Origin of the sequence: Nonomuraea endophytica, assembly GCF_014203235.1 — a bacterium.
In the GTDB taxonomy this organism is placed as follows: domain Bacteria; phylum Actinomycetota; class Actinomycetes; order Streptosporangiales; family Streptosporangiaceae; genus Nonomuraea; species Nonomuraea endophytica.
In genome coordinates this window covers 1-55,229 of sequence record NZ_JACHIN010000006.1, presented here as the reverse complement: position 1 = coordinate 55,229, position 55,229 = coordinate 1, and the positions used below count along the sequence as shown (strand labels likewise).

Here is a 55,229-nt window from a genome sequence, read left to right as displayed (position 1 = left end):
ATGGTGACCGGCGGTCTGCAACTGCGGGTCACGCTCGGGCTGCCGGACGGGCTGCTGGCCACCCTGGCCGACGGCGGGCTGGACCTGGTCGTGTCCAGCGTCAGGCCGCGCAGGGGCGGGCTGCGGGTGGAGGCGCTGTGCGACGAGGAGTTCGTGCTGGTCGCCGCGCCCTCGTGGGCGCCGGACGCGGTGGACGAGGCCCCGCTGGTGGCCTACGCGGAGAACCTGCCGATCCTGCGCCGTTACTGGCGCAGTGTGTTCGGGACCCGGCTGGGGCGCTCACCGGCCGTGGTCGTGCCCGATCTGCGCGGCGTGATGGCGGCCGTGGTGGCGGGGGCCGGGGTGAGCGTGCTGCCCCGATACCTGTGCGCGGGGGAACTGGCGGCCGGCCGGCTGGTCACCCTCCTCGAACCCGAGATCGCGCCGCTCAACACCATCTTCCTGGCGTCTCGGGCTGGGGTGACGCATCCGGCGGCGGCCGCCGTACGGGATCATCTTCTGGCCGAAGGCCGGAACTGGTCGTCGTGAGGGTCAGTAGGAGCGGCCGAACAGCACGCGCTTGCCGTACGCGCCGGGCTGACCGCAGCGGACGCAGACGCCGCCCGAGGGCGGCGCGTCGAGCGGGACGCACCGCGGCGTGGCGGCGGTCTCGGCCTTGATGTCGTCCTCGCAGACGGCGCGGCCGCAGTGCGGGGCCGAGGCCCAGCCCGAGGTGACGCCGTCGGCGAACGCCTGCCAGGTGTCGGCGGTGCGGGTGCGGGCCTCGCGGAACTCGGTGGCCCGGCGCAGGAGGAAGGCCTGGAAGTCGGCGAGCACGCCGGGCATGATCTCGGCGACGGAGCCGAGCGGGATCGTCCGCTTGCCCTCCTGGCCCAGCCGCATGGCCATGACCACGGTGCCGGACTCCAGGTCACGCGGGCCGAGTTCGAGCCGGACGGGGGCGCCGCGCAGCTCCCAGTCGTTGAACCGGTAGCCGGGCGAGAGATGGTCGCGGTCGTCGACGTGCACGCGGACACCGGCCGCCTTCAGCCTGCCCGCCAGCTCGCGGGCCGCCGCCGGGACCTCCTCGCCGCGGCCGATCGGGACGATCACCACCTGGTACGGCGCCAGCCGAGGCGGCAGCACCAATCCCTTGTCGTCGCCGTGGGTCATGACGACGGCGCCGATCATCCGCGTGGTCATGCCCCACGAGGTGGTGTGGCACCGTTCGAGCCGCCCGGCCTGCGAGGTGTATTGGATCTCGAAGGCGTCGGCGAAGTTCGTCCCCATGTAGTGGGAGGTGCCGGACTGAAGCGCCTTGCCGTCGCGCATCATGGCCTCGACGGTGAACGTGCGCACCGCGCCCGCGAACCGCTCCCCGGGGGTCTTCTCACCGGGCACCACGGGCAGCGCCGCGATGTCGCGGCAGACCTCGGTGTAGAGGCCGAGGGCCAGCATCGTCTCCCGCATCGCACCGGCCTCGTCGGCGTGCGCGGTGTGGCCCTCCTGCCACAGGAACTCCGTCGTGCGCAGGAACATCCGGGGCCGCAGCTCCCAGCGCACGACGTTCGCCCACTGGTTGAGCAGCAAGGGCAGGTCGCGGTGGGAGGAGACCCACTTGGCCATCATCTCGCCGATGATCGTCTCCGAGGTGGGCCGGACGACCAGCGGCTCTTCCAGCTCCTTGCCGCCCGCGTGCGTGACGACCGCGAGCTCGGGCGCGAAGCCCTCGACGTGCTGGGCCTCGCGCTGCAGGTAGCTCTCGGGGATCAGCAGCGGGAAGTACGCGTTCTCGTGGCCGGTGTCCTTGATCCGCTGGTCCAGCTCGGCCTGGAGAAGCTCCCACAGGCGGTAGCCGTACGGTCGGATGACCATGGTGCCCTTCGCCGGTCCCCGGTCGACGAGCTGGGCCTTGGCGACCAGTTCGTTGTACCAGGCAGAGAAGTCCTCGCTCTGAGGTGTCACACCGCGTTCATCACGTCCCATGCAGGGAGGTTAGCGAGGGGTGGGGTGCCCCGGTCATCTGGTTTTTCCCGGGCGCTGCCGTACGGTGGGTAGTCACTTTCGCCGTAGGAGAGGACATCATGACGGGGTACGCGCCGGTGAACGGCTTGCGGATGTACTACGAGATCCACGGTTCCGGCGGGACGCCGTTGCTCCTGCTGCACGGCGGCCTGTTCAACATCGACCTGCAGTTCGGCCCGCTGCTCCCGGGCCTGGCCGCGACCCGCCAGGTGATCGCCGCCGACTTCCAGGCGCATGGGCGCACCAACGACATCGACCGGCCGCTGACCGTCGCCGGCCTGGCTTCCGACGTGGTCGGCCTGCTGGGCCACCTGAACGTGCCCCAGGTGGACGTCTTCGGCTTCAGCGTCGGCGGCGCCGTCGCGCTGCACCTGGCGATCCGCAATCCGGAGCTGGTCCGCAAGGCGGTCATCTCGTCGGTGTCGTTCCATCCGCGCGGGGACCGTTCCGAGAACACCGACGCCGTGGGCGAGATGACCGTCGACATGATCGCCGGCACCCCCATGGAGCAGGACTATCTCGCCAAGTCACCGCACCCGGAGCGGCTGCAGATCCTGCTGGACAAGCTCGGCGCCTTCGACCCCGGCTTCGCCGGCTGGTCGGACGACGAGGTCCGCGCCATCGCCGCCCCCACCCTGCTCACCGTGGGCGACTGCGACGCCGTCAAGCTCGACCACGCCGTGGAGTTCCTACGGCTGCGCGGTGGCGACGTCAACGGCGACTTCACCGGTGTGCCCGCTTCACAGCTCGCGGTCTTCCCCGGCACGACCCACTTCAACGGGCTCGGCCACACCGACGTGGTCCGTCAGGTCGTGCTGACCTTCCTGGACGCCCCTATGCCCGAGTGAGTCGCCTCAGGCGCAGAAGTCGGCGATGACGCGGGTGAGGACGTCGGTGAGGTGGTCCAGGGAGGCGAGGTCCACCCACTCGACGTCCGCGTGCGCGCCCCCGCCGTCGACGCCGAACAGCAGGCAGGGGATGCCGGCGCGGTCCAGGAGGGAGGCGTCGGTCCAGAAGGGTTCGGCGCGGACCGCGGGCGGACGGCCCAGGACCGCTCGCGCGTGGCGGGTCACCGCGCGGACCACCTCCGCCTCCGGGTCCGCCTCGAACGGATCGCGGCGCAGTCCGGGCTCCAGCCGGTAGCGGAAGGCGGGCACGGTGGCGGCGAGGTGGTCCAGCAGGGCGGTCAGCTCCGCCCGCGGGTCCTCGCCGGGGACGGTGCGCCGCTCCACCGTGATGCGGCATTCGGCCGGGTAGGTGGAGGGCTCGCGGCCGCCGTGGATGACGGACGCGTGGACGGTCCCGGCCCCGAGGAGCGGGTGGGCCGGGCTCCGCGCCAGCCGCGTGCCGAGTTTCTCCAGCGCGACCAGGAAGTGGCCGGCCTTGGCGATGGCGTCGACGCCGAGGTCGGGCCGCGAGCCGTGGGCCGCGCGGCCCTCGATGACCACGTCGAACCAGGCGAATCCCTTGTGAGCCAGGGTCACCTCAAGGTGGCTCGGCTCGGTGACGATCGCCGAGTCGGCGGTGAAGGACCTCAGCACCTCCTCGGTGCCGAAGCTGCCGTGCTCCTCGTCGGCGACGCAGGCGAGGATGACGTCGCCGCGTGGCCTGCGGTCGCGGGCGCGGGCGGCGGCGACCATCATGGCCGCGATGCCGCTCTTCATGTCGAACGCGCCCCTGCCGAACATCTTGCCGTCGTGGACACGCGGGCCGAGGGGGTCGCCGTCGTAGCCGGCCGTGCCCACGGTGTCGAGGTGGCCGTTGAGCATGAGCGACCGGCCGCCGCCGGTGCCCCGGGCGACGGCCACGAGCGACGGCCGGCCGGGACGCTCTTCCAGCCGGTGGACCTCGAAGCCGCGAGCGGCCAGCCACTCGCCGCAGAATGCGGCGACGGCGCTCTCTCCCGCCCCGCCCGGCACCAGGTCCGGATTGACGGAGTCAAGCGCGATCAACCGCTCCAGAACGCTTGCGGGGTCCATGAGTGATCAGGGTACGGACTCGGCGACCGGCTCGGTGCCCAGTTTCCGCGCGGCGGCCATGGTGGCGCGGCCGGACGGCAGCCGGGCGGCGAACGCGATCGCGATGACCGCAGCCACGCCCGCGGCGATCAGCAGGATCTCCACGCTGACCACGTCGGCCAGCGGCCCGAAGACCACGGTGCCGATGGGCGTGGCCAGGGCCATCACGATCGTGACGTAGCTGAACACGCGCCCCTGCATGCCGGGTTCGACGGTCTCCTGGATCAAGGTCATGAACGGCGTCGAGAACGGCGGCACCAGCAGCCCGATCACGAACATGAACCCGTAGAACACCCAGAGGTTGGTGCTCAGCCCGAGCGCGATGGTCGCCAGCCCGAAACCGTAGACGGCGGTCAGGATCAGCCCCACCGGGCTGCGCTTGGCCAGCACCGTGGACATCAGGACGCCGCCGAGCAGCATGCCCACGCTGAAGGCGACCTCCAGGACGGCCAGCATCCACTCCTCGCGGCCGAAGCTGCGCGCGACCATCAGCGGCGTCATGAACGTGGGCGCCACGGTGAGCAGGAAGATCGTCGCGTACACGACGAGCAGCCAGCGCACGACCGGCTGGCTCTTGATGTAGCGCATGCCCTCGACCAGGTCCTGCCGGTAAGAGGCGGTCGACTCGGTCACCCGCTCCAGCGTCGGGACGGCGACCATGGCGAGCAGCCCGATGCCGATGACCGCGGTGACGACGTCCAGGAAGAAGACCGGGACGACGCCGAACGCGGCGAAGATCGCTCCGGCGGCGGCGGGCGCGAGCAGCGCCATCGCCGAGTGGATCGTCTGGAAGATCCCGTTGACGCGCATCAGGTGCTCACTGGGCACGATCTGCGGGATCATCGCCTGCACCGCGGGCGTCTGCACTCCGGCTCCCACCGAGCGCACCGCCACCGCCAGCAGGACGATCCACAGGTCGGTCACGCCGTTGGCCATCAACATCGCGAGCACCAGCGTCGCCGCGGCGATGCCGCCGTCGGCGACCATGACGAGCACGCGGCGGTTCATCCGGTCCGCGAGCACCCCGCCGAAGATCGACACCACGCCCTGCGGCAGGAACGCCGCCACCGCGTAGAGGGCGACCGCCAGCCCGGACTGGGTCTGCAGCGTCACCCACCACATGACGACGTACTGCACAATCATCGAGCCGAACAGAGAAACGGTCTGCCCGGTCAGGAAAAGGGCGACGTTGCGCCGCCAGCCGGTGGTCGTGGTCATGTCGTCTTCCTCTGCGTTTGGATCGGGGCGCGGGCGGCCCGGCCAAACGCGGATCACCAGCAAAACCTTCGAACGGTTGAGCGACCTGAGAGATTCCCGTCGCCCGTTATCGGGAGATCAGCACCAGGAACTCGTTGCCGTCGGGGTCGGTCATCTCCACCCGGTCTCCCTCGCCCTGAGCGGTCACCGTGGCGCCGAGGGAGACGAGACGGTCGATCTCCGCCTGACCGGCGGCGGACAGGTCGTAGTAAAGCCTGTTCTTGCCGAGCTTGGGCGCCACGGGCGGACCGCCCCACGTGATCTTCGAACCGCCGTGCGGCGACTGGATCGCGGTCTCCTCGTCCTGGTCCCAGACCAGCGGCCAGCCCAGCGCCTCGCTCCAGAAGTACCCGACGGCCTGCGTGCCGTCGGAGGACAGCGCTCCGATGAACCCGGTGTCGGCCAGGAATTTGTTGCCGTACTCGATGACGCAGAACTCGTTGCCCTCGGGGTCGGCCAGCACCACGTGGCCCTCTTCCGGCAGCTGGCCGACGTCGATGTGCTCGGCGCCCAGTTCGAGCGCCCTCGCGACCGTCCGCTCCTGGCCTTCGGGCGAATCACTCGTCAGGTCGAAGTGGGCCTGGTTCGGGCCCAGCTTCTTGGCCTGGGTCGGAAGGAACCGGATCGGGAACTCGGTGCCGGCGCCCGGCAACAGCACGACGCCGTCGCGGGGGTCCTCGGCCACCTCCCGGCCCATGAGCTCGCCCCAGAAGCGGGCGAGACGGAGTGGATCGTTCGCGTCAAAGCAGAGCGCGGCGAACTGAGAGGTCATCCGGCGACTCCCATCAGATGAATTACGGTCAGGGGTGTAACCGACGCCACGCTAGTCGGCTGGCCGACGGCGCCGCCAACGCTTTATCCGGCGCCTTGCGTGTCCAGCAGCGCGGACGCCCATCGCCTTGCGGATCCGGCAAGACGTTGTGCCACCTGCGCATACCCGCTCTACCGTGGGGCCATGCACCCACACGACGCCTCCCACCACGACCAGGCGGAGATCCTCGACCTGGACGCCGAAGTCCTCGCCGACCACCTTGCCGCCATCATCGACTGGTTGCCGATCGCCCCGCCCCTTCGCCAGATCGTGGACCTCGGCTCCGGCACCGGCGCCGGCACCTTCGCCCTCCTGTCCCGTTTCCCCGAGGCGCACGTCATCGCCGTCGACTCCTCGCCCCAGCACCTTCACCGCCTGCGCGAGAAGGCGGGTGCGCGAGAGGTGGTCACGATCCAGGCCGACCTCGACACCGACTGGCCCGACCTGGGCACGCCCGATCTCGTGTGGGCCTCCGCCTCCCTGCACCACCTGGCCGACCCCGACCGCGCGCTGCGCGAGGTCCGCGACCTCCTCGCGCCCGGCGGGCTGCTCGCCGTCGTCGAGCTGGCCGGCTTCCCCAGATTCCTGCCCGAGTACGCCCCGCGGGACCGCCCCGGCCTGGAAGAACGCTGCCACGCGGCAGGCGCCCGCTTCCACGCCGAGCACGTGCCGCACCGCGGCGCCGACTGGGGGCCGAAGCTGACCGCCGCCGGATTCGTCGTCGAGGGCGAACGCACGCTCACCGTGAACATCGACGGCTCCGGCAGCGAGACGGTCGGCCGCTACGCCCTCGGCAGCCTGCGCCGCATTCGTGGGAGCGTCGTCGACGTACTCGCGCCAGAAGACCTCGCCGCGCTCGACCGGCTGCTCGACACCGACGGCCCGCACAGCATCCTGCGCCGCGACGACCTCGCGGTTCGCACGGAACGCACCGTCTGGGCGGCCCGCCCGAAGAAACGATGACTACGCGCCGGCAGGTACGCGCACAGCCTTGACCAGCAGCCACACCACGAACGAGAGCTCCGCGACCGCCGCCGGAGTCAGGGCGAACAGCGAGATCGCCGCCCCGAGATCGGGGGCCAGGAAGCGCGCGAACACGTCCACCAGGTGGCCGCAGCACCCGATCAGCAGCAGGACGCCGAGCACCTTGGGGAAGTAGCCCGACTTGACGACCAGGTACCCCAGCGGCAGCAGCCACAGGCCGAAGTACGTCTGGGAGATCAGGTAGCCGTCGCCCTGCAGGCCCGCGAACAGCAGCGTCAACTGGTCGGACCCCGCCTCGCCGAAGGCGCCGGTGTCCACCCGGCCGGTGGCGATCTTCAGCGCCGCGTGCTGGTTGAGCAGGCTGAGGCTCTGCATCGCGACGCTGACCGCCACGACGGTGACCATGGCGGCGGCGGCCACCTGGTTGACGTGTTTGAGCAGCAGATACAGGGTCATGCCGGTCAGCAGGAAGGCCGTGGCGCCCACGAGTTCGGCGGTGAAGCCGAGGCGGAACAGCCCGGCCGAGTCCCTGATGTTGTCGGCGGTGGCCGCCGCGTCGCCTGACTGGACGATGCGCGTGTTGACCAGCCCGGCGAAGATGGTGAACGCCGAGACGATCAGATAGAAGAAGCCGGCGGTCCTGGCGAGCTTCCTCGGGGAGTGGGCCGCGCGCGGGGCGGCGGCGATGACGGCGCTCACGCCGGACCGCCGGCGTGCGCGAGGGCCGAGGGGGTCAGCCGGCCGACGACGGCGGGGGCCTCGTGGACGAGGTCGTCGTCCTCCACCGCCTCGACCATGAAGCGGGCGTAGTCCACGCGACGGGTCATGTTGCTCGCGAGGATCGGGTCGCCCACGTGCCGGCTCCACACCGGCAGGCCCTGGCTGTCGCCCTCCTCCAGGTCGCTGCCGCGCACGACGGTCCAGCGGGCGTCGCTGGCGAAGATTCTCCGGCACGCCTCCACCTGGTCGTCCACGTCCACGACCCCGGCGATCTTCGCCAGCCGGCCGAACACGGCGGCGTAGAACTTGAAGGTGCGGGGATAGACGTCCTTTCCGTCGCGGGTGATGTGCCAGCCGCAGGAGAACACCAGGCGGGCGTCCTGTCGCGCGTGGTCGAGTACGGCCTGGGCCGTACCGGAGGCATAGCGTTTCCTGCCCCAGGGCACCAGCACGGTGAGGACGGCGTCGCAGCCCTTCACCGCCCGCGCGATGACCTCGGGGGTGTTGGTGGCCCCGGGGATCACCGTGATGCGCCCGTCGAAGTCGGCGAGCTTGGGCACGCTCTGCTCCCGGCAGACGCCCACGACCTCGTATCCCCGGTCCAGCGCGTGCTGCACCATGTAGCGCCCGAGCTTCCCGGACGCGCCGACGACGCACACCTTCTTCCCCGCTCCCGGCTGGCCGGCATTGCCTGGTTTCACGGCGCTCTCCCTTGCTCGCTACGGCTACACTTACGGCGTAAGGGTAGAACCTTGCAGTGTAAGGTTGTCAAGCCGTCCCAGCAGAACAGGCAGGAGAACGTCGTGGACACCGAGACAGCCGGCACGCCTGCGCCCCGGCGCAACACGCTCACCAAAGAGGTGGTGATCCGTACGGCGGTAGCGCTGGCCGACGAGGCGGGCACCGGCGTGCCGAGCATGCGCAGGCTCGGCGACCGCCTCGGCATCGAGGCCATGTCGCTCTATCACCATTTCCGCAACAAGGACCTGATCCTCGACGGCATGATCGACCTGGTCTTCAGCGAGATCGAACTCCCGCCCGGCGACCTTCCCTGGCAGGCGGCGATGCGCCTCAGGTCGGCCTCGATGCGCGACGCCCTCACCCGCCACCCGTGGGCGATCCGCCTGATGGACTCACGCACGAACCCCGGCCGGGCGACCCTGCGTCACCACAACGCGGTCATCGGCTGCCTGCGCTCGGGCGGCTTCTCGATCGCCGGCTCTTCACACGCGATGTCGGTCCTGGACAGCTACATCTACGGATTCACCCTCCAGGAGCTGAGCCTGCCGTTCACCTCGTCGGCGGGCCTTGAGGACGTGGCGGGTTCGATCATGGAGCAGTTGCCACACGAGGAGTTCCCGCACCTCAGCGAGATGCTCGCGGACCGGGGACTGAAGGGGGACTACGCGTACAAGGAGGAGTTCGACGTCGGCCTCGGCCTGATCCTCGACGGGCTGGAACGCGGCCGGGAAGGCTGGCGGTAGCCGGTGTCTCAGGCGAGGAAGCGCAGCAGTTCCTTGGTGACGAACTGAGGGTTCTCCTCGATGAGCCAGTGCCCGGCCTTCGGCACGTCCACCGCCCGCACGATGTTGGTCAGGCGCGGGGACACCGTGGCACGGATCGCCTTGATCTGACCCTGGGCGCTCATGACCAGGGCCGGGACGCGCACCGGCTTCGCCGCCTTGGCGTCGCTGACGTCCTTGTCGAGGCTGCGGTAGAGCTCGAACCCGCCGGACAGGGCCGAGGGACGGCTGTAGGTCCTGGCGTACTCGTTGATCTCGGCCTCGGTGAACGGCGATCGGGTCGAGGTGCCGCCGAACGCGGTCCCTCCGAAGGAGACCTGGGGGTAGAACAGGGCCAGGTAGTCGCGGACGTCGTTCCCCACCACCGTCTCGGGGACCTTCGGCTGGGAGTGGAAGGCGATGTGCCAGCTCAGCGAGCGGTAGGTGCGCGCGTCGATGCCGGGCCCCGGCAGCGGCAGGTCGAGGTAGCCGAGGCGGGCGGTGTCGGCGGGGAACTGGGCGGCGTACTGGAACGCCACGGCGGCGCCCAGGTCGTGCCCGATCACGCTGGCGTCCCGCACGCCCAGCCGGTCGGCCATCAGGGTGTGGACGTAGCGGGCGAGCGTGGCCTTGTCGTAGCCGGTCGGGGAGCCGGTGCTGTCACCCAGTCCGGGCAGGTCGACGGCGTAGACGGTGTGGTGCTTGGCCAGCTCCGGCATGATCGGCCACCAGCCGTACCAGGTCTGCGGCCAGCCGTGCAGCAGGACGACCGGCGGGCCGCTGCCGCCGGCCACGTAGTGCATCCGGACGCCGTTCACGTCGGCGAACTCGTGCCGGAACGTGCTCGTGAACTGGGGGTCGTTCCGGGTGGCGACGGAGTAGGCGGGAGCGGGCGTGGCGGGTGCGGGGCTCGCGGCCGGTGTGGCGCAGGCGCCCGCGCCGATCGTGAGCAGTACGGCGAGCGTGGTGGAGGCCAGCGCGCGGAGAAGACGGCGTGGCCGTGGTGCGGAGTTCATGTGTTCCTGTCCTGGATGAGTGGTGGAGTCAGCGGCCGGTCGCGCCGTCGATCAGCTCGCGGAGGATGTCCGCGTGGCCGGCGTGGCGGCCGGTCTCCTCGATCATGTGAACGAGCGCCCAGCGGACGCCGGCCGGGTCGGTGTTGCGGTCGAGAACCTCGTTCGCGCGCTCGACGGTCTCCCGGTAGCGGGTGACGACGTCGGCGACACTGTCGGTCGGCGCGGCCCGGAAGGTCGCCGGCCAGTTGGTGACCTTCTCCCCGAGGAACGTCGCGCGTTCGACGAAGGTGAGGTGGTTGAGCAGACCGAGCAGGTTCGTGCCCGACGGCACGCCCGCTGTTCTGACCTGTGGTTCCGGAGCGCCGTCGACCTTGGCGGCGATCGAGGTCCTGAGGTAGTCGAGGAAGCCGCGCAGGACTTCGGTCTCGCTGCCCCCGGTCCGTGGCGGCGGAGTGTCTCTACGGCGGGCCATCGTGGTCTCCTTAAGGTCAGGCCGTGCGGCGGATGAGCAGGACGTGGTCGGTGACCTCGGCGGTACGCCCGCCGGGACCCGTGGCGATCCGGCGGGGCGCGCCGGACCGTTCGACCGTCCACGCCGCCGGGTCCAGATCGAGCTCGGCCGCGACCTCCAGCGGGGCCGGAAACCGGGCGTCGGGATCCTGGTTCCAGGACCACGGCGTGGCCGAGCCGTGGTCGACGACCAGCAGGCGCCCGTCCACGCGCAGCGCGTGCGCGGCCGTCCGCAGGAGGCTCGCCCTGTCCAGGTCGAACGGCGTGTGCAGGTAGTGGGCGCAGATCAGGTCGAACCCGCCCCGCGGGAACGACTCGCGCAGGTCATGCCGCTCGGCGACGACCCGGTCACCCAGGCCGCGGGAACGGGCGAGGCGGGCCAGCCGTCCGACCGCCACCGCCGAGATGTCGGCGGCGGTGACGTGCCAGCCGCGCCGGGCCAGCCACAGCGCGTCGCCGCCGGCGCCGCAGCCGAGGTCCAGCGCGGCGCCGGGCGGCAGGTCGGCGACCGTCTCGGCGAGACGGTCGTTGGGCCGGGGGTCGGTGGCGGCCGGGCGGGCCGTGTAGACGCCGTCCCAGAACGTGGCCGCATCGGTGGTGCTCATCGAGGTTCCTTCCGTCGTGACGTGCCCAGGTTCGCCGGGCTCACGATGATTCGGCAAGGAAACTTGCGGTTCTGGCAAGATGGCCCCGTGGACCAGGAAACGGATGACGTGCTCGACGGAGTGGGGCCCCGGCTGCGTACGCTGCGGCGGGAACGCGGCCTGACCCTCGCCGACCTCGCGGCGACGACCGGGGTGTCGGAGAGCACCCTGTCCCGGCTGGAGAGCGGGCAGCGCCGGGCGACGCTGGAGTTGTTGCTGCCGCTGGCGCGCACTTATGACGTTCCGCTGGACGATCTGGTCGGCGCACCGCGCACGGGCGACCCGCGCATCCATCTGAAGCCGGTGAAACGATTCGGGATGATCTTCATCCCGTTGTCCAGGCGGCCGGGCGGGGTGCACGCGTTCAAGATGATCATCCCGGCCGTGCCGGAACCGCTCGAACCGACCCCGCAGACCCACGACGGCTTCGAATGGCTCTACGTGCTGAGCGGCCGGCTGCGGCTGGTGCTCGGGGAGCGCGACCTGACGCTGCCGGCCGGTGAGGCGGCCGAGTTCGACACCTCCCTGCCGCACTGGCTCGGCTCCGCCGACGGGGGAGCGGTCGAGCTACTCATCCTGTTCGGACTGCAAGGCGAGCGCGCGCACGTGCGCGCGCACCCTCACGAACGCCGCTGACCCGGTACGGCCAGCACGATCACCCGGTGGACCAGCCACTCCAGCGGCCCCCGGCGGACCAGACGCAGCCACAACGGGGAGAAGACAAGCGCGAACACGACCATCCCCGCGAACAGCACGAACGAGAAGGGCGGCTCGCCGGCCACCCGCTGAATGAAGATCTGGTGGGCGGCGTACCAGGTCAGCGCCAGGCTGCCGGTGGCGGTCAGCGGCAGCAGTACCCGCTGCCAGACGGGCCGCTCCAGCAGCGTCAGCAGCCCGGCCAGAAGCAGCAGGCCGACCCCGACCATCATCGGCGCCATCGGAATGCTCAGCGCGTAGAGCTGGGACGGCGGCAGCGCCAGCACCGAGGCCCACGGCTGCGGCTGCATCGGCCCGCTCATGGCGGCCAGCGCCGCCTCGGCGCCCAGCGGCCCGAGCGCGAACCACGACACCAGCCAGCAGACCGCCACCAGCACCGCGCCGACGACAGCCATCTTCATGCGCACGGCGGGGCTGCGCAGGTCCAGCCGCCCGATCGCCAGCCCGGCCAGCAGCAGCGGGATCGCGTACGGCGTCTGGAACCCGCCGCCCATCAGCAGCCCGTGGAGCTTGGCGAGCCACTCGTCCGGGTGGACGAGCACGGCCAGGCCGATCGAGGGCTGGACGCCGCCGGCCATGGGGGAGATGGGCCAGTCGCGGCCGTAGTTGAGCACGACGAAGGAGAAGACGGGCAGCATGAGGCCGGTGACGCCGGCCGCGGTCAGCAGCGTCGTGGGCCGCAGCCGCACCAGCGGTGTCAGGATCAGCAGCCAGACGGCGTAGTACTCCAGGATGGACAGGTTCAGCCCGGACAGCTGATCCACGCACAGGCTGATCAGCAGCAGCATGGCCGCGCGGATCGCGAGCCTTTTCCTGGCCGTCGCCAGCGGCGTCGGCCCGCCGGTCATCAGCGCCACCGAGATCCCGGCCATCAGCACGAACAGGCTCATCGACCGGTTGGAGACGAGCTGTTCGATCCAGTTGAGGGAGGCCGGCTTGTCCGCCATCGGGGCCGGGCTCAGCCAACCGGTCGGGCCGATGTGTATGTAGACCATGCCCACAATGGCCAGCGCCCTTACGGCGTCCAGGCCGAGCAGCCGCCCCCGGACTTTAGTGTGCGCGGGATGATTCATTTCAGGTGGCCCTCCAAAAGCGCGGAATTCGAATGTGCCATGTGAATTCCATGGGACGTATGAGCTGGTCAGCAGGGGACTCTAGAGGCGGCTTCCGTAGGTCTGTTTCCGCTTTCCCATCGGCCGTCCAGAGGTAATCCATAGATTCTGTAACGGTCCGCGGCCGGTATTATCGGCCGTATGTCGCCGAAAAACGCCGCCGTGCTCGTCCTGGCCGGGACGCTGCTCCTGGCCGGGTGCGGGATCGATCCGCGGGTACGCCTGGAGCGCCCGGCGGGTCAGAGCTCACCGTCGCCGGCGCCGGCGCTGACGGCCATGGGCACGCCCTCCGACCTCGACGGCATGCGGGTGCTGCGGGAGGATCCGCGCCTGGGCACGAAGGTCACCTCCGCCATCAAACGGTGCTCAGACGGTCGGTATCCGATCTACTCCGATGAGATCTCGCTGTCCGGCGACCCGGGGAGCGTGCGCCTCCTGGCCGTCACCGTCTACACCTGCCCCGGCCGTACCTGCGGATACGAAGGCACCCGCGGCACCTACGTCTACCGCTTCGCGCAGGACCGGCCCGCCGGGCGCGTGTTCGCCGACCAGGCCGCGGGCAGCCGGGTCGAGGTCCAGAACGCCGCCCTGGTCCTGGTAAGGCCGTCGTACATGCCCGGCGACGCAGCCGACTGCCCGACCTCGACCTCGTCCACACCCTTGCGCTGGAACGGCCGCGCGCTCGTTCTCGACGGCGCCTGAGACGGCACGGAAGGAACTCCCATGCAAGCGCACGTGCTGTTCGTCGAGGACGACGAGGTGATCAGGGAAGTGACCCAGGTGGCGCTGGAACGCGACGGCTTCACGGTCACGACCGCCGCCGACGGCCCGGCCGGGCTGGCGGCCTTCCGCGCCCGCACCCCCGACGTGGCGCTGCTCGACGTGATGCTGCCCGGAATGAACGGCGTGAGCCTGTGCCGCCGCATCCGCGAGGAGAGCCTCATCCCGGTGATCATGCTGTCGGCCCGGGACGACGCCGTGGACGTGGTCGTCGGCCTGGAGGCCGGCGCCGACGACTACGTGACCAAGCCGTTCGACGGCTCGGTGCTGCTGGCCCGCATCCGCGCGGTCCTGCGCCGCAGCGAGCAGAACACGACCGGGCAGCGCGCCGGCCAGTTGCGCTTCGGCGACGTGGACATCGACGTCGACGGCGTGCGGGTGCTGCGGGGCGGCAGGCCGGTGGCGCTCACCCCGACCGAGATGCGGCTGCTGCTGCGCTTCGCCGAGTCGCCCGGCACGGTGCTCAGCAGGGACGTGCTGCTGGAGAGCGTCTGGGACTACGCCGCCGGCGGCGACTCCCGCGTGGCCGACATCCACGTGCAGCGGCTGCGCAACAAGATCGGCCCCGACCGCATCGAGACCGTGCGCGGGTTCGGCTACAAACTGCGCGCGGAGCCCGGGTGAGGGCCTGGCCTCGGCGGACCAGCCTGCGATGGAAGATCAGCGCCACCGTCGCCGCGGTCAGCGTGCTGGTGGCGGTGACGCTGAGCCTCATCGTCCACCTCGCCTACGCCCGCACCCAGGCCGACGACGCCCACCGCCTGCAGACAGAGCGCATCCGGCTGCTGCTGCGCGAGTACGAGCGCGGCGGCCAGGCCGCCTTCGGCAGCCGGCTGGACGACCCGGCCCTGCCCGCCGACCTGCGCGCGGCGGCCCGGGACGGCACGGTCGCCACCGCGCTGCGCCAGACGCCCGAGGGCACCTACGTCTGGGCGGCGGCCGGCACCGGCGGGCACGTGCTGTCCCTGCGCTCGGACTACCAGCCCAGCCTCGACGAACTGGCCGCACTGGACCGGGTGCTGCTGCTGGGCTCGGTCGCCGCCGGCGCCGGGGGCACGCTGGCCGGGATCGCGGTGGGCGCGCGCCTGTCGCGCCGGTTGCGCCGGGCCGCCGGGGCCGCGCGCCGCGTCAGCGCCGGCGACCCCACCGTCCGGGTCGGCGCGGCGATCGGCGGCCGCTCGCACGACGAGGCCGCCGAGCTCGCCCAGGCCGTGGACGCGATGGCCGAAGCGCTGCAGGGCCGCCTGGAAGCCGAACGCCGGGTCACCGCCGACATCGCCCACGAGTTGCGTACGCCGCTGACCGGCCTGACCACCGCCGCCGAACTCCTGCCGCCCGGCCGGATGACCGACATCGTCCGCGACCGGGTCCAGGCGCTGCGCGCCCTCGTCGAGGACGTGCTGGAGGTGGCCCGCCTGGACACCGCCACCGAACGGCCCGCGCTGTCGGACCTCGCCCTGGGGGAGTTCGTCGCCCGCCGGGTGGCCGCGCTCGCCCCCGGCGCGCTGGTACGCGTGGAGTCCGACACCGTCGTCGCCACCGATCCACGCCGGCTGGAGCGCATCCTGGCCAACCTGCTCACCAACGCCACCCGGCACGGCCGGCCCCCGATCACCGTCACCGTGGACGGCACCCGCGTCACCGTCCACGACGACGGCCCGGGCTTCCCCGCCCATCTGCTGCGCGAGGGTCCGGTGCGGTTCCGCAAGGGGGCCGACCCGGCCACCGCGGGCCACGGCCTGGGCCTGACGATCGCCGCCGGGCAGGCGGCCGTGCTGGATGCCCGCCTCACCCTTGCCAACCCGCCCGAGGGCGGCGCGCTGGTCACCCTCGATCTGCCTTAGCGGCATGACTTGGCCGCTGACCTGGTATTTCCATATCGAGTTATACCAGTGTTTACCAATTCCCTTCCCATCAGATCGAGAATATGGTCAAACGGTATTTCCTATACGGAAAGAGTTCAGGCAATTTCATCCCTTCCTTAATTGCCAAACGATGATTAAAATCACGTCGATGACGACGCATCTGGCCCGTTACCTCACACCGATGGAGGACAGCTCCCGGTGGGACGGGTTCGAATTCCGGCCTGGCGACATTGTCATCAATTCGCCGGCGAAGTGCGGCACTACCTGGACGCAGATGATCTGCGCGCTCCTGATCTTCCAGACGCCCCGGCTGCCCGGGCCCCTGTCCAGCCTCTCCCCGTGGATCGACATGCTCGTGCGTCCGAAGCAGGAGGTCTGGGACCGCCTGGCCGCGCAGCAGCACCGCCGTTTCATCAAGACCCACATCCCGCTCGACGGAATCCCGACCGATCCGCAGGTCACCTACATCACGGTGGGTCGCGACCCCCGCGATGTCGCCATATCCCTGCGCAGCCACGGCAAGAACCTCAAGCGCGACGTGATCCGCCGGCTGATCAACCAGGCCGCCCACCCGGGACCCGGCGGGTCGGAGGCGCCGGTGGACGCCTATGACGAGCGCGACCTGCTCGACGAGCGGTCGTACACCTTACGCTGGGTGGACAACGACGACTCGCCGTTCGTCAACCTCGACTCGCTGCGTGCGCTGATCTGGACGCAGAGCCGCGCGTGGGTGCGCCGCGAGAATCCGAACGTCATCCTGCTGCACTACGCCGATCTCTCCGCCGACCTCGCCGGGCAGATGCGCCGGCTCGCGGACCGGCTCGGCATCGACATCCCCGAAAGTAGATGGCCTGAGCTGGTCGAGGCGGCCACGTTCCGGCAGATGCGCGATCGGGCGACCGAACTGGCGCCGGACGAGCAACTGGGCTACATCCGTGATCGCGAACGCTTTTTCCGCAGTGGTAAGTCGGGCGAATGGGAGCAGTTCCTCACCGCCGAGGACCGGGCGCACTACGACCGCCGGATGGCCGAACTCGCGGAGCCTGGCTTGCTCGAATGGCTCCATCACAGACCAGATAACCGATGATAAATCAGGAAATTCCGGATAAACCGCCCGACGCGCTTGAGTTTGTGACGGTCAAGCGCGTCGCCTCCCTAGGCGACATTTCCGAGCATGCGTGGAATGACGTCGCCGACCCGCGGGACATGTTCCAGAGCCACGCGTGGCTCAGGGCCCTGGAGCAGTCCGGCGACGCACCCGTCACGTACCTGATCGCCCGGCGACCCGGGGACCCGCGCGTCCTCGGCGCCCTGCCCCTCTACGACTCACTCCCCAGCCGCGGCGACTACCTGAGCTGGCCGGAACTCCACTTCCGCGATCTCCTGGCCGCGGGCTCGCGCGGTGGCCGGCTGGGACTGCTGGCCGGCTCCTGCGCGGGGTTCAGCACGCGGCTCATCGTGGACCGCACCCTGCCGAGCCCGACCAGGACCGCCGTCCTGCGCGCGCTCCGGGAGGCCGCCGGCGCCGTCGCGGCCGAGCGCGGGCTCCCGTACACGTTCTTCCTGTTTCTCGACGCCGCCGCGTGGAGAGACCTCGCTCCGTTGACCGCCGACGGAGATCACCACCGATTGGCGAGCGTCGCGCAGACCGAGCTGGAGCTCCCCGGAGCGGGCTTCGACGACTACCTGGCGACGCTGCCGCGCAACACCCGCACCAGCGCGCGCAGGGAGGCGGGGGTCTTCGCCAAGGACTGTTCGACCGAGACCGTGCCTCTGCGTGAAGCCATCCCGGCCGTGGCGCCGATGATCGTGAACGTGCGGGCCAAGCACGGGATGGCGTACAGCGTGGACGTGGTCACCCGGCGGCTGTCGGCCTACGCCTCCGCGCTGGGAGACGGCGCGGCGACGGCGCTCCTGTGCCGGGTGGAGGGCCGGGTCGTCGGCACGGGGGTCATGTGCCGCTGGCACGACCGGCTGTACGTAACCGATTTCGGGCGTCTCGACGACGGGGCGCCCGACCCTTTCGTGTACTTCAACGCGGCGATCTACGAACCCATCAAGCACGCCTACGCGGCCGGGCTGTCGACGGTCGTCACCGGCGCGGGGGCGGAGCTGGGCAAGGCCCGGCGGGGTTCGGCCGTGCTTCCGCTGGTGCACCTGGCGTGGGCGGCGGCGGACGGCGGGGACCGTCAGCTCGGCGCCGCGCAGGCGGAGGATCGCGAAACGTACTGGCGCAAGTTACGCAGCACTCATCCCACCTACTTTCCCGCCGTGTGGGATGAGCTGTTGTGACGTGACAACGAGGGAGATCAGCGTGAGCCGAGGCCACGAACGGGGGCTTCTCGGACGGCCTCGTGACCCGGGCGGCATCGCCCTGGTCCACGAGGGCCGTGAATTCACCTTCGGCGACGTCGCCGCACTCGGCGAGGACGTCGCCGGCCATGTCGAGAGTCATCTTCTGAAGCGCCGCGTGATCGGCGTGCCCGCGGAGCGCGGCCCGGAGTTCGTCGCACGGCTCGCGGGGGTCTGGGGCGCGGGAGCCGTACCGGCGATCCTCGGGGACTGGGGTCCTGAGCGGGTACGCGGCGCGCTGACGGCCACCCGCGCCGCGGCGACCTTCGGACCATCGGGCCGCCTGGACCTTCTGGACACCACCGCGGACGAGCAGCCGGAGGAGACCAGTCACATCCTCTTCACCTCCGGCACGACGGGCAGCCCCAAGGGGATCGTCGTGGGACGGACCGCCTTCGAGGCCGCGACGACGGCGTTCTTCGAGGAACTGCCCATGGACGCGTCCGACCGGGTCGCCTTCCTCAGCAGGCCGGGTCACGACCCGAGCCTGCGGGAGCTGATCGCGCCCTGGCTCACCGGCGCGACGTTGTTCATCCCCGGCCGCCGCACCGCCGCCGACCCCCGGTTGATGGCGGCCTGGCTGGCGGAGCACGCCATCACCGTGCTCCAGGGCTCGCCGGTCCTCCTGCAGCTCATGGCGGGCTCGTCGCCGCCCGTCGACAGCCTGCGGCTGGTCTGCTCGGCGGGGGCACGGCTCACGGCGGCGGCGCTGCGGGCGACGGCCGGGTTCGCCCCCCACGCCACCATCGCCAACTGTTACGGCGCGTCGGAGACCCCGCAGGTGCTGTGCATGCACCAGGTGCCGCCCGGCGAGGGGGCCGCGAGCGAGGACCCGGTCCCCATCGGACGCCCGCTCGGCCACGCCGTCATCAAGATCGTCCCCGCCGACGGTGAAGGGCGATTGCACGTGGAAGAGGCCGCCTGCGCGCTCGGCTACACCGACGGAACGCCGCTGCTGTCGCCCGGCCAGGACGGGCGACGCTGGTACGACACCGGTGACATCGTCAGACGGCTGCCGGACGGCTCGATGTGCTTCGTCCGGCGGGCCGACCGGCAGGTCCAGGTCAACGGCGCCCGGGTGGAGCTCGACGAGATCGAGGGCGCGGCGGCCAAGGTCGCCGGAGTCGTCGAGTCGGTGGCCACGTTCGTCGAGGACAGCGCGGGCGTCGGGTCCGTACGCCTGACCGTCGTGGGCGGCACCGCCACCGAGGACGAGATCCGCGCGGTGCTGCGCGACTACCTGGACCCCGCGGTCATGCCGTCGAGCATCGAGGTACGGGACGCCTGGCCGGACGACGACGAAGCGGCGGCGACGCTGATGGAGGTTCTTCACCAGAGCGCGCGCTCGGCGCTCGGCGGCGGCGAGATCGACCCCGACGGCGGCTTCTTCGAGGCCGGGTTCACGTCGATGTCGCTCATGCGGTTCGTGTCGGAGGTCTCGGTCCGGCTCGGGGCGGAGATCTCACCCCTGCTGGTCTTCCAGTATCCGAGCCTGAACAGCTTCGCCGACTATCTGCGGGAAACCGGCGCTGACGCATCGGAGGGCGGATGATGATGGGCAACCTCGTTGAGCCGATCGCGATCATCGGAATGGCCGGCCGGTTCCCGGCGGCGCACGACACCCAGCAGCTCTGGGAGAACCTCGTCGCCGGGCAGGAGGCGGTGCGCTTCCCGGTCGAGGAGGAGCTGCGGTCGAGCGGCGTGCCGAGCGAAGCGCTGGACGACGCGGCCTACGTCAGGGCGGTGGCGGAACCCGAGGGCGTCGACCTGTTCGACGCCGGGTTCTTCGGCCTGACCAGGCGTGAGGCCGAGACCTGCGACCCCCAGCTACGGCTGTATCTGGAGACGGCGCACGCCGCCGTCGAGAACGCGGGCTACGACGCCGCGAAGCTGGGCAGAGCAGGCGTTTTCTCCTCGGTCGCCGCGAACCGCTATGCCATCGGCCGGGTGCTCGGCAGCCTTGAGGCGCTGCGGAGCGCCACCGGCATGGCGGCCGGCATGTGGAACAACCCCGACAGCGCCTCGACGCTGGTCTCCTACAAGCTGAACCTGCACGGGCCGAGCATGACCGTGCAGACCGCGTGTTCGAGCTCGCTCGTGGCCGTGCATCTGGCCGTGAACGCGCTGCGCCTCCAGGAGTGCGACGTCGCGCTGGCCGGCGGCGCGGACGTCGAGTTCCCGGTCGGCCACGGCTATTGGTGGGCCCAGGACGGCCCGCTGAGCCGCGACGGCCACTGCCGCCCCTTCGACGCGGCGGCCACCGGCACGATTTTCGCCAGCGGCGTCGGCGTCGTCGTGCTCAAACGGCTCACCGACGCCCTGGCCGACGGAGACCGGATCGTCGCGGTGATCCGCGCCGTGGCGGTCAACAACGACGGCGCGAACAAGGTCGGCTTCACCGCGCCCAGCGCCGAGCGGCAGGCGGAGGTCGTGCTGAGCGCCATGGAGGCCGCCGACGTGGGCCCCGAGGACATCGGGTACCTGGAGGCGCACGCCACCGCGACCCGCCTGGGCGACGCCATCGAGATCGCGGCGCTGAAGAAGGCGTTCCGCGGCCGGTCCCCGGCCGCACCCGCCTGCCCGATCGGATCGATCAAGGGGAACGTGGGCCACCTGGGCCACGCTTCGGGGATCACCTCGCTGATCAAGGCGGCGCTGGCACTGAGCCACGAGCGGATTCCGGCGAGCATCAACGTCGAGAACGTCAACCCGCTCCTCGACCTCGAGAACTCGCCGTTCGTCGTCAACGACAAGGCGCGGCCGTGGCCGCGGGCGGACGGCCACCGGCGGCTGGCCGGGGTCAGCTCCTTCGGGATCGGCGGCACGAACGCGCACGCGATCCTCGAAGAGGCGCCGGCCCGCGCGACCGAACCTGCTCCGGAGCCGGTGCAGCTGATCGTCTGGTCGGGACGGACCCCGGCCGCGGCCGAGGCGTATCCAGAGCGGCTCGCCCGGGCATTCAAGGACAGCGCGGACCCGCTCTCCGAGATCGCGTTCACCCTGCAGAAGGGGCGCACGCCGCACCCGGTCCGCGGGGCCGTGGTGGTGGAGAGCGTGTCCGACGCGGCCGCCGCCGTACTCGATCCGGCGCGGCGGATCGTCACGCCGGAGGAACCGGTGGACCGGAGCACCGTGTTCCTGTTCCCGGGCGAAGGCGCGCGGCACGCCGGGATGGCGGCGGAGCTCTATCGCACCGAGCCGGTGTTCCGCGCCGCGCTCGATGAGTGCGCCGCCCTTTTCGCGGCCGATGGGCTGCAGGACACCTCGCCCTTCAGCGTCGAATACGCGCTGGGGCGGCTCTGGCTGGCGCTGGGCGTCGAGCCCGACGCGCTGCTCGGCCAGGGCGTCGGGGAGTTCGCCGCCGCCGGGCTGGCCGAGGTGTTCACGCTCCCGGAGGCGGTACGGCTGGTCAGCGCCCGTGCGACCGGTTCCGCCGAGCGCTTCCGCCTGGCCTTCGACGGCATCGTGCCGCGCAGACCCCGCTGGAAGATCTACTCCGCCTCCACCGGCGGCCCGGCCGAGGCGCGCAGCGTGGACTTCTGGATCGGGCAGCTCACCGGGCCCGCCCTGTTCCAGCAGGCGCTGGAGGCCGTGTTGTCGGACGGTGACCGGGTGCTGGTGGAGGTGGGCCCGGGGCGCACGCTCACCACCCTGGCCCGCGCGCATCCGCAGGTACGCGCCAAGCGGCACCTGGCGATCCCGACGCTCCCCAGCGGGCCGTCGAAGGGCGCCACGGAACGCAGCTCGTTCCTGCACGCCCTGGCCCGGATGTGGACCCTGGGCGCGGAGGTGAACTGGCCGGCGGGGGCGGGTGCGCGGGTGCCGCTGCCGGGCTATCCGTACCAGCGCGAGCGGTTCTGGATCGAGCGGGCGTCGTCCGCGAACGACGCGCCCGTCATCGAGGAAGCAGAACGGCATGCGGTCTTCCGGCTGCCCACGTGGGTGGAGGCCGCACCGGCCGTAGCTCCCGGCGCTGAGATCCCGGGTCCCGCGCTGGTGTTCCTGCCCGCCGATCCGCGACGGGCCGGCGACCTGCTCGCCCTGCTCGGCGACGTGCCGCGGGTGCCCTATGGCTCCTCATCCGCTGAGGTCGCCCGGCTGCTGGACGAGCTGCGGGAATCGCGCCGGTATCCGGAGCTCGTCATCGACGCGACGCAGCTCGGCGCCCTGGCCGAACCTGATCTGAGCGGCATCGACGACCAGCTCGACGCCGGATTCCACCGCCTCGCCGAGATCCTGCGGGAGGCGGCGTCGCGGGCGCCCGACAAACGCGCCCGCGACGTCGTGGTCCTAGCCGAGCAGTCCGCGGACGTGACGGGCGGCGAGAGCGTGCATCCGGTGCGGGCCATGCTGCTCGGACTCCTGCGCAGCTACATGCTCGAAAACCCGCGCGCCAGGTGCAAGCTGATCGACGTCCAGGACGGCGTGAGCGACGACCGGCTGCTCGCGGAGCTGCGCGGCCTGGAGCGGTCGGAGATCGTCGCGCTGCGGGGGGACCGGCGCTGGGTTCCCGGCGAGCGCGACCTCGTCCCCGACGGGCCGGGCCCGGTCGACCTGCGGCACGGAGGCGCCTACGTCATCACCGGCGGGCTCGGCGGCCTCGGCCTGGCCGTGGCACGCGGCCTGGCCGACACCGGTACGCGGCCGAGGTTGCTGCTGCTGGGCCGTACCGTGTCCGGCGGGCACCACGCCGCGCTCGCCGAGATCCGGGCCCTCGGCGCCGAGTGTCGCGTCGAGTCCTGCGACGTGACCGACGCGGCCGCGCTGCGGCGCGTGCTCGACTCCTTCGGCGCCGTCAACGGGGTGTTCCACCTCGCGGGCGTGGTGGGGGACGGCATGCTGCAGTTCCGGACGCGGGAGCAGATGTCGGCGACGCTCGCGCCCAAGGTCCACGGGACGCTGGCGCTGGTCGAGGTCCTGCGGGGCCGGGCCGAGCTGGACTTCTTCGTGGCCTTCTCCAGCCGCGCGGCGCTCCGGGGCCTGGTCGGCGGCGCCGACTACGCCGCCGCGAACGCCTTCCTCGACGCGGTGGTACGCCGCCAGCCCCTGGCCGGGGTCGCCGCGACGACCATCAACTGGCCGTCGTGGTCCGAGGTCGGCATGGCCGCCCGCCAGAGCGCGCGTTCCGGGCCGGGGACGGAGGTGCGGTGGTCGACCCCGCTGTCGGCCGAGGACTACCCGATCCTGGACGAACACCGCATGGACGGCGTCCCGGTGCTGCCCGGCACCGCCCAGGTCGACTTCGTGCTGCGCGCCTTCCGCGAGGCGATCGGCCAGACGGACGGGCGATCCGCGCGGCTGCGTCACATGGTCTTCCGGCAGCCGATCACCACCCCGGAGCCCGTCTCGCTGGAGGTCGGCTTCGAGGCGCACGAGGATTCCTGGCGGTTCACCGTGCGCAGCGCGCCGCTGTCCTCCGACGACTACCGGGTCCACACGACGGGTGAGATCGGGCTGGTGGACGCCGCCGCCGAGCAGGTGGACCTGGAGGGCCTGCTCGCGTCGCTGCCCGAGCGGCGGGTTCCGAGGAACGACGCGGAGAACCGGCTGTTCACCATCGGCCCGCACTGGCCGGGGGAGGAGATCTGGACCTCACCGTCGGATGCCGGCACGAAGCTGGCCGTACTCACCTTCCCCGCGGCGTTCGGGCATGAGCTGGACGAGCACGCGCTGCATCCCACGCTGCTGGACGCGGCGGTGTCGCTGGCCCGCGATCCCGACCACGAGCCGCCGCACGCGCCGTTCGCCTACCAGTCGATCGTGGTGCACCGGTCGATTCCGGCCCGTGCCTACAGCCACATCCGCCGCCGCCCGAGCGGTTCCGACACGATCGTGGCCGACATCGACGTGCTGACGGCCGGTGGTGAGGTCGCGGTCGAGGTCAGGGGCTTCACCATGCGCCGCGTCGACGAGTCCATGGTGGCCCCTCGCGAGCAGCGCGCCGCCGACGACGGGATCTCGCCCGCGACCGGGGTCGGCATGTTGCTGCGCGTCCTGCGGGGCCCCGGCCACCGCCAGGTGGCGATCACGATGTCGGGGGAGGACGCGGTGCTGAGGAACGTCGCGCTCAGGCCGGACGCCCGCGACGCCGGACGGTCGAGTTCACCCGGTCGCGAGCAGGCTCCGGCGCCGTCGGACGAGGCGTCGCTGGAGGTCCGGCTGACGGAGATGTGGGGCGCCGCGTTCGGCGTGGACGCGGTCGGCCCCGACGACGACTTCTTCGACCTGGGCGGCGACTCCTTCACCGCGGTGGAGCTGGTGGAGGAGATCCGCCGGGCGTTCAGCGTGGACGTCGGCATCGCGGCGATCTTCGACCATCCGACGGTGGCCGAACTGGTCGCCGAGCTGCGGCGGCTGACCGAGTGAGATCAGCGCACCTTTCCGATCCATTCGCGGAGCGTCTCGGGATCCAGCTGCTCGACCATCTGGTGGCCGCCCTCGACCATCTGGACCGAGACGCCGTCCGTCGTGTACTGGTTCCAGTCGTTGAGGCACTCGGTGTCCCAGGAGCTGGCGTCGTCGATGGCGCCGACGGCGATGATCGGCGTGTGGAGCATCGGCCGAGGATCCGACTCCAGATAGCGGTTGAGCAGGTGGTACTCGGAGCGCCACAGGCGCGCGTACTCGGGCAGCGCCGCCGTGTCCATGATGTGCGGCGGCGCCTCGATCTCCTCGGCCAGCGCCCGGTCGGGCAGCTCGGCCAGCGGCGAGAGGGGCGTGCGGTGCGGCGGGTACTGGCACATGATGACGGTGCCGCGAAGCCGCCGCTCCAGGTGCCTGGCCGCCTCCAGGCAGACCAGCCCGCCCATGCTGTGGCCCACCAGCACGACGTCCGTGGCGCCGGACTCCGTGATGAGGGACGCCAGCGCCGTGCCCCGCTCGTCGACGGACGGCACGCTCATCGGCTCGCTCCAGTTGGCCCGGCGGATGACGGGTAACCGTCCCGGTTCGTTCCACTGGTCAACGAACTTCGTCCGGCCACCCAGGCCGGGGACGAAGATGACGGCCGGGCCGCCGTCGAGTGCCGGGCTGACGATGTAGTTCGCAGACTCCTGACCACCCACGTCATTCGCTCCTATTGCCACCAATTGACGAAGTGTGAGGACACGCCTTACCAGCTATTTGCCAAAGCTTAGCGCCGATCCCGGGCGGTCTCCATTTATCGCAACAGCGGGTAATTTTCCGCGACCACTGGTTCATTTACGTAGATCTGTGGCAAAGTGTGACAGGTGTCGACGCTGATTGCCGCCGCCGTGATCATCCTTATCGCTTCGACGGTGCACGCGGTGACCGGTTTCGGTTACGCGCTCGTCGCCACCCCGTTGCTGGCCCTCACGGTTGACCCCCATACCGCCGTGGTCGCCACGACGGCGTCCGCCTTAGCCATGACCGTCACGGTCGCCGTGCGCCAGCGCGAGCACGCCGAGTGGCGGGTGGCCATGATCGCCATGGCGGGCATCGTGCTCGGCATGCCGCTCGGCCTCTGGGTGTACGGAATCACCTCTGAGCAGGTGCTCACCGTGCTGATCGGGATCGGCGTCCTGGGCTGCACGCTGATGGTGTGGCGGCGGGTGAAGGTGAAGGGGAACATCCCCATCCTGGTGGGAGTCGGCCTCATCTCCGGCGCGCTGTCGACCTCCACCGGCACCAACGGGCCGCCGATGGTCGCCGCCTTCCAGGGCATGGGCTACGACCCCGCCAAGTTCCGTGCCACCCTCGCGGTGGTGTTCGCGGGCACCAGCGTGCTCAGCCTGATCGGGTTCGCCGTGGCCGGGCAGGTGAACCAGCAGTCGATCTGGATCGGGCTGGTGGGCCTGCCGGTTGTGCAATTGGGGTATTTCATAGGAAATGCGATCTTTAGTCGTATCGATCCGGATCGCTTCCGCAAGGTGGTGCTGCTGGCCCTCATCGTCAGCGCCGTGGTGACCCTCTCCAGCGCGCTCAACGGCTGACCTGCGCCGCTGTCAAGCTCCCGGAAAACAGCGGATTTCATGGAAGACCCAACCGTTCACCCCCTCTCAGCCGTCTTTTCTATATGAGGGATTCCGAGGCGTTCGAGGCCTTCGTCGCCGCCTGGTACCCGAGGCTGCTGCGTGCGGCCATCCTCATCAGCGGTGACCGGCATCTGGCCGAGGACGTGCTCCAGGATGCCCTGATCAAGCTGGCGCGCCGCTGGTCGAAAGTGCACACCGACCCGGTCAGCTACGTGCGTACCACCTTGTACAGGGACGTGGCCTCCCGCTGGCGCAGGCGGCGGGAGTTCGCCTACGGGGAGCCGCCCGACCACGCCGACCCCGACCCCTCCGAGGCGTCGGACCTGAAGGTGGTGTTCGCCCGCGCCCTGGCCAGGCTGCCGGTGAAGCAGCGGGCGGTGCTGGTGCTCCGCTTCTACGAGGACCTGCCCGTCGGGGAGGTCGCCGAGATCCTCGGGGTCTCGTCCGGAACGGTGAAGAGCCAGACGCACGCGGCGCTCAAACGGCTGCGCGAGGTCGCTCCCGAACTGGAAGAGGTGTTGATATGACCGACCAGAGACTGCGGGAGCTCTTCCAGGACCTCGCCGAGACCCTGCCCGAGGGGTCCTCACACGCGGACGAACTCTGGCGGCGGCGCACCGGCGGCCGCGGCCGCCGCCGGTGGGCGATCGTCGCCGTGCTCGCGGTGGCCGCGCTCGTCGCGGTGGGGATCACCGCGTTCCCACAGCGCGTCGAGCGCGGCACCACCGAGACCCCAGCCGTCACCGGCACGCCATCGGCCCCGTCGTCAGCCCCAATGGACCGGGCGCCCGCGGCCCGCGAGCAGGCCGGGCTGCCCGTCGCGGCGGGCGGGCTGCCGGAGAAGTGGGCCGACATCCCCGTCGTGAACGCGGCTCCCGGACCCGTCCTGGCGCTGGCCGAGTTCGGCGACGGGCGGATCTACCTGATGAAGGCCGCCGGCCGCGTCCCGCTCGACGGGGCGACTTCGCTGAACCCCAACGCGCTCGCCCCCGAAGGAACGCGGGCCGCCTTCCCGCAGAAGGACGCGGTGGTGGTCGTCGACCTGGTGGTCGGCCAGGCCCACCGCTACCCGGTGCCGGGGTTCAACGAGATCGTGCTCTGGCGCGGGGAGCAGCTTCTCGTCGAGCAGGAGAAGGCCAACTACCTGCTCGACCTGTCCACCGGGGAGGCGCGGCGGCAGCCGTACAAGGGATTCACGGGTGTGGCGGGCTATCGCGACCTCAGGATCGTCTCGCCCGAGGAGGGCGGCTGGACCGTCCTTCAGGAGCGCGGGTCGGGGGAGGTGCGGCTCGACGTCCAGAACCTCACCGACGAGGGCAGCATGCCCGTGGGCGTGCTGGGCAACCACGGCTGGCAGCGTGACGACCTCGTCGCCAGGTCCGCGCTCGCGCGGCCCGGCCTGGCGGAAGGCGCCGACGTGGTCGTGGTGGCCGACATCGCCTCCGGGCGGGTGGTCAGGACGCTGCTGCTTCCCTCGTGCGGGAAGGGCGGCTGCCCGGTGCGCGGCTGGATCGGCCACGACACGGTGATCGTCGAGAGCGGGGTCCGGCTGCTGGGCTGGAACATCACCACGGGCGCGCTGTCGCGCATCGCCGAACTGCCCGCGACGATGACGGCCTACTCCCTGCGTCCCGGCTGATCCTCCTGGTGCCAGGAGCGGAGTTTGTCGGGGTTGCGTACCGCCCAGATGTGGGTGATCCGGTCGCCGGCCACCTCGAACGCGACCACCGACACGGTGACGCCGTCCTGCTGGGCGATCAGGCCGGGCCGGCCGTTGACCATACGCTCCAGCACCGTCATGTCGCGGAACCTGCTCTCGAGCTGGACCAGCGAGCGCACGATCTGCTCGGCGCCCTCAAGGGGACGCAGCAAGGTCGAGACCACGCCGCCGCCGTCGCCGGTCGCCGTGGCGCCGGGATCGAGGAGGCTGACCAGGGCGTCGATGTTCTTGGCCTCCCACGCCCGCTTGAAGTCCCTGACGATGCGGGCCTGGTGGGTCGCCGGGGTCACGGGGGTACGAGCTGCGCCGATGCGGCGGCGGGCCGACGAGGCCAGCTGACGGCAGGCCGCCGGGCTACGGCCGACGATCTCGGCCACCTCGGCGAAGGGGTAGCGGAAGACGTCGTGCAGGATGAACGCGACCCGCTCGGCCGGGGTCATCGCGTCGAGCACGACCAGGAACGCCATGTTGACCGACTCGTCGAGCGTGACCCGGTCGGCCGGATCGACGGCGATGCCGCCGCCCAGCTCAGAAGGCTCGGGCAGCGGCTCCGGGATCCACTCGCCCACGTAGGTCTCGCGCCGGGCGCGGGCCGAGGAGAGCACGTTGAGGCACAGGCGGCTGACGACCTTGGTCAGCCACGCGCCGGGGACGACGATGGCGTCCTGCTCCTGGCTGGACATGGCGTACCAGCGGGCGTAGGCGTCCTGGACGACGTCCTCGGCGTCGGCCAGCGAACCGAGGAGGCGATAGGCGAGATTGATCAGCTGGCGCCGCTCGCGCATGATCGGCTCGGGCTGGAGGGTCATCGGCTCGTCGGCTCCCTTGATTCGCGGCTTTCCCCGTTCGACAGGACAGCCCGGTCAATTGTGAGGTCGGCGGGGTCACCTCACATTCCGCGGTGATGAGTTGTCGGACCGGCGAGACAGTTCGAGAAGGGATCTCGCCATGTTCACGCCAAGGCACCAGGTCGTCGTCATCGGCGGCGGTTACGCCGGCACGCTCGCCGCCAACCACCTGCGGCTGCGCGCCGACGTCGACATCACCGTGGTCAACCCCAGGCCGGAGTTCGTCGACCGCATCCGGCTGCACGAGTTCGCGGCCGGCACCGGCCGGGCCACCGCCGACTACGGAACGCTGCTCGGCACGGGCATCGAGCTGGTCGTCGACAGCGTCACCCGCATCGACACCACCGCCCGCACGGTACGCCTGGCGTCGGGCCGCTCGCTGGACTACGACTACGTCATCTACGCGGTCGGCAGCACCGGGGCCGCGCCGCCGGACGCGTACGACATCGCGGACCTCGACTCGGCGCGGCTGCTGCGCACGAGGCTGGCGGACACGCCCGTCGCCGCCCCGGTCGTCGTGGTCGGCGGCGGGCTGACCGGCATCGAGACCGCCGCCGAACTGGCCGAACAGCGGCGCCAGGTCACGCTGGTGTGCGGCCGGGCGCTGGCGCCGTCCCTGAGCGTTCCAGGCCGCCGGTACATCGCCAGGTGGCTGGCCCGGCACGGCGTCACCGTCCTGGAGGGCGTCTCGGCGACGGAGGTCTACCCGGACGCGGTCATCCTCGCCGACGGCACGGAGCGTGCGAGCGCGCTGACCATCTGGACCGCCGGTTTCGGCGTGCCTGGGCTGGCGGCCGCCAGCGGCCTGCGTACCGACGCGATCGGCCGTCTGCTCACCGACGAGACGCTGACCAGCGTCGACGACGACCGCATAGTCGCGGCCGGGGACGCCGCCGCGCCCTCGGGCCGGCCGCTGCGGATGAGTTGCCAGGCCGCCGGGCCGCTCGGCGCGCAGGCCGCCGACACCGTGCTGAGCCGCATCGCGGGAACCGAACCGGCGATGATCGACCTGGCCTTCACCGGGTCGTGCGTCAGCCTCGGCCGGCGTGACGGGATCCGGCAGTTCGCCCGCAAGGACGACAGCGCGATGAACGTCTACTTCGGCGGCCGTCTGGGCGGCGCGTACAAGGAGCTGACCTGCAAGTTCGTGATGTCGAGGATCCGCCGCGAGGCCGGCAGGCCGGGTTCGGCGTTCTGGGTGAAGGGCGGCCGCCGGCCGTCCGCACTCTCCGCGAGCTGAGCCCGCAGGTCAGTGGTGTTTGCGGTTGCGTGGCGGAGGTGTCCAGAGCACGCCGATGGTGATGATCGTCGAGAACACCAGCAGGATGCCGAACAGAACCTCCAGCAACGTGGTGATCGACATACGGATCACCCCCTCCGTACACCTTCCACTATCAGCCTGGGAGTATCGCCAGGTCAACGGCTTGATAGCCTGGCAGTCCCGAGGGGAGTACTTCTCAAGCGCCGACCCGGTCAAGACGGACCTTGGCAGCGTCCCCGGGCGGCCGCCCGCACCGTCGGGTGAAGGAGACCTCGAACGCCGAGCACGTTCGAGGAGGCCGCGTGTCCACATCGATCGCCTCGCTACCTCTGTGGTCGGCCACCGTCGCCGCCCTGGTGCTCCTGCTGTCGATCGACCTCGTCCTGACCAGGCGGCCGCACGAGGTGGGCATGCGCGAGGCGCTCGCCTGGTCGGCCTTCTACCTGGCGCTGCCGCTGGCGTTCTGCGCCGGTCTGTGGGCCGCGTTCGGCGCCACGGTGGCGGTGGAGTTCCTCACCGGTTACGTGGTGGAGAAGTCGTTGTCGGTCGACAACCTGTTCGTGTTCATGCTGGTGCTGGCCGCGTTCGCGGTCCCGGCCGAGCTGGCCAGGCGGGTCCTGCTCTACGGCATCATCGGCGCGCTGCTGCTGCGCGTGGTGTTCATCATGCTGGGGGCCGCGGCGCTGCGCAGCGGCACCTGGGCGTTCCTGCTGTTCGGCGCGATCCTCCTGGTCACCGCCGCCAAGGTCATGAAGGACGCGCTGACCGGACGCGACCGGGAGATCGACGTATGTACCCTGCCCGCCGTCCGGCTGGTGCGCCGCTTCGTCCCGGTCACGCCCGACTACCGGGGCTCGAAGCTGCTCGTCCGCGAGAACGGCGCGCGAACCCTCACCCCGCTGGCGCTGGCAGCCGTCGCCATCTTCGCCGTCGACATCGTCTTCGCCGTCGACTCCGTCCCCGCCGTGTACGGCGTGACCCAGGACCCGTTCCTCGTCTTCGCCACCAACGCCTTCGCCCTGCTGGGCCTGCGCGCCCTCTACTTCGTGCTGCAAGGCGCGCTCACCAAGCTGTGCCACCTCAACCACGGGCTCAGCGTCATCCTCGCCTTCATCGGGCTCAAACTCATCCTGCACTGGGCCCACGGCATCTGGCCGTGGGTGCCGGAGATCCCCACGCTCGTCTCGCTCGGCGTCATCGTCGCCGTGCTCGCCGTCGTCACCCTCACCAGCCTGTACGCCAACCGTCGCTGACCGGCGGCGCGAATGTTCACCAACCGTTGACGGCGTTTAGCCCTTATGGACTCATTCGAGTGGTGACGATGGGAGTGTCCGTCGCATCCCCCGCAAGGAGGCTTCGTGCCCACTCCGCCCCGCCCCGGACCCTTCTGGCCGGTGAGGCTCACCGTCATCCTCGCCGCCCTCGTCTCCCTCATCGGCGTGGCCAGCGTCGCGCCCGCCCACGCCGCGGTCTACAACTCCTGCACGATGTCCCGGTGCGCCGACGCGCGCACGGCGAAGTCGATCTGGGCCTCCAAGGGCTACCCCACCACCAGGACCTGGTACTCCTGGCCCGACGGCCGGTCCAACTTCGCCGGCGGACGCTTCTACAACCGCGAAGGCCAGCTCCCCAGTGGCGCCACCTACCATGAGTACGACGTGTACTCCCGGACCCAGGGCGCGCCGCGTGACGCGTACCGGATCGTCGTCAACCGCGGCACCGGCGTGACGTGGTTCTCGCCCAACCACTACACCGACTTCTACCGGCTCTAGGGACCTTCGATGACCGCACCTCCGCTGCCGCGCTGGCTGACCGTGAGTGCCGATCCGGCGCCGGCCGTGCTGGATGGGCGGCTCTGCCGTACCCGCGCCACCTTTTTCACCGAGGTGGCGCGGGTGCTGCGCTTTCCCGACTACTTCGGCCACAACTGGGACGCGCTGTCCGACAGCCTGCGTGACGCCGGGCCCGTCGCGCTGATCGTGGAGAACGCCGAGGACCTGCTCAGCGCCGAAGCTCCCGGGCAGTTCGCGACCCTGCTGGCGGTCTTCTCCGACGCTGCCGAGTCCGGCCTGACCGTGACGTTGCGCACCGACCAGGACCAGGAGCCCGCGCTCCGTCAGCGGGTCACCGCCGCGTTGTCCTGACACCGGTGACGGCCGCCAGGAGCACGAGCAGCGGCGCGACCACGAGCGCGTGCACGTGGATGCCGTGGGTGAAGGCGTCCCTGGCGCTCTCCGCGAGTGCGCCGCCGAGCGGCTGGGGGAGTGTGGCCGCGTGTCGCAGCGTCTCGGCCAGCGTGTCGCCGCTGCCCGATGTGCCGGAAGGCTGGGTGTCGCCGAGCCGGTGGCCGTAGACGGCCGCGGCGAGGCTGCCGAGCAGGGCGATGCCGAGCGCACCGCCCAGCTCCGCGCCGGTCTCGGAGATCGCCGAGGCGGCCCCGGCACGTTCGGGCGGCGCCGCGCCGAGTACCAGGCCGGTGCCCAGGGCCATGAACGGCGTGAGGCCGGCGAACAGCAGCACCGATCCGCCGACGAGGAACCACGGCTCCCGGTCCACCTGCGTGAGCAGTACCGGACCCAGCAGGGCGAGAACCGCACCCCCGCTCATCAGCAGGGCGGGACGCACGCGGGCGGCGAGACCGGACACCCACAACGCCACGACCGTTCCGGCCACCGCGGTCGGCAACTGCCACAGGCCCGCGATCAACGGCGAGTAACCCAGCACCATCTGCAGGTACTGCGAGGTCTGAAGGCTGGTCCCGAACAGCACGATCCCGACCACCACCATGCCCCCGACGGACACGGCGAACGCCCGCACCCGGAACAGCGACAGGTCGAACAGCGGCGCGGCCGCCCGATTCTGCCCGCCCACGAACACCACGCCCAGCACCACCCCGGCCACGAGACTGCCGGCCGCGACGGCGGTGAAGCCGTCGGCCGCGAACCGCTTGACGCCGTACACGACGGACAGCGGGACGAGGAACGACAGCACCACGCCGACCGCGTCGATCCGCCGCGCGTCCGGCGCACGATGCTCGGGCAGCAGGTACGGCGCCGCCGCGACCAGCACCACCATGGCGGGCACCGCGACCAGGAAGACCGACCCCCAGGAGAAGAAGTGCAGGAGCGCCCCGCCGACCAGCGGCCCGAGCGCGCCGCCGGCCATGAAGGCGAGCATCCACACGGTGATGGCGAACCGCCGCTGACCCGGGTCGGCGAACAACCGGCGGATCACCGCCAGCGAACTCGGCGCGAGCGCGGCGGCCCCCACACCCTGGATCGCGCGAGCGGCGATCAGCACACCGGTGTCACCGGCCCAGGCCGCCATGATCGAACCGGTGGTGAACACGGCGGCGCCGGCGAGCAGGAGCCGGCGGTGCCCGTACCGGTCGCCAAGGCTGCCCATCGTGATGAGGAACCCCGCGACCATGAACCCATAGATGTCCATGATCCACAGCTGCGCGGCCGCGCCGGGATTCAGATCGGCCGCGAGCGTCGGCAGCGCCAGGTAGAGCACGGACATGTTCATCATGACCAGGACCGCGGGCACGCCGAGCACGGCCAGCGCGATCCACTCGCGCGTCCCGGCCCGCGCCGGGGGAGTCCGGACCGTCACGCGCCGACCTTCAGCAGCGTCTTGCCGAGGGTGGCTCGCGACTCGATCGCGGCGTGCGCGGCCGCGGCCTCGGTGAGCGGGTACGCCTGCCCGACCACGGGCCGCCATCGGCCGTCGGCGGCCAGGTCGAGCGCGCGGCGGATGAGTGCCCGGTTCTCGTCCGGGCTCGGCGCGCCGGTCAGGCCGTGTACGTGGATGGCGCGGGCCGTGACCTGGTCGTCGGGCAGGTCGGTGGGGGTGCCGGCGGCCATGCCGTACACGCTGATGCGACCGCCGTCGCGCAGAATGCCAGCGGCCGCCGCCCCGATCGCCCCGCCGACGCCGTCGAAGACGGTGTCGACCTCGCCCAGTCCACCGGCCCAGCCCGGCCGGGTGTAGTCCACGAACTCCGCGCCCAGGGCGGCGACCAGTTCGCCCTTGCGCGCGCCGCCCGCGGCGCCGATCACACGCGCCCCGGCGGCGACGGCCAGTTGCACGAGCAGGCTGCCCACGCCACCCGCGGCGGCCTCCACCAGCACGGTCTCGCCCGCCAGCGGCGGCACGTCCCGTGTCAGCAGCAGCGCGGTACGCCCATCGGCCAGCAGCGCCACCGCGTCGCGCAGGTCGACCCCGGGCGGCACGGGAACGACGTCCGCGGCACGCGCACGGGCGAACTCGGCGTACCCGCCGGTGCCGCCGGTCGTGGTGACCACGACCGCGCCGAGCAGCGCGGGGTCGACGCCGTCGCCGATCGCGGTCACGCGCCCGCCGACGCCGTTGCCCGGCGTGCGCGGCAGCGGCGGCCTGCCGAACGGGCCGGATCCCGAGCGGACCTGCGTCTCGACGAAGGTCACGCTCGCGAAGGCCACCCCCACCACGACCTCGCCGGAGCCGGGCACGGGATCGTCCGCCTCCTCCGCCCGCAGCACTTCCGGGCCGCCGAACTCGCGCATGATGATCGCCAGCATGAACCCCTCCTGAAACGGATAGCAGCTGTCCGTTAAGCTATAACGGAGAGGACCTATCCGCAAACGGTAGGGTGAGGACATGGCTCGCAAGGCACCTCGGCACGCGGAGGCCGAACGCAATGACCAGGCGCTCCTGATCGCCGCCAAACAGGTGCTGAAGGCCGAGGGGGCACGCGCCTCCGTCGCCGCCATCGCGGCGCGGGCGGGGGTAGGAATGGCCACCGTCTACCGCCGATACCGCACCAAAGAGGAGTTCTTCCAACGCCTGTGCGTGCTCGCCCTGGAGCAGTGGATCAAGGCCGCGGAAGAGGGACTACGAATGGACGACCCGTGGGGCGGGCTCGTCCACTACGTGTCCGCGGCGCTGGACTTCGGCGGAGGCTCGCTCGGCTCGCTGGCCGGCACCGTCCCCGTGTCCGAGGAGATGGCCGAGGCGTTCACCCGTTCCGAAGGGCTGTGGCATTCGCTGGTCGCGCGAGCACATGAGGCGGGGGTCCTGCGGGCCGACGTGACGAGCGTCGACATCGACCTGCTGATCGAGCAGCTTGGCCAGGCGTCGCTCGTCGAACATCTGGCCAGGCAGGGCCGTACCGAACACCTCGACGAGGCCCGCGGCGCCCGCCAACGCATGATCATGATCGCCCTCGACGGCCTCCGCCCCGGCCACCCGTCACTCCCCGCACCGCCCCCGCCCACGGACCTACTCTCCCGGCGCTGGTCCATGTAGCAGCGGCATTATGCTCTCTGTTTTTTCATCTCGGCCTTTGACGGGATGAAGTGAGTACTTCTCCAAAGGCATCGGGCTTATCCGCCCGCCGCGCTGCCCGCTCTTTCGCGGCCAAAGTGAGGGAACCATGAGCGAACTGCGCCGGCACTACACCTACCTGCCGGAGCAGGGGTCCGTCGCGTGGATCAGGACCACCGACTTCGACGGCATGGTGCGCACCCTGGGTGGCGATCCCGCCTGGGTCTACCCCGCGACCTGGGCGGACGTCGAGAGTGTGGCGTGGGAGCTGGCCGATGACGAGGGCCAGGGGGTGGTCCTGGCCGCGCGCCACGGTCCCTGGACGGTCGTGCTCGACGCGATCCGCGGCCGCCTGACGGGACGGGTGAAGCGCCTGCCGGTCTCCGGAGAGGCCCTTGCTCTCCAATGGACCGTCAACTACGTCGCCTACGCCAGGGACGGGCAGGTGGTTGGCAGCTTCGACCCCGCCGACCTGGACACCATCAGTCCCTTGTCGGGACGCGCATGGTTGTCCGGCCTGCCGGTCACGCCGGAGGAATGGCGTCAAGGCTGGCAGCCGGCCGCTCTTGCCCTGGGCGAGGCGTTGTCCGGGGTCAGGTTGGATCAGGATTGGCTGGCGCGGGAACACCTGTGCGTGCCGCTGGGCACCACTCGGCCCGAGGCCCGTCGCCCGAGCGGCTTTCGCGTCAGGGACTGGCTGCGCCCGACGCTGGAAGGTGACCCGCGGCTGCTGGCGATCGCGGCCGATCCGGCGCCGGAACGGCAGCACGAGATCATCCAGATCGTGATCGAACTGGCCCGGCGTGCCTGGCCTATGTCGGGAGATGTGGAACGGCAGGCGTTGCGGGCGATCGCGGACCGGGTGAGAGACGACCGTTCCGCGAGGACACGTACCCAGCTCGACGCCGCGGCCGCGGACATACGCGCCCGGATCGACGCCACCGCCGCACAGATCGAGAGGCAGGTGAGCGAGGAGCGGGGACCAGTGCAGGTGCCCGTCGTTCCGGACATCGACCTGATGATGAGACTGTCCGCCGACCCGGAACTCGACCGGCTGCACAGGGAACTCCGCCCTCTTGAGATCTTGGCGCAGGCGCTCGACCCCGATCTGAACGCGGCGGCGACCCAGACGAGCGCTCTCCTGACAGGGAACTGGATCCCGCCGGAGATGTCACCCGCTCAGGCGGTCCTGCAGCAGCTCGCCTGGTACGTGGCGACAGGTGAGGTGGATGATGAATGAAGCGTCGATCGCCCTACACGTGGAGTTCTCCGGTCTGTGGGGTTCGTAGTGGGGCGGCGGCCGGTCGCTCTGCCTTAGGCCCCCCTTTGAGGCGGCTGTTCATTACCCAAGGCCGTAGGTTCGCCGAGCAGTACCGGCGAAGAGGGATTCGCGCTCGGCGCTTGAGTAGGATGCGGCGATCAATTTGAACGAGTTCCACAGGGTGACGTAGTCACACAGGCGTCTGTCCACCGGGAAGTTGCTTTCGAACATGCACCGTCCGGGCCCCAGCGTGTCGATGACATGGCGAATGTGCGGGCCCCAGTAGTCGGCGATCCTGGCGGAGGTCATCGGCGTTGATTCGATGAATTCGACGGGAGTGAACGCGGGCATGCCGATCCCGCCGAGCTTCATCACCACGTTGGGAACGCGCGCCAGCTCCATGATGCCGACGCGCCACTCTTCGAGCACCTCGTTCCTCCGCTGGGAGTACGGCCCGGTCGCTGCGGGGCCGCCGAGATGGTTCAGGACCACCACGAGGTTCGGGTGCGATCGTGCGAAGTCGCACAGGTCTGGGAGCTGGTGAAAGTACGTCCAGGTCTCATAGACGAGCCCGCGGCGCGCCAGTTCGGCCGCCCCTCTTCTGAAAGCAGTGTCGAGAAGAAGCCCCGGAGGTGGTTTGCTGCGACTGGCGAACACACCCGGATTCGCATCCCAGGCCACCGTGTGGCGGACCCCTTTGAACCTGCCGTCCCCTGCTTCGATGTGCGCGTCCAGGGCCTCGGCCAGTTCAGCCGGCTCCGACGTCAGGTTCGCGTATCCGACGATGCCGCTGGCCAGTCCGTCGGAGACGGACTGGCTGGCAACCCAGTCCGTCTCTCCCACGGGCCGTAGATGTTTCGGCCCCTCGGTGTAGTAGCTGCTGATGCACTCCACGAAGATGGTGGCAACGATGTGGTGCCCGGACCGAGTATCGGCGCGCAGGTCCCGCACCGAGTACGACATGAGGTCCGTCGGGCTGCCCGGCCACAGGTGGTGGTGCGGGTCCACAATCGGTAGGTCCGGATCCTGAATCGCAGGCATCACACCTTGGGCACCCAGAAACGCTGATATGAGGACGCTATCGCCAGCGGCGGAACCTCATCGTGGTGCACGTAGAGGGAGTCTCGCATGAAATTGACATCGCCGCGCGAGTCGATCCAGTAGACGGGGATTCCCGCTTCCTCCATGATCCGTCGCGACAGCACCGCACGCGGCGAAAAGTACACGTCTTCCTCGAAGACGCATTTGTCTCCGGGGAACGGCACGTAGAAGGCCACCGCATCGTACGCGGACGCGAGGTCGCCAGGCTCTAGCGTTGGGACCGACACGATCCATTCCCGGCCGTCGGCCGAAAGGGATTCCGCTAGTGCCGAGTCGCCGGAGACGTCAACACGCGCCCGTGGATTGTCCTGCACGATATGAAGGAGTAGCTCGCGCATACTCACCGGCAGTTCGCCGGGCACGACCAGGAGTCTCGTCCGTGGCAGCTTTCGAATGTTCCACACGTAGGGAACGAGCGTCTGCCCGACGAGTGCGTTCGTCTTGTCGGCGAACAGGTGATCTCCGATGACGATAGCGTCGAGGTCGGAATTCACGTAGAGGCGAAGTGCCTGCTCGCAGGTTTGGACGAGTGGTTCGCCCCGGCCGTTCAGCGACGTGTTCAAGACCAGCCCGAGTCCAGTCCGGCTCTTGAACTCCTGTATCAAACGGTAGAAGAGGGGATTGGTCTCCTCCGTCACCGTTTGAACGCGTGCCGTGCCGTCGACGTGACCGATCGAGCTGAGAGGCTCGCGCCACTCCTCCCTGATGCGGGCGACCGCGGTCATGTACGGCAGATCGCCGTCAAACTCGAAGTAGGTGTTCACGTCCTCCCGGAGGACCGACGGCGCGAAGGGTCGCCACCACTCCCGGCGCTTCACGCCATTGACCTTGTCCTTGATGCCGGGCACCAGGGGGTTGGCCAGAATCGAGCGATTTCCCAGCGCTCTCGGGCCGATTTCGGACCTGCCCTGTACCCACCCGATGACCTGGCCGGTGGCCAGAGTCTCAGCCGCATCGGCCGCGACGTCCTCTGATTGCCGGCCGCTGACCTGGTAGCTCTTGCCGGCCGTGTCCAGGTTCTCGAGATCGATGTTCTGACCCCAGTACGCATGGGTCATGTGCCACCGGCGGGGGCGATCGGGTGCGCCGATATTGTGATATGCGTAGAGTGCTCCGCCGAGCGCGGTCCCCGCATCGCTTGCCTGTGGATAAGCGACGACCTGGTCGAATCCACTCTCAGCCGCGAGTATTCCATTTGTCAGCGAGTTGAGACCCACGCCGCCCGCGAGAAGGAGAGTCTTCGCTTTGGTCTCTCGCTTCAAGAATCTCGCCTGCTTCAGCATGATCTCTTCGCAGATGGCTTGGACGGTCGCGGCGACGTCTTTGTGTGTCTGAGATATTTCCTCGCCATCACGTCGACCTGGCCCGACCAGTTGTGGCAGGATAATGCGCCCGATTTCCGTAGATGCGAACCGAAACGGTCCGCGCTGGAGGGCCGGGAGGTAGCAAAACTGGCCCTGCTCGTCGATTTGGATGAACGAGTCCAGTTGCCGCCGGTAACGTTGCGGGTCGCCGTAGGCCGCGAGGGCCATGGTCTTGCCTTCCTCACCGTATCCCCACCCCAGCCAGATGGTGACCCCCTGGTAGAGGTGTCCGAGCGAGTGCGGGTGTGGGGTTGTCCTGAGGATGGAGATCCGGCCATTTCGGCCGTGCGCGAGCATCGAGGTCTCTGCCTCGCCGCCACCGTCGACGCTGAGGATCGCCGCTTCATCACTTGGACTCGAATAGTAGACGCCGGAGACGTGACATAGGTGGTGGCGAATGTTGACGATCCGTCTGGTTGGAAAGCCTGCCTTACGCAGAAGCAAATACCACGATGGAAGATGCCAGTCGAGAAAGCGGTGGATGTCGTCGACCTTGTCGGGGGTGATGTACTCAGATATTAAAGACTTGCGTTTTTCCAGTTCGCCGGGGTGCATGCAATTGGTTACAAGGTCTACGTTGGCAGGAGATATCGAGTATTCCGCGAGCCCTTCGAACAGCACGGAGAGGTCTGTGGACGTCGCGCGTTTGACCCGGTTGAAGCGCTCCACCTCATAGACAAAGAGCGGCTCGCCATCCCGGATCAGCGCGAAACATGCGTCATGTTGGCCGGGCTTGCTTCCCAGAACAATCACGTGGCACCTTCCCTTGTGTCTCGAGTGGGCTTCGGTCGTGACGCGCTTGAGCTGTCAGGCGGGCTCACCGATTGCGGTGAAGGACTGCGGGATGTCGCCGGCAGTGGTCGTCCGATGCATTACGCGGGACAGGCCGGCGTCGAAATCCGCTCGGTGGAGCGCTCTGGCGTTGTCCCAGACCACCACGTCACCGGCCGCCCACTGGTGGCGGTACACGAACTGGTCTTGGGTGGCGTGCGCGATCAGTTCCGCCACGGTCAGTTCTAGAGGGACGCCGTCGTCCGACTCGATGCGCGCGAGGCAGAGATCGTTCACGAAGAGAACCGGGGCTCCGGTGTCGGGGTGCGCTCTGATGAGCGGGTGACGGACCGGTGTGTACGTTGAAGTGCCTGCCAGCGCCTCGGGGTTGTTGTGAGCGTCGGCCCGCGTGGCCGCGATGCGATCGTAGGCGTGCAGGCCAATCGCTCCGGCGAGCACCTCTCGCCACTGCGGGGGCACGTTTTCGTATGCGGTCTGCAGATCGGCGTACAAGGTGTCGCCGCCCGACTGCGGTAGCGCGACCGCCCTCAGCATGGTGTATCGGATGGGCCGGCGTAGAAACGAGCCGTCGGTGTGCCAGATGTTGTTTCCGACCACCGGGGTGTCGCCGCTGTTGTCCACGACGAGGAGTTCGGGGGTGTCGGGGTGTCTGTTGTGCATGTCTGGGTCGAGTTGTGGCTCACCGAGGCCGCGCGTCAGTTCGACCTGCTCTGCGGGAGTCAGCTCCATTTCTCGCAGAACGACCACGGCGTACGTCCGCAACAACGTCAGCAGCGCGTCGGGGTCGTATCTCCGGTCATCGTCAGCCGGAAGTTCCGCCACGAAGACCGGGGCGCCTGATGGGGCCGTCATTCGACATCCTCTCGGTTGAACGCCGGTCCGCGTGCGGCCGGTCTCGTGCGGATCGCGAAGGCGATGTGGCGTCGTTCTTGGGCACGCGTGCTGACACCGCCGCCAGGCCTCACGAAGAGGCGTCTCGGCGTAGCCGTGCGGGTGGAAAGGTGATCAGCCGGTTCCGTCTGGCACGTACGGGGCGGCCGGGCGCGGCGGGGGGCTTGCCGTGGTGGTGCGGTGCAGGACGCGCGGCAGCTTCCAGTGGAGCATGTCCGCCCGGTGCAGCACTCTGGCGTTGTCCCAGATCACGACGTCCCCAACACGCCAGCGATGACGGTAGACGAACCTGTCCTCGGTGGCATGCGCGTGGAGCTTGTCCAGCTGAATGAGGTTGGAGGGGTCGTTCTCCGTTTCGATGCGGACAATGCACAAGTCGCTCAGATAAAGCGCTGGAGTGCCGGTTTCTGGATGGGCTCGCACCACGGGATGGCGTACCGGAGGATACAGCTTCTCATAACCCTCTTCGATGGGCAGGCGATGTATCTCCGAGCGCAGGTGGGCAATCTTGTCGTAGGTGTGCACGCCTAGCGCGCCGGTGAGGGCGGCCTTCCAGGATGCCGGGGACTGCGCATAAGCCGCCACCATGTCGGCGAACAGAGTGTCCCCGCCTCGTGGCGGAACAACTTCCGCCCGTAACATCGTGTAGCGCGTCGGTTCCGGCAAGAAGGACCGATCCGAGTGCCAACACCGGTTTCCGACCACGGGAGTGGCGCTCGAATTGTTGACTACCAGGATGTCCTTGCTTTCGGGGTGGTGGTTGCGCATGTCCGTCACAACCTCGGGTTTCCCCAGGAACCGGGTTAGCGCCACCTGCTCTGCCGGGACCAGTTCCAGACCCCTGATCACGACGACTGAGTAAGTAGTGAGCGCCTGTTTGATTGCGTATCCATCGCGCCCGGCCAGCAATGTACCGGTCCGCCCAGTAACTTCCACGACGAATTCTCCGTGGAGAGCTGAGAAGTCCAGCGACACGTTCGCTCCTTACGCCGTTGGTGGAACCAATGTCGTAGCGAGACCAGTTAACGTGGCACACTGGTAAAAATAAGAGAAGCCTATTGCTCGATACATGTCAACGGTCGCCCGGTGGCACTGGCAGCCTCTGGACAGGGCCGCGTCAGCGAGGTCTTCGGCGCGTCGACGGCCGGGAACAGACACTTCTCAGGCCACCCGGGCAGCGCGGAACCTGGGTGAGTTTCGCCAGTAGATGCGCGCGTTCGACGAGGCCGGATTCGAGGGCACGCTGCGGAGGGATCGGGTCGCCGATGGCCATGGCAATGCCGGGCACCACGCCCTGTTCACCTGGATCCACCGGGGGTACGAGGCTAGCCAGGCCCCCGGGGTGCCGTTGCGCGCGGAGTACCCCGGTGCGTGCTAAGGCGCCTGCCGCGCCGGCTTGATCAGGTCGCCGACCTGGCAATCCAAGATGTCGCACAGCGCCACCAGCAGGTTGGGGTTGAGCCGCTCCGGGACGCCGGTGAACAGCCGATGGACCTGCTCGCGGGACAACATCACACCCCGCTCGGCCAACAGCGGCCCCAACTCGGCGGTCGTGAACATCTCCCGCTTGGCCATCACCCCACGCAGATGCCACCGATAACCGAGAGAGGGAGTCATGGTGGCTCGCTCGGCGAGCACCTCATTGAGTCGAGCGGTGCTCCGTGCCCCAACCCACATGTCGTCGCCGATGAATCGAGCGGCCGGATATCGGTCCATCGCGCAGTGATAATACGGGTGCCGGGCATCGTGCAGCATTACGACGGTGTTGGCTTCCATGAAGTCCGCAGCCGCTATTAGGCAGCGGCGTCGCTTGCGGCCGTCCACGATGATCGCGTCGAATTCGTGGCTCGTCGCGGCGGGATAGCTCACATAGTCATCGAGGTCTGCCTCACGGTCCGCCGATCGCTCTGACGGGCGTAGTGCGGTTCGGTTCCAGCACACCGCTTCGATACGGGCACGTCCTTCTCCGGCAGGTCCGCGCAGGATCCTGTCGTCCTCGACATATCGCAGGACGGTGTCGGCCCGATAGAGCAGCGCGGGCGCCAGAAAGGTGTCGAAGTACTCGCGGTCGTATTCGAGGGCGAGCCATTGAAAGGCCAGATCGTGCGCGGCCAGGATTTGGGTGTAGGACAACGTGCTTTGCCCTGAACCCCATTCTAGAACGCGTAGCTCCCGCGCTGATCCTTCGGCTGAGTTGAGCAGGATCGTCTTGATTAAATCTCCATCGCGCGGACTCATCCAAGCGTACGGGCTTTCTATTTCCCTGACCACCTGGCTGCCTCTCTAAGGGATCGTCGCCTGGCATTTAACCGCACTCCCAACAGGAGAACATGAAAATCGCTCAGGAGTCCATAGGATTCGGCCAATCGAGCGATCAGTGCCTTACCATCCCGCGAACATCATCTGGAGATTGGTATCTTCCACCGCGAAATCACTCGACAGGCCGCCGCCGAGTAACAACACGACCGGCCAGTTCCTCACCCGCGTGGAGCAAGGTTGTCACTCGCGCGGCCATGTCACTTTCCGTGGCTGATGTCTAGAGTCCGACACATGAGGGACGGCCCACGGATGACCCTGCAGACGATGCTCGTGCTGAAAGAGATGCTGTCCGACCCGGCCAAGCGCTGCTACGGGCTGGAACTGTGCGAGAAGACGCGCCAGCCCAGTGGCACGATCTACCCGATCCTGGCCCGGTTGGAGCGCGAGTTCGGTTGGATCGAGCGCCACAAGGAGTCCGCGGCCGAGCATCTGGCCCAGGGTCGCCGCGCTCGCTACTACTACAGGCTGACCGAGCAAGGCGCGCTTCGAGCTCGGATCGCCCTCGACCACGCCGAGCGTTCTCGCGGACCGGCCATGGACCCTCGGCCGGCGACGTCATGACCGGGCTCATAGAGCTGCTGCTGGCGCGGTTGCCCGCCGACTTCACCGCTACGGAGAGTGACAGAATCCGGCGTGCCTACGAGTTCGCCGCCTGTTGCCATGCCGGCCGGCTGCGCAAGAGCGGCGAGCCGTACATCACCCACCCCGTCGCCGTCGCGGAGATCGCGCTCGACGCGGGTCTGGACAGCGCCACTGTCTGCGCGGCCCTGCTGCACGATGTCATCGAGGACACCTGGTGCGACGCGGTACGGCTCCGCGCGGAGTTCGGTGATGAGATCACCGAGATGGTCCAGAACCTGACGGAAATCGGGCACGATCAGGCGGCCGTCGCCGATGCGGACGAGCGGGTCCTCGCCCTGCGGGTACTCGACCGGCTGCACAACATGCGCACCCTCCAGTACCTCGACCCGGCGAAACAGCGACGGACCAGCCGGCACGCGGTGAACGTCACGGCACCGCTCGCCGGACGCCTCGGCCTGTCGGCCATCGCCGACGAACTCGAGTCGATCGCCCACGACTGCCTGATCGGGCCGCCTGGAGGGGCGAGCTACCAGGTGCTCGCTCTGGGCGCACTGTTCCTCCCGGCTGCGGTCAGAGCGAGCTACCTGGACGAATGGCTCGGCGAGCTCGACGTCTTACCGGACCGTAGGGCTCGCACCCGGTTTGTACTCGGGCTGGCGCGAGGCGTGCCCGCACTGGCGGTGACCCTGCGGCGGCCGACACGAGGCACCCTGACCGGCCATGTCCTGACCGTTCTGCGCTGGATCTTACGGACTGACCTGCGTACCTGGACGCCACTGACCGTGCTGCTCGGCTGGATGATCGTGGAGGCCGCGAGGACCAGTCTCGGCGACGCCGCGGTCATCGCGATCACCGTGCCTCCCGTCCTTCACGCCGGCCTCACCCGCCTGCGCAGGAAACTCGGCCTCGACAAGCCCGACTGAGGGCGGGGACCCCTCCCGGAGCCGGTCGGGTAGTTCTGTGTGTCACCGGCGCTCGCCCGACGCCGGTCACCCTAAGCGATAGGGACGACACAGCATGCGCAAACTCCTTCCCGTGCTCGTCGTGTGCGCCCTGGCGGGCTGCGCCTCACCCGACACCGGACCGCAGGCGGCCACCCCAGCCCCCACGCCCAGCACGCCCACCACCAGCGCATCGGCCACCGAATCCCCGTCCCGCGAACCCACCACCAAGGTCAAGGCCTGCTTCGACGGTGACTGCCTGCTGAAGTTGTCCAAGCCGGTCACGATCCGGCTGAACGCCAAGAAGTTCTACTACCCGAAGCTCGAGGTCGTGGCCATCGACAAGGACACGATCACGTACTGGGTGGAGTACCCGCACGGAGGCGGCGTGGAGCAGCGGCTCGGCGAGGGCGGAGGCTCCAGCTTCGCGTTCCGCGAGAACACCCCGGTCGAGGTGAAGCTGGTGTCGATCACGAAGGGGCAGGCGCTGCTGTCCCTCTCACCGGGGGAGCGCGGGTGATGATGTCGCGGTCCGCAGCTCGTCACGGTGGGCGTTCAAGCCTGTTGAGCGTGTTTGGGGAGGAGGCCGACCAGGAGCAGGGTGGCCACGTAGAGGGCGGCGGCCAGGGCGGTGATGAGGATGCCCGCGCTGAAGAAGCTGCCGACGTGGGCGGTTTGGGCGAAGAAGGCGGCGCCCAGGGCGGCGGCGCCGGTGGCGTTGGCGAACTGCTGGACGGCGTTGAGCATGCCTGATCCGGTGCCGACCTCTTCGGTGGTGGCGTCGCCGAGGACGTAGTCGAAGATGGGGATGAACACCAGCCCGGAGCCGAAGCCGGTGATCAGCAGGGCGGGCGCGAGGGTCCAGGAGGTCAGGTCGTTCTGGGCGTGGGCGATGGTCCAGGCGAGGGCGATCAGGCCGGCGGCGGCGATGCCGAGGCCGAGGTGGAGGGTGGCGCGGCCGAGTCGCTCGGCGAGGAAGGCCCCGGCGAGGCCGACGGCGATGGCGCTGCCCAAAGCCCAGGGGATCAGGGTGAGGCCGGTGTGCAGGGGTGTCCAGTGCGCGCCGAGCTGGAGCATCAGGTTGAGGGCGAGCTGGAATCCGGTGAGCGCGGCGTAGAAGCCGACGACGATGACCAATCCGACGACGAAGCTGCGTTTGCGCAGGAGCGACGGGGCGATCACCGGGTGGGCGCTGCGGCGTTCTGAGGCGGCGAACAGCGCGAGCACCGGGACCGACGCGGCCATCATGGCGTAGGTCCAGATCGGCCAGCCGAGTTCGCGGCCCTGGACCAGCGGAATGATCAGCAGGGCGGAGGCGAGCGTCAGCAGGCCGACGCCGCGCAGGTCCAGGCGGGTGGAGGTGTCCTCGCCGGTGTCGCGGGGCAGGATGTACGCGCCCAGGGCCCAGGCGGCGACCCCGATCGGGATGTTGATCTGGAAGATCGAGCGCCAGCCGCCGAACAGGTCCAGATGCAGCAGCCAGCCGGCCAGGATCGGCCCGGCCACCGTGGCCAGGCCCATGATCGGGCCGAAGGGGATGAGGGCGCGGCGCAGGTGCCCGGGCGGGAAGACGACCTTCACCAGCGCGAAGCCCTGCGGGATCATCACCGACCCGAACAGGCCCTGCAGGGCGCGGGCGACGATCAGAAACCCGGTTCCGGGCGCGAGTCCGCAGGCCAGCGAGGACAGGGTGAACCCGGCCATACCCAGCAGGAACAGGCGGCGACGGCCGATCAGGTCGCCCAGCCGGCCGGAGGTGACCAGGCCAAGGGCGAAGGCCGCCGTGTACGCCGCCAGTACCCACTGCACGGTGCTGTCACGACCGCCCAGATCGGCCCGGATGGAGGGCCCGGCGAGGTTGGCGATCGTCGAGTCCAGCACGTCCATGATGTCGGCGATGACCACGACCGCGAGGACGAGCCAGGCCCGGCGCAGCGGCAGCACCAGCGACCGAGCAGCTAGAGAACTTTGTTCAGTAGACATGAACTTAGTTCTATGTGGCGAACATAGTTCATGTCAAAGCGTAGAATCGGGGCATGGCACAAGATCCGAAGGCCCGCCGGGCGGCCCGGCACCTGCAGCCCGGCGCTGCCCCGGCCCAGCCGCGCCGGGAACCTCTCACCGTCGAGCGCATCGTCGACGCCGCGCTGCACGTGGTCGCGACCCAGGGCTATGACGCGCTGACGATCCGCGCCATCACCGGCGAGCTGGGCACCAGCCCGTCATCGCTGTACGCACATGTGGTCAACAAAGCCGACATCGACGACCTGATCATCGGCCGGCTCAACTCGGAGCTCGTGCTGCCCGAACCCGACCCCGGCCGGTGGCGCGAACAGATCCTTCAGGTGTACGCCCAGATCCGCGACCAGTTCCTGCGCTATCCAGGCATCTCCCGCGCCGCCCTGGCCACCGTCCCCACCAACCTGGACACCTTGCGGGTGGGCGAGGCGATCCTGGCGATCCTGCTCGCCGGCGGCGTCGAGCCCCAGACCGCGGCCTGGGCCATGGACGCCCTGTCCCTCTACGTCGCCGCCTACACCCTGGAGATCTCCCTGCTCCACGACCCCGGCCAGGGGTGGGTCCTCAGCCGCGCCGAACTTCTCGACCGGCTCGGCTCCCTGCCCGCCGACCAGTTCCCCCACACCAGAAGCCACGCCACCGAACTCACCTCCGGCAGCGGACACGAACGATTCGACTTCACCCTCAACCTGATGCTCGGCAGCCTCAAGAATCCGGCATAGTTTCGGGCCGCCCGCTCGTCCTTGGTGGGTGACATCACGAGGAGGACGGGTGGATCCAGGCTTTGAGGCGGCTCTCCGGCAGTTCGTCATCGACAGGTCGAGCGCGTTGTTCCGCACGGCGTACCTGCTGACCGGCGACCGGCACGCCGCCGAGGACCTCGTCCAGTCGGCCCTGGCGAAGACGGCCGCGCGGTGGCGCGGCCTGCGCGACACCGAGGCCATCGAGGGGTACGTGCGCCGCACCATGTACCACGAGCAGGTGAGCTGGTGGCGGCGCCGGTCGCGGATCGTGGAGGTGAGCACGGACGGGCGGCTCGACCGGGCCGGCGACGGGCACGCCGACGCGGCGGACCTGCGGATGACGATGCGGGCGGCGCTGTCCCGGCTGACGCCCCGGCAGCGGACCATGCTCGTCCTGCGCTACTTCGAGGACATGTCGGAGACCGAGATCGCGCGCCTGCTCGGGGTGCGGGTGGGCTCGGTCCGCAGCCAGATCTACCGATCGCTGGAGCGGCTGAAGAAGTCGGCCCCCGAGCTGAGCACCGTGAGGGAGTTCCGTTGAACGTCGAGAACCTGCTGCGGGAGACCCTCGCCGAGATGGCGGACGAGCAGGCGCCGCCGCCTCCGGCCCGTTTCCTCCCGCAGCGTCCGGCCCGCCGGAGGGGCGTCGCGCTGGCGGCCGCGGCCACCGTCGTCGCCCTGGCCGTGGGTGGCACTGTCACCGTCAAAGCCCTGTCGCCAGAGGCGCCCGTGGTCGTGCGTCCTGAACCTACGCGCAGCGTCACCATCAAAGAGGGATGGCGGGTCTCGTCCTTGTTCGACAACCTCTCCCGGGTGATCGGCGAGCCCACGGCGTCGTTCGCGCGGGCAGCCAAGGACGGCCGGGCGCTGGGCCTGCCGCCGTACGCGAAGGGCAGGCTGGAGGGCTTCGCCCATCCCGGCACCTACAGCTTCGCCGAGTCGGCCACGCCTGCCGAGATCCTGGCCGCGACGGTGGCGCGTTTCCGCGAGACGGCGGACGAGCTCGGCCTGGCCTCCCGCCGCGACCCCTTGGACGTCGTCATCATCGCCAGCATCGTCCAGGCCGAGTCGCCCACCGAGGCCGACATGCCGAAGGTGGCCCGCGTCATTCACAACCGGCTGGCGCGCGGGATGCGGCTGCAGCTCGACAGCACCCTCCTCTATGGACTCGGCAGGTACGGCGTCGGCGTCACGGTCGAGGACACGAAGCGGCGGTCGCCGTACAACACCTATCGCCATGACGGCCTGCCTCCGGGACCCATCTCCAACCCCGGTAAGGCCGCGCTGAAGGCCGCACTCCATCCGGCCGAGGGCACCTGGCTCTATTTCGTGGCGAAACGCGACACTTTGGAGTTCGCCACGTCCGAGAAGGAGTTCGCCGAACTCACCGCGAAGTACCTGCACACGTTCACGCCGGCGTGAGTTTGGCGGCCACCGCGTCGAGGACCCAGTCCAGGCCGGTCGCGAAGGACGTCTCGGCGTCCACGTCCGTGCCGTCGTACACGGCCTTGGCCAGCGCGGGGAAGCGGCCCGTGTCCAGCATCCTCTTCACGTGCGGGCCGTAGGCGCGCTGCCAGTCGCGTTTGGACAGGCCCGTGGCGCGCTCGGCCCGCACGTTCGCGATCTCGCGCCTGAGCGCGCCGGTGATGTAGGCGCTGACGGTCTCCACGGCACGCATGACCGTGTCGAGGTCGGCGAGGCCGTCGAGGGCGGCGAGTGTGCTCTCTGTTACGGCGAGGGCGTTGGGGCCCAGGGTCGGACGGCCGCCGAGCAGGTCGGCCAGCCATTCGTGCCGGAGGGTGGTCCGCCGGGTGCGTTCGGCGTGAATGCGCAACATCTCCCGCCAGTCATCGGGCCGCCCCTCGGGGAGGATCTCGGCGTAGACCTCGTCCACCATGAGGTCGAACAGCTCCTCCTTGGTGGAGATGTATCCGTACAGCCGCATCGGGCCGACGTCCAGCTGGGCGGCGACCTTGCGCAACGACACCGCCTCCAGCCCGCCCTCGTCGGCCAGCGCGATGGCGGCGGCGACGATTCGCTCCCGGTCGAGCGGCGCGGGGCGAGTCGGCGGCTCCGGCCGGTCCCAGACAGTCATGGCTACATCGTACTGTTGCGATACACCGCAGCGAAGCAATACAGTGTATCGACATGAGACAACGTATCGCGGTAATTGGAGCCGGACTCGCCGGCCTTACCCTCGCCCGCGTCCTGCACCGCCACGACCACCCCGTCACCGTCTTCGAGCGCGATCCAGCCCCCGACGCCCGGCCCCCGGGCGGCACGCTGGACCTGCACGACGGGCTGGGCCAGCTCGCGCTGGGCAAGGCGGGGCTGCTGGCGGAGTTCCAGGCGCTGTCCCGGCCCGAGGGCCAGGCCATGCGCATCCTGGACGTGCACGGAACCGTCCTCCGCGACTGGCCACCCCACCCGGACGACCCGGCCCACCCCGAGATCGACCGCGGACAGCTCCGCGACCTGCTGCTCGGCCCCCTCGACGTTCAGTGGGGGAGGGGCGTGACGGAGGTGGTGCCGGGAACCAGGGACGGCGCGCTGGTCCGTTTCGCGGACGGGCGGCAGGAGCCGTTCGACCTCGTGGTCGGCGCTGACGGCGCCTGGTCCCGGGTACGGCCGGCCGTCTCGTCCACGACGCCGCAGTACACCGGCGTCACCTACGTCGAGACCTCCATCGACGACGTCGACACCCGCCACCCCGACCTCGCCCGCCTGATCGGCGACGGCTCCCTGGCCGTGTACGGCGCGAACCGCGCCCTCGTCGCCCAGCGCAACAGCGGCGGCCACGTCAAGGTGTACGCCCAGTTCCGCGCGCCGCTGGACTGGCACACGAACCCTGACCGGCACCTGGGCCTGAACGCAGGCATGAACACGAGCCTGGACCTGGCCGACGCCGAGGCCGTGCGATCAAGCCTGCTGGCACTGTTCGACGGCTGGGCCCCTTCCGTCCTCGACCTCCTCCGCCGCGGCACCACGTTCGCCCACCGCCCCCTCTACGTGCTGCCCGTCTCCCACACCTGGGCCCACGTCCCCGGGGTGACACTGGTGGGCGACGCCGCCCACCTGATGCCCCCGTTGGGGGTGGGCGCGAACCTGGCGATGCTGGACGGCGCCGAACTCGCCGAGTCCATCGCCGCCGGCCCTTCCGATCTCGACGAGACCGTCCGCGCCTTCGAGGAACAGATGTCGGCACGAGCCGGGAACTGGGCCAAGTTCACGACGGCCGGCCTGGAACGCCTCGTGAGCCCGGACCCCGCCGAAGCCCTCGCCCTCTTCGACGAAGTCCAGCCATCCTGATCGGGCGGGCTCTATTGCTCCAGCAGAGGACCGGAGACGGCCACGCCGAGGTCGAACGCTTCCCGCTGGTCGAGGATCTTGCCCTCGACATCGGGATGAGCATCGGCCCACGCCCGCACGGGCGAAGAAGTTGACCGAGCCGCCGCGGCGGCGGCGCAGCAGGAGGTCCGCTGACCGGCGAAGGCCACGGCGCTTGCCGGGTCAGGTGGCGCTGGAGCCGGAGGCGTGCACGGTGACCTGCTGACCGGCGAAGACCACAGCACCAGCCGGGGGTTTCAGGTGGTGCTGGAGGCGTGCACGGTGACCTGCTGGCCGGGGATGGGATCGCCCGAGGCGGACTTACGCCGCAGCACCTGCCGCAATGCCGCGACCGACGGCACCTTCTGAACACGGCAGGACACACTGACAGGCATCCCCGCCACGGCGAACGGGTCGACCCCGTCCACCAACAGCGTGGGAGAGCCGCGCATGCCCCGCAGCCGCGCATCCTCGGCGGAGTTCACGGTGCGGCGCACGATGGGGCCGTCCAGGCCGACATCGGCCATCGCGCGGGAGAGGTGTTCCTCCAGCAAGGGCGCGTGGGGGCAGTCCGGCACGGTCAAGACCACGATCTCCATGCCCCTCACGCTAGACGTTCCAGCGCACTGGAAGGTCAAGCACATCGCCTCTTGCCATGACATCCCGATATCGGGCTATCATCGCCAGATGGCGATTGATAGTGATGCTGGTTCCTGTGTCAGCGCCGACATCGCCGCCGGCATCTCCCCGGCGGCCGCGCTGTTCCACTCCCTGGCCGACGAGACCCGGCTGCGCATCGTGGCCCGGCTGGCCCGCGGCGAGGCCCGGGTGGTCGACCTGACCGCCGAGCTCGGGCTGGCCCAGTCCACGGTGTCCAAGCATCTGGCCTGCCTGCGCGACTGTGACCTGGTCGACTACCGCGCCGAAGGCAGGCAGTCGTTCTACTCGCTGACCCGCCCGGAACTGATGGACCTGCTGGCCTCGGCCGAGCAACTGCTGGCCGCCACCGGCCACGCCGTGACGCTCTGCCCCACCGGCCACGGCGGTCCAGTGGTCCTCCCGGCCGGGGAGGCATCGGCATGACCGCGATCAACCTGCCCGGCCTCGGCCCCTCCCCGGCGCGCCGCGACGCGCTGCAGCGCCGGATCCGGCTGCTGGTGGCCGCCACCATCACCTACAACGTGATCGAAGCGGGCGTGGCCATCACCGCGGGCACCATCGCGTCGTCGGCCGCCCTCATCGGGTTCGGTCTGGACTCCATCGTCGAGGTCGCCTCCGCCGCGGCCGTGGCCTGGCAGTTCTCCGTCACCGACCACGAACGCCGGGAGAAGACCGCGCTGCGCGTGATCGCGATCTCGTTCTTCGCGCTGGCCGCCTACGTCACCTTCGACGCCGTACGCGCGCTGCTTGGCTCCGGAGAGGCCGAACACTCCACCCCCGGCTTGATCCTGGCCGCGTTGAGCCTGGCCATCATGCCTTTCCTGTCGTACGCGCAGCGCCGTGCCGGGCGCGAACTCGGTTCCGCCTCCGCCGTGGCCGACTCCAAGCAGACCCTGCTGTGCACCTACCTGTCGGGCGTGCTGCTCGTCGGGCTGGCGCTCAACAGCCTGTTCGGCTGGTCCTGGGCCGACCCGATCGCCGCCCTGGTCATCGCCGCCGTCGCGGTCAAGGAAGGGCGCGAAGCGTGGCGCGGGGACACCTGCTGCGCCGTACCTCCTACCGTCTTGCCGTCCAGAGGGACGGCCGCCGAAGCTGACGGCTGCTGTGCCGCCGACCGGCAGAACCCGTCGTGACGTGCCGCCCCCCATCGCCGCGATGACCGGGACGCCGGCGGGGGCCTCGTCGACGAAGGTGAGGGCGACGGGCGGGTTGTTCAAGGTGAGCGCGGCCAGATTCTCCAGGTACTCGGCGGCGGCCAGGGCGCCGGTGAGGCAGCCGGACTGTTCGCCGGCCGCTTGGCGTTGTCCGGCGTCCAGGCCGTCGCGCAGGAGGAAGTCGGTCAGGATGAGGCGGCCGCCGGGTCGCAGGAGGATGGCGGGCCACCGCACGGGCGATCGCCAGGCGCTGGCGCCGCCCGCCGGACAGCCCGCCGCCGCGCTCCGATACGCGGGTGTCCAGGCCCAGCGGCATCCGGGCGACGTCGTCGTCCAGGCAGGCCACGCGTAGGGCGGTGGCCAGCGCCGCCTCGTCGACGTCGGCGTCGCCCATCGTGATGTTGTCGCGCAGGCTCCCGGAGAACAGCACCGGCTCCTGCAGGACCGCGCCGATCTGGGCGCGCAGCAGCCGCACGTCGGCATCGGGTACGCCGTAGACGACGCTGCCCGACGTCGGTTCGTACAGGCCGAGCAGGATCATGGCCAGGGTGGTCTTGCCGGCGGCGGTGCTGCCGACGATGGCCACCCGATGGCCGGGTTCGATGGTGAAGGACACCTCGCGCAGCGCCATCGGGCCGCAGTCGGCGTTGCTCATCTGCAGCACCAGCGGGACCCGGTCCGAGCCGCGCTTCGGCGCGCTCGCGCGCTGGGGTGCGGAGGTCAGCGTCATGCGACCACCCCGGCATAGCCCGCCACCACGGCGCCGACCAGTAGCAGCAACACCGCCAGCGCCAGCCATAGTCCGGCCAGCGCCCGTGGCCGGACCGGATAGTCCGGCTCGGCGCCCTCGCCCAGGCCGAGCCCCTCGCGCAGCGCCCGTGCCACGTCGTAGGGGTCGGCGGGCATGCGTCTACGCTCCTAGCGCAGCGGCCGGACGGGTGACCGCGGTGACGGCCGACAACCGCTCCAGCACCTCGTGGTTGAGGCCGTAGTAGGCCCAGGTGCCGCACTGCTGGCGGGTCAGCAGGCCGGCGCGCGACAGCAGCTTCAGGTGGTGGCTGGCGTTGGGCTGCGGCAGCTCCAGCGTGGTGGCGATGTCGAGTACGCACATCGCGGCGCCGTTCACCGCGAGCAGGTTGAGGATCTTCACCCGCTGGGGGTGCGCCAGCGCCTTGAACAGCTCAGCGGTGCTGGCGGCCTCGGCGTCGGTGATCGTCGCGCTGCCCAGCGGCGTGCAGCATTCCGGTGCGCGCTCGGTCATGGCGTCTCCCGGGGGTGGTGCCGTACATTGCTACATCTATATATCTAAGTTCATTTGTATAGAGCGCAAGGCTGTCCCCGTCACCGGTTGGGCAGGAGGCGGGGGACGGTCCGCATGTAGATGAGCATGCCGATGACTTCGACGAGGGGCTGGGTGACCACGACGGCGGCGGCCAGGGCGAGGTGGGCGGGCAGGGCCAAGGCGAGCGGGAGCACGACCAGGGAGTTGCGGGTGGCGCCGGTGAAGACCACCGCCCGCCCATCACGCGTGCCGAGCCGGAACAGGCGGGCGACGCCGAGCCCGGCGAAGGCCATGACGATCAGGAACGCGACATAGAACGGCACCACGCCGGCCAGGTCGGCGAGAGCGGCCGGGTCGGCGGTTAGGGCGGGCGCCTGGGAGGCGACCACGACCAGCAAGGTGGCGGCCATCAACGGCACCATCGTGGCGCCCGCGGCCGTGGCGAGCACCTGGCCGGGCCGGGCGCGGGCGGCCCAGGCCTGGGTGGCCCAGGCCAGCGCGAGCGGGATGACGATGAGCACGACGAACGCCTCGACGAAAGGGCCGGGCCGGACGGTCGCGGCCAGGCCGGGGCCGAGGAAGAGCCACAGCAGGGCGGGCAGGGCGAGCATCTGGGCCAGGAGCAGGATCGGTGTGGTGGCCAGCAGTCGGTCGCTGCTTGCACCCGCCAGTCCGCTGAAGACGATCACGTAGTCGACGCACGGGGTGAGCAGCACCAGCAGCACGCCGATGCGGATGGCCTGGTCGGCGGGCAGCAGCGCCAGCATCCCCGCGACCACGAGTGGCACCACGGCGAAGTTGACCACCAGTACGGCGGCCAGGAACCGGCCCTGGCGCAGCGCGCACAGCAGGCTGGCGGCCGGGACCTGCAGGAAGGTCACATACAGCAGCGCGCCCAGCGCCGGGTTGATCGCCCCCGCCAGTCCCGCGCCCAGCCCGGGCAGCGTCCAGCCCAGCAGGGCACCGACGGCGATCGCGGCCAGGTAGATGGCGATCTGGTGAGCTTCCATGCGGGCGGGCAGGGTGCGGAACGGCCCGCCGTCGCCCAGCACGAGATCCTGTTTCACGACGCGCGGGCTTGGAGCGCGTCCACCACCTCCAGCGTCAGGGTGCGCGCTGAAGGAACCCATTCCTGGTGACCGGCGATGTCCTGTGTCATACCCCGACGGTAGTCCCCCTCGGAGGGGTTCCATCAGCGCTCTTAATCTATTATCGTCGATGTTCGATGAACAAGGATGAACTGGGTCCGTTGGATCGGGCCGAGGCCGAGGAGTATGCGAGCTGGTTCAAGGCGCTCGCCGATGCCACCCGGATCCAGCTCGTGTCGTTGCTGGCCAGGCGGCGGGAGCCGATGACGGTCGGCGAGATCGT

Annotated in this window: 56 protein-coding genes (1 of these 56 running past the window's edge); 30 read left to right on the top strand and 26 right to left on the bottom strand. The window is 69.9% G+C overall.

Annotated features, from left to right (window positions below):
- Nucleotides 1-528, top strand: the 3' portion of a protein-coding gene (locus tag HNR40_RS22340) for a LysR family transcriptional regulator (protein ID WP_184964375.1). It extends 345 nt beyond the left edge of the window; the window shows 528 of its 873 coding nt (coding positions 346-873); its start codon lies off the left edge, out of view; its stop codon occupies nt 526-528.
- A 3-nt stretch (nt 529-531) separates the two neighbouring features.
- Here the strand turns inward: HNR40_RS22340 and proS are convergent, their stop codons facing one another.
- Nucleotides 532-1,965 (bottom strand): proline--tRNA ligase, encoded by a 1,434-nt coding sequence (gene proS, locus HNR40_RS22335; RefSeq protein ID WP_184964373.1) that lies wholly within the window; start codon nt 1,963-1,965, stop codon nt 532-534.
- Between the two features lie 98 nt (nt 1,966-2,063).
- Between proS and HNR40_RS22330 the strand changes: the two genes are divergently transcribed.
- Nucleotides 2,064-2,852, top strand: coding sequence for an alpha/beta fold hydrolase (locus HNR40_RS22330; RefSeq protein WP_184964371.1), 789 nt, complete (start codon nt 2,064-2,066; stop codon nt 2,850-2,852).
- Nucleotides 2,853-2,858: 6 nt separating this feature from the next.
- On the opposite strand, the gene HNR40_RS22325 is transcribed toward HNR40_RS22330, so the two are convergent.
- From HNR40_RS22325 to HNR40_RS22315, 3 genes are all read right to left on the bottom strand, one after another.
- On the bottom strand, nt 2,859-3,983 hold the full coding sequence (locus HNR40_RS22325) for an ArgE/DapE family deacylase (RefSeq protein WP_184964368.1): 1,125 nt from the start codon (nt 3,981-3,983) through the stop codon (nt 2,859-2,861).
- A 6-nt stretch (nt 3,984-3,989) separates the two neighbouring features.
- Entirely contained in the window at nt 3,990-5,240 is a 1,251-nt protein-coding gene (locus HNR40_RS22320) for an MFS transporter (protein WP_184964367.1), read from the bottom strand.
- A gap of 106 nt (nt 5,241-5,346) precedes the next feature.
- Entirely contained in the window at nt 5,347-6,051 is a 705-nt protein-coding gene (locus HNR40_RS22315) for a VOC family protein (protein WP_184964366.1), read from the bottom strand.
- Between the two features lie 183 nt (nt 6,052-6,234).
- On the opposite strand from HNR40_RS22315, the gene HNR40_RS22310 reads away from it, so the two are divergent.
- On the top strand, nt 6,235-7,053 hold the full coding sequence (locus HNR40_RS22310) for a class I SAM-dependent methyltransferase (RefSeq protein WP_184964364.1): 819 nt from the start codon (nt 6,235-6,237) through the stop codon (nt 7,051-7,053).
- Here the strand turns inward: HNR40_RS22310 and HNR40_RS22305 are convergent, their stop codons facing one another.
- Nucleotides 7,054-7,773 carry a DUF4386 domain-containing protein gene (locus tag HNR40_RS22305; protein ID WP_312896476.1) on the bottom strand — a complete coding sequence of 240 codons (720 nt, stop codon included), beginning with the start codon at nt 7,771-7,773 and terminating at the stop codon, nt 7,054-7,056.
- Complete coding sequence (locus HNR40_RS22300; RefSeq protein WP_184964362.1) at nt 7,770-8,495, bottom strand: NAD(P)-dependent oxidoreductase; 726 nt, start codon at nt 8,493-8,495, stop codon at nt 7,770-7,772. Before HNR40_RS22300 ends, HNR40_RS22305 begins: the two co-directional genes overlap by 4 nt.
- A gap of 102 nt (nt 8,496-8,597) precedes the next feature.
- Here HNR40_RS22300 and HNR40_RS22295 point away from each other — a divergent pair, with 102 nt between their 5' ends.
- Nucleotides 8,598-9,278 carry a TetR/AcrR family transcriptional regulator gene (locus tag HNR40_RS22295; protein ID WP_184964360.1) on the top strand — a complete coding sequence of 227 codons (681 nt, stop codon included), beginning with the start codon at nt 8,598-8,600 and terminating at the stop codon, nt 9,276-9,278.
- Nucleotides 9,279-9,286: 8 nt separating this feature from the next.
- On the opposite strand, the gene HNR40_RS22290 is transcribed toward HNR40_RS22295, so the two are convergent.
- From HNR40_RS22290 to HNR40_RS22280, 3 genes are read right to left on the bottom strand one after another with little or no spacing between them, the layout of a single operon-like run.
- Complete coding sequence (locus HNR40_RS22290; protein WP_184964359.1) at nt 9,287-10,312, bottom strand: alpha/beta fold hydrolase; 1,026 nt, start codon at nt 10,310-10,312, stop codon at nt 9,287-9,289.
- 28 nt (nt 10,313-10,340) lie between these two features.
- On the bottom strand, nt 10,341-10,784 hold the full coding sequence (locus HNR40_RS22285; protein ID WP_184964357.1) for a DinB family protein: 444 nt from the start codon (nt 10,782-10,784) through the stop codon (nt 10,341-10,343).
- Nucleotides 10,785-10,800: 16 nt separating this feature from the next.
- A complete protein-coding gene (locus HNR40_RS22280; protein ID WP_184964355.1) occupies nt 10,801-11,427 on the bottom strand; it encodes an SAM-dependent methyltransferase in 627 nt (208 codons plus the stop codon).
- Between the two features lie 87 nt (nt 11,428-11,514).
- On the opposite strand from HNR40_RS22280, the gene HNR40_RS22275 reads away from it, so the two are divergent.
- Nucleotides 11,515-12,102, top strand: coding sequence for a helix-turn-helix domain-containing protein (locus HNR40_RS22275; RefSeq protein WP_312896475.1), 588 nt, complete (start codon nt 11,515-11,517; stop codon nt 12,100-12,102).
- On the opposite strand, the gene HNR40_RS22270 is transcribed toward HNR40_RS22275, so the two are convergent.
- On the bottom strand, nt 12,087-13,256 hold the full coding sequence (locus tag HNR40_RS22270; RefSeq protein ID WP_184964352.1) for a DUF418 domain-containing protein: 1,170 nt from the start codon (nt 13,254-13,256) through the stop codon (nt 12,087-12,089). The two genes, HNR40_RS22275 and HNR40_RS22270, sit on opposite strands and share 16 nt — an antisense overlap.
- Nucleotides 13,257-13,436: 180 nt before the next feature.
- Here HNR40_RS22270 and HNR40_RS22265 point away from each other — a divergent pair, with 180 nt between their 5' ends.
- From HNR40_RS22265 to HNR40_RS22235, 7 genes are all read left to right on the top strand, one after another.
- Entirely contained in the window at nt 13,437-13,997 is a 561-nt protein-coding gene (locus tag HNR40_RS22265) for a hypothetical protein (RefSeq protein ID WP_184964350.1), read from the top strand.
- A gap of 21 nt (nt 13,998-14,018) precedes the next feature.
- The gene (gene cseB / locus HNR40_RS22260) at nt 14,019-14,699 is read left to right on the top strand and encodes a two-component system response regulator CseB (RefSeq protein WP_184964348.1); all 681 of its coding nucleotides are present in this window, start codon (nt 14,019-14,021) and stop codon (nt 14,697-14,699) included.
- Nucleotides 14,696-15,919 carry a HAMP domain-containing sensor histidine kinase gene (locus HNR40_RS22255; RefSeq protein ID WP_184964346.1) on the top strand — a complete coding sequence of 408 codons (1,224 nt, stop codon included), beginning with the start codon at nt 14,696-14,698 and terminating at the stop codon, nt 15,917-15,919. Before cseB ends, HNR40_RS22255 begins: the two co-directional genes overlap by 4 nt.
- 169 nt (nt 15,920-16,088) lie before the next feature.
- A complete protein-coding gene (locus tag HNR40_RS22250; RefSeq protein ID WP_184964344.1) occupies nt 16,089-17,027 on the top strand; it encodes a sulfotransferase domain-containing protein in 939 nt (312 codons plus the stop codon).
- 44 nt (nt 17,028-17,071) lie between these two features.
- Nucleotides 17,072-18,232, top strand: coding sequence for a peptidogalycan biosysnthesis protein (locus HNR40_RS22245; RefSeq protein WP_184964342.1), 1,161 nt, complete (start codon nt 17,072-17,074; stop codon nt 18,230-18,232).
- 22 nt (nt 18,233-18,254) lie between these two features.
- A complete protein-coding gene (locus HNR40_RS22240; RefSeq protein WP_184964340.1) occupies nt 18,255-19,844 on the top strand; it encodes an AMP-binding protein in 1,590 nt (529 codons plus the stop codon).
- Nucleotides 19,841-24,658 carry a type I polyketide synthase gene (locus HNR40_RS22235; protein ID WP_184964338.1) on the top strand — a complete coding sequence of 1,606 codons (4,818 nt, stop codon included), beginning with the start codon at nt 19,841-19,843 and terminating at the stop codon, nt 24,656-24,658. The genes HNR40_RS22240 and HNR40_RS22235 overlap by 4 nt, the downstream gene beginning before the upstream one ends.
- Nucleotides 24,659-24,660: 2 nt before the next feature.
- Here HNR40_RS22235 and HNR40_RS22230 read toward each other — a convergent pair whose 3' ends face one another.
- Nucleotides 24,661-25,356 (bottom strand): thioesterase II family protein, encoded by a 696-nt coding sequence (locus HNR40_RS22230; RefSeq protein WP_184964336.1) that lies wholly within the window; start codon nt 25,354-25,356, stop codon nt 24,661-24,663.
- Between the two features lie 165 nt (nt 25,357-25,521).
- Between HNR40_RS22230 and HNR40_RS22225 the strand changes: the two genes are divergently transcribed.
- From HNR40_RS22225 to HNR40_RS22215, 3 genes are all read left to right on the top strand, one after another.
- Entirely contained in the window at nt 25,522-26,244 is a 723-nt protein-coding gene (locus tag HNR40_RS22225) for a sulfite exporter TauE/SafE family protein (RefSeq protein ID WP_184964334.1), read from the top strand.
- A gap of 83 nt (nt 26,245-26,327) precedes the next feature.
- Entirely contained in the window at nt 26,328-26,813 is a 486-nt protein-coding gene (locus tag HNR40_RS22220) for a SigE family RNA polymerase sigma factor (protein WP_184964332.1), read from the top strand.
- Nucleotides 26,810-27,925, top strand: coding sequence for a hypothetical protein (locus HNR40_RS22215; protein WP_184964330.1), 1,116 nt, complete (start codon nt 26,810-26,812; stop codon nt 27,923-27,925). The genes HNR40_RS22220 and HNR40_RS22215 overlap by 4 nt, the downstream gene beginning before the upstream one ends.
- Here HNR40_RS22215 and sigJ read toward each other — a convergent pair.
- Nucleotides 27,904-28,815 carry an RNA polymerase sigma factor SigJ gene (gene sigJ, locus HNR40_RS22210; RefSeq protein ID WP_184964328.1) on the bottom strand — a complete coding sequence of 304 codons (912 nt, stop codon included), beginning with the start codon at nt 28,813-28,815 and terminating at the stop codon, nt 27,904-27,906. The two genes, HNR40_RS22215 and sigJ, sit on opposite strands and share 22 nt — an antisense overlap.
- Nucleotides 28,816-28,954: 139 nt before the next feature.
- On the opposite strand from sigJ, the gene HNR40_RS22205 reads away from it, so the two are divergent.
- The 4 genes from HNR40_RS22205 (at nt 28,955) to HNR40_RS22190 (ending at nt 32,259) form a co-directional block, all read left to right on the top strand.
- Entirely contained in the window at nt 28,955-30,094 is a 1,140-nt protein-coding gene (locus HNR40_RS22205; protein WP_184964326.1) for an NAD(P)/FAD-dependent oxidoreductase, read from the top strand.
- Nucleotides 30,095-30,417: 323 nt separating this feature from the next.
- Nucleotides 30,418-31,368 carry a TerC/Alx family metal homeostasis membrane protein gene (locus HNR40_RS22200; RefSeq protein ID WP_184964324.1) on the top strand — a complete coding sequence of 317 codons (951 nt, stop codon included), beginning with the start codon at nt 30,418-30,420 and terminating at the stop codon, nt 31,366-31,368.
- A 105-nt stretch (nt 31,369-31,473) separates the two neighbouring features.
- Nucleotides 31,474-31,887, top strand: a complete 414-nt coding sequence (locus tag HNR40_RS22195) for a ribonuclease domain-containing protein (protein ID WP_312896474.1) — start codon at nt 31,474-31,476, stop codon at nt 31,885-31,887.
- Nucleotides 31,888-31,896: 9 nt separating this feature from the next.
- Nucleotides 31,897-32,259: a barstar family protein gene (locus HNR40_RS22190; RefSeq protein ID WP_184964322.1), complete on the top strand. Its 363-nt coding sequence runs from the start codon at nt 31,897-31,899 to the stop codon at nt 32,257-32,259.
- On the opposite strand, the gene HNR40_RS22185 is transcribed toward HNR40_RS22190, so the two are convergent.
- Both HNR40_RS22185 and HNR40_RS22180 read right to left on the bottom strand, forming a co-directional pair.
- On the bottom strand, nt 32,240-33,730 hold the full coding sequence (locus HNR40_RS22185; RefSeq protein ID WP_312896473.1) for an MFS transporter: 1,491 nt from the start codon (nt 33,728-33,730) through the stop codon (nt 32,240-32,242). The two genes, HNR40_RS22190 and HNR40_RS22185, sit on opposite strands and share 20 nt — an antisense overlap.
- Complete coding sequence (locus HNR40_RS22180; RefSeq protein ID WP_184964319.1) at nt 33,727-34,677, bottom strand: zinc-binding dehydrogenase; 951 nt, start codon at nt 34,675-34,677, stop codon at nt 33,727-33,729. The genes HNR40_RS22185 and HNR40_RS22180 overlap by 4 nt, the downstream gene beginning before the upstream one ends.
- Before the next feature lie 79 nt (nt 34,678-34,756).
- On the opposite strand from HNR40_RS22180, the gene HNR40_RS22175 reads away from it, so the two are divergent.
- Together HNR40_RS22175 and HNR40_RS22170 are read left to right on the top strand one after the other, a co-directional pair.
- A complete protein-coding gene (locus HNR40_RS22175; protein ID WP_184964317.1) occupies nt 34,757-35,404 on the top strand; it encodes a TetR/AcrR family transcriptional regulator in 648 nt (215 codons plus the stop codon).
- A 127-nt stretch (nt 35,405-35,531) separates the two neighbouring features.
- A complete protein-coding gene (locus HNR40_RS22170) occupies nt 35,532-36,662 on the top strand; it encodes a hypothetical protein (RefSeq protein ID WP_184964315.1) in 1,131 nt (376 codons plus the stop codon).
- A 102-nt stretch (nt 36,663-36,764) separates the two neighbouring features.
- On the opposite strand, the gene HNR40_RS22165 is transcribed toward HNR40_RS22170, so the two are convergent.
- From HNR40_RS22165 to HNR40_RS53645, 5 genes are all read right to left on the bottom strand, one after another.
- Nucleotides 36,765-37,724, bottom strand: a complete 960-nt coding sequence (locus tag HNR40_RS22165) for an amidohydrolase family protein (RefSeq protein ID WP_184964313.1) — start codon at nt 37,722-37,724, stop codon at nt 36,765-36,767.
- The gene (locus tag HNR40_RS22160) at nt 37,724-39,901 is read right to left on the bottom strand and encodes a carbamoyltransferase family protein (protein ID WP_184964311.1); all 2,178 of its coding nucleotides are present in this window, start codon (nt 39,899-39,901) and stop codon (nt 37,724-37,726) included. The genes HNR40_RS22165 and HNR40_RS22160 overlap by 1 nt, the downstream gene beginning before the upstream one ends.
- Nucleotides 39,902-39,955: 54 nt before the next feature.
- Nucleotides 39,956-40,792 (bottom strand): TauD/TfdA dioxygenase family protein, encoded by an 837-nt coding sequence (locus HNR40_RS22155; protein ID WP_184964309.1) that lies wholly within the window; start codon nt 40,790-40,792, stop codon nt 39,956-39,958.
- A gap of 153 nt (nt 40,793-40,945) precedes the next feature.
- Nucleotides 40,946-41,806 carry a TauD/TfdA dioxygenase family protein gene (locus tag HNR40_RS22150; RefSeq protein WP_184964307.1) on the bottom strand — a complete coding sequence of 287 codons (861 nt, stop codon included), beginning with the start codon at nt 41,804-41,806 and terminating at the stop codon, nt 40,946-40,948.
- A gap of 399 nt (nt 41,807-42,205) precedes the next feature.
- Nucleotides 42,206-42,964, bottom strand: coding sequence for a helix-turn-helix domain-containing protein (locus HNR40_RS53645; protein ID WP_221340715.1), 759 nt, complete (start codon nt 42,962-42,964; stop codon nt 42,206-42,208).
- A 435-nt stretch (nt 42,965-43,399) separates the two neighbouring features.
- Here HNR40_RS53645 and HNR40_RS22140 point away from each other — a divergent pair, with 435 nt between their 5' ends.
- The 3 genes from HNR40_RS22140 (at nt 43,400) to HNR40_RS22130 (ending at nt 45,193) form a co-directional block, all read left to right on the top strand.
- A complete protein-coding gene (locus HNR40_RS22140) occupies nt 43,400-43,711 on the top strand; it encodes a PadR family transcriptional regulator (protein WP_184964305.1) in 312 nt (103 codons plus the stop codon).
- Nucleotides 43,708-44,655 (top strand): HD domain-containing protein, encoded by a 948-nt coding sequence (locus HNR40_RS22135; protein ID WP_184964303.1) that lies wholly within the window; start codon nt 43,708-43,710, stop codon nt 44,653-44,655. Before HNR40_RS22140 ends, HNR40_RS22135 begins: the two co-directional genes overlap by 4 nt.
- Before the next feature lie 94 nt (nt 44,656-44,749).
- Nucleotides 44,750-45,193: a hypothetical protein gene (locus HNR40_RS22130; protein ID WP_184964301.1), complete on the top strand. Its 444-nt coding sequence runs from the start codon at nt 44,750-44,752 to the stop codon at nt 45,191-45,193.
- Nucleotides 45,194-45,228: 35 nt separating this feature from the next.
- Here HNR40_RS22130 and HNR40_RS22125 read toward each other — a convergent pair whose 3' ends face one another.
- Nucleotides 45,229-46,656 (bottom strand): DHA2 family efflux MFS transporter permease subunit, encoded by a 1,428-nt coding sequence (locus tag HNR40_RS22125; RefSeq protein WP_184964299.1) that lies wholly within the window; start codon nt 46,654-46,656, stop codon nt 45,229-45,231.
- A 53-nt stretch (nt 46,657-46,709) separates the two neighbouring features.
- Between HNR40_RS22125 and HNR40_RS22120 the strand changes: the two genes are divergently transcribed.
- The 3 genes from HNR40_RS22120 to mltG are packed head-to-tail and all read left to right on the top strand — an operon-like array spanning nt 46,710 to nt 48,857.
- Nucleotides 46,710-47,414, top strand: a complete 705-nt coding sequence (locus HNR40_RS22120; RefSeq protein ID WP_184964297.1) for a TetR/AcrR family transcriptional regulator — start codon at nt 46,710-46,712, stop codon at nt 47,412-47,414.
- 49 nt (nt 47,415-47,463) lie between these two features.
- On the top strand, nt 47,464-47,976 hold the full coding sequence (locus HNR40_RS22115; protein ID WP_184964295.1) for a SigE family RNA polymerase sigma factor: 513 nt from the start codon (nt 47,464-47,466) through the stop codon (nt 47,974-47,976).
- Nucleotides 47,973-48,857 (top strand): endolytic transglycosylase MltG, encoded by an 885-nt coding sequence (gene mltG / locus HNR40_RS22110; protein WP_184964293.1) that lies wholly within the window; start codon nt 47,973-47,975, stop codon nt 48,855-48,857. Before HNR40_RS22115 ends, mltG begins: the two co-directional genes overlap by 4 nt.
- Here the strand turns inward: mltG and HNR40_RS22105 are convergent.
- A complete protein-coding gene (locus tag HNR40_RS22105; protein ID WP_184964291.1) occupies nt 48,844-49,530 on the bottom strand; it encodes a TetR/AcrR family transcriptional regulator in 687 nt (228 codons plus the stop codon). The genes mltG and HNR40_RS22105 overlap by 14 nt on opposite strands.
- Before the next feature lie 53 nt (nt 49,531-49,583).
- Here HNR40_RS22105 and HNR40_RS22100 point away from each other — a divergent pair, with 53 nt between their 5' ends.
- Nucleotides 49,584-50,744: an FAD-dependent oxidoreductase gene (locus tag HNR40_RS22100; RefSeq protein ID WP_184964289.1), complete on the top strand. Its 1,161-nt coding sequence runs from the start codon at nt 49,584-49,586 to the stop codon at nt 50,742-50,744.
- Nucleotides 50,745-51,019: 275 nt separating this feature from the next.
- On the opposite strand, the gene HNR40_RS22090 is transcribed toward HNR40_RS22100, so the two are convergent.
- Nucleotides 51,020-51,361 (bottom strand): hypothetical protein, encoded by a 342-nt coding sequence (locus HNR40_RS22090; RefSeq protein WP_184964285.1) that lies wholly within the window; start codon nt 51,359-51,361, stop codon nt 51,020-51,022.
- An 88-nt stretch (nt 51,362-51,449) separates the two neighbouring features.
- On the opposite strand from HNR40_RS22090, the gene HNR40_RS22085 reads away from it, so the two are divergent.
- Nucleotides 51,450-51,845, top strand: a complete 396-nt coding sequence (locus HNR40_RS22085; RefSeq protein WP_184964283.1) for an ArsR/SmtB family transcription factor — start codon at nt 51,450-51,452, stop codon at nt 51,843-51,845.
- Nucleotides 51,842-52,555, top strand: a complete 714-nt coding sequence (locus tag HNR40_RS22080) for a cation efflux transmembrane domain-containing protein (protein WP_184964281.1) — start codon at nt 51,842-51,844, stop codon at nt 52,553-52,555. Before HNR40_RS22085 ends, HNR40_RS22080 begins: the two co-directional genes overlap by 4 nt.
- Here the strand turns inward: HNR40_RS22080 and HNR40_RS22075 are convergent.
- The 4 genes from HNR40_RS22075 to HNR40_RS22060 all read right to left on the bottom strand — a co-directional run bounded on the left by HNR40_RS22075 (nt 52,479) and on the right by HNR40_RS22060 (nt 54,925).
- Nucleotides 52,479-53,306 carry an ATP-binding cassette domain-containing protein gene (locus tag HNR40_RS22075; RefSeq protein ID WP_184964279.1) on the bottom strand — a complete coding sequence of 276 codons (828 nt, stop codon included), beginning with the start codon at nt 53,304-53,306 and terminating at the stop codon, nt 52,479-52,481. The two genes, HNR40_RS22080 and HNR40_RS22075, sit on opposite strands and share 77 nt — an antisense overlap.
- Complete coding sequence (locus HNR40_RS22070; RefSeq protein WP_184964277.1) at nt 53,303-53,482, bottom strand: hypothetical protein; 180 nt, start codon at nt 53,480-53,482, stop codon at nt 53,303-53,305. Before HNR40_RS22070 ends, HNR40_RS22075 begins: the two co-directional genes overlap by 4 nt.
- A 4-nt stretch (nt 53,483-53,486) precedes the next feature.
- Nucleotides 53,487-53,837, bottom strand: coding sequence for an ArsR/SmtB family transcription factor (locus tag HNR40_RS22065; protein WP_184964275.1), 351 nt, complete (start codon nt 53,835-53,837; stop codon nt 53,487-53,489).
- Nucleotides 53,838-53,917: 80 nt separating this feature from the next.
- The gene (locus HNR40_RS22060) at nt 53,918-54,925 is read right to left on the bottom strand and encodes an arsenic resistance protein (RefSeq protein ID WP_312896472.1); all 1,008 of its coding nucleotides are present in this window, start codon (nt 54,923-54,925) and stop codon (nt 53,918-53,920) included.
- Nucleotides 54,926-55,229: the final 304 nt, after the last annotated feature.

What these genes read in the sequence shown, in the direction of transcription:
- proS (WP_184964373.1), bottom strand. Translation starts at nt 1,965, where the DNA reads ATGGGACGTGATGAACGCGGTGTGACACCTCAGAGCGAGGACTTCTCT.
- HNR40_RS22330 (WP_184964371.1), top strand. Translation starts at nt 2,064, where the DNA reads ATGACGGGGTACGCGCCGGTGAACGGCTTGCGGATGTACTACGAGATC.
- HNR40_RS22325 (WP_184964368.1), bottom strand. Translation starts at nt 3,983, where the DNA reads ATGGACCCCGCAAGCGTTCTGGAGCGGTTGATCGCGCTTGACTCCGTC.
- HNR40_RS22320 (WP_184964367.1), bottom strand. Translation starts at nt 5,240, where the DNA reads ATGACCACGACCACCGGCTGGCGGCGCAACGTCGCCCTTTTCCTGACC.
- HNR40_RS22315 (WP_184964366.1), bottom strand. Translation starts at nt 6,051, where the DNA reads ATGACCTCTCAGTTCGCCGCGCTCTGCTTTGACGCGAACGATCCACTC.
- HNR40_RS22310 (WP_184964364.1), top strand. Translation starts at nt 6,235, where the DNA reads ATGCACCCACACGACGCCTCCCACCACGACCAGGCGGAGATCCTCGAC.
- HNR40_RS22290 (WP_184964359.1), bottom strand. Translation starts at nt 10,312, where the DNA reads ATGAACTCCGCACCACGGCCACGCCGTCTTCTCCGCGCGCTGGCCTCC.
- HNR40_RS22285 (WP_184964357.1), bottom strand. Translation starts at nt 10,784, where the DNA reads ATGGCCCGCCGTAGAGACACTCCGCCGCCACGGACCGGGGGCAGCGAG.
- HNR40_RS22280 (WP_184964355.1), bottom strand. Translation starts at nt 11,427, where the DNA reads ATGAGCACCACCGATGCGGCCACGTTCTGGGACGGCGTCTACACGGCC.
- HNR40_RS22270 (WP_184964352.1), bottom strand. Translation starts at nt 13,256, where the DNA reads ATGAATCATCCCGCGCACACTAAAGTCCGGGGGCGGCTGCTCGGCCTG.
- HNR40_RS22265 (WP_184964350.1), top strand. Translation starts at nt 13,437, where the DNA reads ATGTCGCCGAAAAACGCCGCCGTGCTCGTCCTGGCCGGGACGCTGCTC.
- cseB (WP_184964348.1), top strand. Translation starts at nt 14,019, where the DNA reads ATGCAAGCGCACGTGCTGTTCGTCGAGGACGACGAGGTGATCAGGGAA.
- HNR40_RS22250 (WP_184964344.1), top strand. Translation starts at nt 16,089, where the DNA reads ATGACGACGCATCTGGCCCGTTACCTCACACCGATGGAGGACAGCTCC.
- HNR40_RS22235 (WP_184964338.1), top strand. Translation starts at nt 19,841, where the DNA reads ATGATGATGGGCAACCTCGTTGAGCCGATCGCGATCATCGGAATGGCC.
- HNR40_RS22220 (WP_184964332.1), top strand. Translation starts at nt 26,328, where the DNA reads ATGAGGGATTCCGAGGCGTTCGAGGCCTTCGTCGCCGCCTGGTACCCG.
- HNR40_RS22215 (WP_184964330.1), top strand. Translation starts at nt 26,810, where the DNA reads ATGACCGACCAGAGACTGCGGGAGCTCTTCCAGGACCTCGCCGAGACC.
- sigJ (WP_184964328.1), bottom strand. Translation starts at nt 28,815, where the DNA reads ATGACCCTCCAGCCCGAGCCGATCATGCGCGAGCGGCGCCAGCTGATC.
- HNR40_RS22205 (WP_184964326.1), top strand. Translation starts at nt 28,955, where the DNA reads ATGTTCACGCCAAGGCACCAGGTCGTCGTCATCGGCGGCGGTTACGCC.
- HNR40_RS22190 (WP_184964322.1), top strand. Translation starts at nt 31,897, where the DNA reads ATGACCGCACCTCCGCTGCCGCGCTGGCTGACCGTGAGTGCCGATCCG.
- HNR40_RS22180 (WP_184964319.1), bottom strand. Translation starts at nt 34,677, where the DNA reads ATGCTGGCGATCATCATGCGCGAGTTCGGCGGCCCGGAAGTGCTGCGG.
- HNR40_RS22175 (WP_184964317.1), top strand. Translation starts at nt 34,757, where the DNA reads ATGGCTCGCAAGGCACCTCGGCACGCGGAGGCCGAACGCAATGACCAG.
- HNR40_RS22170 (WP_184964315.1), top strand. Translation starts at nt 35,532, where the DNA reads ATGAGCGAACTGCGCCGGCACTACACCTACCTGCCGGAGCAGGGGTCC.
- HNR40_RS22165 (WP_184964313.1), bottom strand. Translation starts at nt 37,724, where the DNA reads ATGCCTGCGATTCAGGATCCGGACCTACCGATTGTGGACCCGCACCAC.
- HNR40_RS22155 (WP_184964309.1), bottom strand. Translation starts at nt 40,792, where the DNA reads ATGACGGCCCCATCAGGCGCCCCGGTCTTCGTGGCGGAACTTCCGGCT.
- HNR40_RS22140 (WP_184964305.1), top strand. Translation starts at nt 43,400, where the DNA reads ATGACCCTGCAGACGATGCTCGTGCTGAAAGAGATGCTGTCCGACCCG.
- HNR40_RS22135 (WP_184964303.1), top strand. Translation starts at nt 43,708, where the DNA reads ATGACCGGGCTCATAGAGCTGCTGCTGGCGCGGTTGCCCGCCGACTTC.
- HNR40_RS22130 (WP_184964301.1), top strand. Translation starts at nt 44,750, where the DNA reads ATGCGCAAACTCCTTCCCGTGCTCGTCGTGTGCGCCCTGGCGGGCTGC.
- HNR40_RS22125 (WP_184964299.1), bottom strand. Translation starts at nt 46,656, where the DNA reads ATGTCTACTGAACAAAGTTCTCTAGCTGCTCGGTCGCTGGTGCTGCCG.
- HNR40_RS22120 (WP_184964297.1), top strand. Translation starts at nt 46,710, where the DNA reads ATGGCACAAGATCCGAAGGCCCGCCGGGCGGCCCGGCACCTGCAGCCC.
- HNR40_RS22105 (WP_184964291.1), bottom strand. Translation starts at nt 49,530, where the DNA reads ATGACTGTCTGGGACCGGCCGGAGCCGCCGACTCGCCCCGCGCCGCTC.
- HNR40_RS22100 (WP_184964289.1), top strand. Translation starts at nt 49,584, where the DNA reads ATGAGACAACGTATCGCGGTAATTGGAGCCGGACTCGCCGGCCTTACC.
- HNR40_RS22090 (WP_184964285.1), bottom strand. Translation starts at nt 51,361, where the DNA reads ATGGAGATCGTGGTCTTGACCGTGCCGGACTGCCCCCACGCGCCCTTG.
- HNR40_RS22085 (WP_184964283.1), top strand. Translation starts at nt 51,450, where the DNA reads ATGGCGATTGATAGTGATGCTGGTTCCTGTGTCAGCGCCGACATCGCC.
- HNR40_RS22080 (WP_184964281.1), top strand. Translation starts at nt 51,842, where the DNA reads ATGACCGCGATCAACCTGCCCGGCCTCGGCCCCTCCCCGGCGCGCCGC.
- HNR40_RS22075 (WP_184964279.1), bottom strand. Translation starts at nt 53,306, where the DNA reads ATGACGCTGACCTCCGCACCCCAGCGCGCGAGCGCGCCGAAGCGCGGC.
- HNR40_RS22070 (WP_184964277.1), bottom strand. Translation starts at nt 53,482, where the DNA reads ATGCCCGCCGACCCCTACGACGTGGCACGGGCGCTGCGCGAGGGGCTC.
- HNR40_RS22065 (WP_184964275.1), bottom strand. Translation starts at nt 53,837, where the DNA reads ATGACCGAGCGCGCACCGGAATGCTGCACGCCGCTGGGCAGCGCGACG.